The 56,322-nt window shown below is 66.3% G+C and carries 52 protein-coding genes, 1 tRNA gene and 2 pseudogenes (1 of these 55 only partly in view); 24 read left to right on the top strand and 31 right to left on the bottom strand.

Annotated elements, in window-relative coordinates:
- The 6 genes from RN629_RS08930 to RN629_RS08905 all read right to left on the bottom strand — a co-directional run.
- On the bottom strand, positions 1-454 hold the 5' portion of the coding sequence (locus RN629_RS08930; protein WP_407034905.1) for a glutathione S-transferase family protein. 173 nt of this gene lie to the left of the window's left edge; the window shows 454 of its 627 coding nt (coding positions 1-454); the start codon lies at positions 452-454; its stop codon lies beyond the left edge, outside the window.
- An 81-nt stretch (positions 455-535) separates the two neighbouring features.
- Positions 536-1,396 carry a class I SAM-dependent methyltransferase gene (locus RN629_RS08925; protein WP_407034904.1) on the bottom strand — a complete coding sequence of 287 codons (861 nt, stop codon included), beginning with the start codon at positions 1,394-1,396 and terminating at the stop codon, positions 536-538.
- Between the two features lie 80 nt (positions 1,397-1,476).
- Complete coding sequence (gene recA / locus RN629_RS08920) at positions 1,477-2,550, bottom strand: recombinase RecA (protein ID WP_407034903.1); 1,074 nt, start codon at positions 2,548-2,550, stop codon at positions 1,477-1,479.
- Positions 2,551-2,643: 93 nt separating this feature from the next.
- Positions 2,644-3,492 (bottom strand): 4-(cytidine 5'-diphospho)-2-C-methyl-D-erythritol kinase, encoded by an 849-nt coding sequence (locus RN629_RS08915; RefSeq protein ID WP_407034902.1) that lies wholly within the window; start codon positions 3,490-3,492, stop codon positions 2,644-2,646.
- Between the two features lie 68 nt (positions 3,493-3,560).
- Complete coding sequence (locus tag RN629_RS08910) at positions 3,561-5,135, bottom strand: tetratricopeptide repeat protein (protein ID WP_407034901.1); 1,575 nt, start codon at positions 5,133-5,135, stop codon at positions 3,561-3,563.
- Positions 5,136-5,139: 4 nt separating this feature from the next.
- The gene (locus tag RN629_RS08905) at positions 5,140-6,795 is read right to left on the bottom strand and encodes an electron transfer flavoprotein-ubiquinone oxidoreductase (protein WP_407034937.1); all 1,656 of its coding nucleotides are present in this window, start codon (positions 6,793-6,795) and stop codon (positions 5,140-5,142) included.
- A gap of 142 nt (positions 6,796-6,937) precedes the next feature.
- Between RN629_RS08905 and RN629_RS08900 the strand changes: the two genes are divergently transcribed.
- The 3 genes from RN629_RS08900 (at position 6,938) to moaB (ending at position 10,289) form a co-directional block, all read left to right on the top strand.
- Complete coding sequence (locus RN629_RS08900) at positions 6,938-7,693, top strand: uracil-DNA glycosylase family protein (protein ID WP_407034900.1); 756 nt, start codon at positions 6,938-6,940, stop codon at positions 7,691-7,693.
- Positions 7,690-9,558 carry a lytic transglycosylase domain-containing protein gene (locus RN629_RS08895; RefSeq protein ID WP_407034899.1) on the top strand — a complete coding sequence of 623 codons (1,869 nt, stop codon included), beginning with the start codon at positions 7,690-7,692 and terminating at the stop codon, positions 9,556-9,558. Before RN629_RS08900 ends, RN629_RS08895 begins: the two co-directional genes overlap by 4 nt.
- 203 nt (positions 9,559-9,761) lie before the next feature.
- Positions 9,762-10,289 carry a molybdenum cofactor biosynthesis protein B gene (moaB, locus tag RN629_RS08890; RefSeq protein WP_407034898.1) on the top strand — a complete coding sequence of 176 codons (528 nt, stop codon included), beginning with the start codon at positions 9,762-9,764 and terminating at the stop codon, positions 10,287-10,289.
- A 6-nt stretch (positions 10,290-10,295) separates the two neighbouring features.
- Here moaB and RN629_RS08885 read toward each other — a convergent pair whose 3' ends face one another.
- Positions 10,296-10,628: a VOC family protein gene (locus RN629_RS08885; RefSeq protein ID WP_407034897.1), complete on the bottom strand. Its 333-nt coding sequence runs from the start codon at positions 10,626-10,628 to the stop codon at positions 10,296-10,298.
- Positions 10,629-10,680: 52 nt separating this feature from the next.
- On the opposite strand from RN629_RS08885, the gene RN629_RS08880 reads away from it, so the two are divergent.
- Positions 10,681-11,763, top strand: a complete 1,083-nt coding sequence (locus RN629_RS08880) for a PA0069 family radical SAM protein (RefSeq protein WP_407034896.1) — start codon at positions 10,681-10,683, stop codon at positions 11,761-11,763.
- An 88-nt stretch (positions 11,764-11,851) separates the two neighbouring features.
- On the opposite strand, the gene RN629_RS08875 is transcribed toward RN629_RS08880, so the two are convergent.
- Positions 11,852-14,290 (bottom strand): TonB-dependent receptor plug domain-containing protein, encoded by a 2,439-nt coding sequence (locus tag RN629_RS08875; RefSeq protein ID WP_407034895.1) that lies wholly within the window; start codon positions 14,288-14,290, stop codon positions 11,852-11,854.
- A 184-nt stretch (positions 14,291-14,474) separates the two neighbouring features.
- On the opposite strand from RN629_RS08875, the gene RN629_RS08870 reads away from it, so the two are divergent.
- Positions 14,475-15,137 (top strand): peptidylprolyl isomerase, encoded by a 663-nt coding sequence (locus RN629_RS08870; protein WP_407034894.1) that lies wholly within the window; start codon positions 14,475-14,477, stop codon positions 15,135-15,137.
- A gap of 138 nt (positions 15,138-15,275) precedes the next feature.
- Here the strand turns inward: RN629_RS08870 and rplS are convergent, their stop codons facing one another.
- From rplS to ffh, 7 genes and pseudogenes are all read right to left on the bottom strand, one after another.
- Positions 15,276-15,668 carry a 50S ribosomal protein L19 gene (rplS, locus tag RN629_RS08865; protein ID WP_175310865.1) on the bottom strand — a complete coding sequence of 131 codons (393 nt, stop codon included), beginning with the start codon at positions 15,666-15,668 and terminating at the stop codon, positions 15,276-15,278.
- Positions 15,665-16,398 (bottom strand): annotated as a pseudogene (trmD, locus tag RN629_RS08860) (tRNA (guanosine(37)-N1)-methyltransferase TrmD). The gene rplS and the pseudogene trmD overlap by 4 nt, the downstream one beginning before the upstream one ends.
- Entirely contained in the window at positions 16,395-16,769 is a 375-nt protein-coding gene (locus RN629_RS08855; RefSeq protein WP_407034893.1) for a type II toxin-antitoxin system VapC family toxin, read from the bottom strand. The pseudogene trmD and the gene RN629_RS08855 overlap by 4 nt, the downstream one beginning before the upstream one ends.
- Before the next feature lie 4 nt (positions 16,770-16,773).
- A complete protein-coding gene (locus RN629_RS08850) occupies positions 16,774-17,046 on the bottom strand; it encodes an AbrB/MazE/SpoVT family DNA-binding domain-containing protein (RefSeq protein WP_407034892.1) in 273 nt (90 codons plus the stop codon).
- A gap of 171 nt (positions 17,047-17,217) precedes the next feature.
- The gene (gene rimM, locus RN629_RS08845; protein ID WP_407034891.1) at positions 17,218-17,784 is read right to left on the bottom strand and encodes a ribosome maturation factor RimM; all 567 of its coding nucleotides are present in this window, start codon (positions 17,782-17,784) and stop codon (positions 17,218-17,220) included.
- A gap of 160 nt (positions 17,785-17,944) precedes the next feature.
- Positions 17,945-18,328 (bottom strand): 30S ribosomal protein S16, encoded by a 384-nt coding sequence (gene rpsP, locus RN629_RS08840; protein WP_407034890.1) that lies wholly within the window; start codon positions 18,326-18,328, stop codon positions 17,945-17,947.
- A 57-nt stretch (positions 18,329-18,385) separates the two neighbouring features.
- Positions 18,386-19,906: a signal recognition particle protein gene (gene ffh, locus RN629_RS08835; RefSeq protein WP_407034889.1), complete on the bottom strand. Its 1,521-nt coding sequence runs from the start codon at positions 19,904-19,906 to the stop codon at positions 18,386-18,388.
- 242 nt (positions 19,907-20,148) lie between these two features.
- Between ffh and RN629_RS08830 the strand changes: the two genes are divergently transcribed.
- Positions 20,149-21,696, top strand: a complete 1,548-nt coding sequence (locus tag RN629_RS08830; protein ID WP_407034888.1) for a putative bifunctional diguanylate cyclase/phosphodiesterase — start codon at positions 20,149-20,151, stop codon at positions 21,694-21,696.
- Here the strand turns inward: RN629_RS08830 and RN629_RS08825 are convergent.
- Positions 21,671-22,246, bottom strand: a complete 576-nt coding sequence (locus tag RN629_RS08825) for a DUF924 family protein (protein ID WP_407034887.1) — start codon at positions 22,244-22,246, stop codon at positions 21,671-21,673. The genes RN629_RS08830 and RN629_RS08825 overlap by 26 nt on opposite strands.
- Between RN629_RS08825 and mtaB the strand changes: the two genes are divergently transcribed.
- The 3 genes from mtaB to RN629_RS08810 are packed head-to-tail and all read left to right on the top strand — an operon-like array spanning position 22,245 to position 25,035.
- Entirely contained in the window at positions 22,245-23,489 is a 1,245-nt protein-coding gene (mtaB, locus tag RN629_RS08820; RefSeq protein ID WP_407034886.1) for a tRNA (N(6)-L-threonylcarbamoyladenosine(37)-C(2))-methylthiotransferase MtaB, read from the top strand. The two genes, RN629_RS08825 and mtaB, sit on opposite strands and share 2 nt — an antisense overlap.
- Positions 23,486-24,421, top strand: a complete 936-nt coding sequence (gene ftsY / locus RN629_RS08815) for a signal recognition particle-docking protein FtsY (protein ID WP_407034885.1) — start codon at positions 23,486-23,488, stop codon at positions 24,419-24,421. The genes mtaB and ftsY overlap by 4 nt, the downstream gene beginning before the upstream one ends.
- Complete coding sequence (locus tag RN629_RS08810; RefSeq protein WP_407034884.1) at positions 24,418-25,035, top strand: septation protein A; 618 nt, start codon at positions 24,418-24,420, stop codon at positions 25,033-25,035. Before ftsY ends, RN629_RS08810 begins: the two co-directional genes overlap by 4 nt.
- Before the next feature lie 90 nt (positions 25,036-25,125).
- On the opposite strand, the gene dnaA is transcribed toward RN629_RS08810, so the two are convergent.
- From dnaA to mutM, 3 genes are all read right to left on the bottom strand, one after another.
- Positions 25,126-26,643 (bottom strand): chromosomal replication initiator protein DnaA, encoded by a 1,518-nt coding sequence (gene dnaA, locus RN629_RS08805; protein ID WP_407034883.1) that lies wholly within the window; start codon positions 26,641-26,643, stop codon positions 25,126-25,128.
- A gap of 475 nt (positions 26,644-27,118) precedes the next feature.
- On the bottom strand, positions 27,119-27,382 hold the full coding sequence (gene rpsT / locus RN629_RS08800) for a 30S ribosomal protein S20 (protein WP_407034882.1): 264 nt from the start codon (positions 27,380-27,382) through the stop codon (positions 27,119-27,121).
- A gap of 87 nt (positions 27,383-27,469) precedes the next feature.
- On the bottom strand, positions 27,470-28,285 hold the full coding sequence (gene mutM, locus RN629_RS08795) for a bifunctional DNA-formamidopyrimidine glycosylase/DNA-(apurinic or apyrimidinic site) lyase (protein WP_407034881.1): 816 nt from the start codon (positions 28,283-28,285) through the stop codon (positions 27,470-27,472).
- 102 nt (positions 28,286-28,387) lie between these two features.
- Here mutM and RN629_RS08790 point away from each other — a divergent pair, with 102 nt between their 5' ends.
- The 8 genes from RN629_RS08790 to RN629_RS08755 are packed head-to-tail and all read left to right on the top strand — an operon-like array spanning position 28,388 to position 34,963.
- Complete coding sequence (locus tag RN629_RS08790) at positions 28,388-29,119, top strand: class I SAM-dependent methyltransferase (protein WP_407034880.1); 732 nt, start codon at positions 28,388-28,390, stop codon at positions 29,117-29,119.
- Positions 29,120-29,156: 37 nt separating this feature from the next.
- Positions 29,157-30,692: a 2-polyprenylphenol 6-hydroxylase gene (ubiB, locus tag RN629_RS08785; RefSeq protein WP_407034879.1), complete on the top strand. Its 1,536-nt coding sequence runs from the start codon at positions 29,157-29,159 to the stop codon at positions 30,690-30,692.
- Positions 30,693-30,696: 4 nt separating this feature from the next.
- Complete coding sequence (locus RN629_RS08780) at positions 30,697-31,800, top strand: hypothetical protein (RefSeq protein WP_407034878.1); 1,104 nt, start codon at positions 30,697-30,699, stop codon at positions 31,798-31,800.
- The gene (coaBC, locus tag RN629_RS08775) at positions 31,797-32,984 is read left to right on the top strand and encodes a bifunctional phosphopantothenoylcysteine decarboxylase/phosphopantothenate--cysteine ligase CoaBC (protein ID WP_407034877.1); all 1,188 of its coding nucleotides are present in this window, start codon (positions 31,797-31,799) and stop codon (positions 32,982-32,984) included. Before RN629_RS08780 ends, coaBC begins: the two co-directional genes overlap by 4 nt.
- On the top strand, positions 32,981-33,430 hold the full coding sequence (gene dut, locus RN629_RS08770; protein WP_407034876.1) for a dUTP diphosphatase: 450 nt from the start codon (positions 32,981-32,983) through the stop codon (positions 33,428-33,430). The genes coaBC and dut overlap by 4 nt, the downstream gene beginning before the upstream one ends.
- Complete coding sequence (locus tag RN629_RS08765; RefSeq protein WP_407034875.1) at positions 33,427-33,843, top strand: hypothetical protein; 417 nt, start codon at positions 33,427-33,429, stop codon at positions 33,841-33,843. Before dut ends, RN629_RS08765 begins: the two co-directional genes overlap by 4 nt.
- Entirely contained in the window at positions 33,840-34,607 is a 768-nt protein-coding gene (locus tag RN629_RS08760; protein WP_407034874.1) for a HesA/MoeB/ThiF family protein, read from the top strand. The genes RN629_RS08765 and RN629_RS08760 overlap by 4 nt, the downstream gene beginning before the upstream one ends.
- Positions 34,604-34,963 (top strand): hypothetical protein, encoded by a 360-nt coding sequence (locus RN629_RS08755; protein ID WP_407034873.1) that lies wholly within the window; start codon positions 34,604-34,606, stop codon positions 34,961-34,963. Before RN629_RS08760 ends, RN629_RS08755 begins: the two co-directional genes overlap by 4 nt.
- A 47-nt stretch (positions 34,964-35,010) precedes the next feature.
- Here RN629_RS08755 and galU read toward each other — a convergent pair whose 3' ends face one another.
- Positions 35,011-35,871: a UTP--glucose-1-phosphate uridylyltransferase GalU gene (gene galU / locus RN629_RS08750; protein WP_407034872.1), complete on the bottom strand. Its 861-nt coding sequence runs from the start codon at positions 35,869-35,871 to the stop codon at positions 35,011-35,013.
- 112 nt (positions 35,872-35,983) lie between these two features.
- Between galU and wecB the strand changes: the two genes are divergently transcribed.
- From wecB to RN629_RS08730, 4 genes are all read left to right on the top strand, one after another.
- On the top strand, positions 35,984-37,114 hold the full coding sequence (gene wecB / locus RN629_RS08745; protein WP_407034871.1) for a non-hydrolyzing UDP-N-acetylglucosamine 2-epimerase: 1,131 nt from the start codon (positions 35,984-35,986) through the stop codon (positions 37,112-37,114).
- Positions 37,098-38,366, top strand: a complete 1,269-nt coding sequence (gene wecC, locus RN629_RS08740) for a UDP-N-acetyl-D-mannosamine dehydrogenase (protein WP_407034870.1) — start codon at positions 37,098-37,100, stop codon at positions 38,364-38,366. Before wecB ends, wecC begins: the two co-directional genes overlap by 17 nt.
- Before the next feature lie 75 nt (positions 38,367-38,441).
- Positions 38,442-39,200 carry a metallophosphoesterase family protein gene (locus RN629_RS08735; protein WP_407034869.1) on the top strand — a complete coding sequence of 253 codons (759 nt, stop codon included), beginning with the start codon at positions 38,442-38,444 and terminating at the stop codon, positions 39,198-39,200.
- 195 nt (positions 39,201-39,395) lie between these two features.
- Entirely contained in the window at positions 39,396-39,635 is a 240-nt protein-coding gene (locus RN629_RS08730) for a hypothetical protein (RefSeq protein ID WP_407034868.1), read from the top strand.
- A gap of 652 nt (positions 39,636-40,287) precedes the next feature.
- Here RN629_RS08730 and RN629_RS08725 read toward each other — a convergent pair.
- Complete coding sequence (locus RN629_RS08725) at positions 40,288-40,857, bottom strand: FKBP-type peptidyl-prolyl cis-trans isomerase (protein WP_407034867.1); 570 nt, start codon at positions 40,855-40,857, stop codon at positions 40,288-40,290.
- Between the two features lie 212 nt (positions 40,858-41,069).
- Positions 41,070-41,276 (bottom strand): 30S ribosomal protein S21, encoded by a 207-nt coding sequence (gene rpsU / locus RN629_RS08720; protein WP_007404630.1) that lies wholly within the window; start codon positions 41,274-41,276, stop codon positions 41,070-41,072.
- A gap of 418 nt (positions 41,277-41,694) precedes the next feature.
- On the opposite strand from rpsU, the gene cysS reads away from it, so the two are divergent.
- Positions 41,695-43,146: a cysteine--tRNA ligase gene (gene cysS, locus RN629_RS08715; RefSeq protein ID WP_407034866.1), complete on the top strand. Its 1,452-nt coding sequence runs from the start codon at positions 41,695-41,697 to the stop codon at positions 43,144-43,146.
- Positions 43,147-43,198: 52 nt separating this feature from the next.
- On the opposite strand, the gene RN629_RS08710 is transcribed toward cysS, so the two are convergent.
- From RN629_RS08710 to RN629_RS08700, 3 genes are all read right to left on the bottom strand, one after another.
- On the bottom strand, positions 43,199-43,513 hold the full coding sequence (locus RN629_RS08710) for a hypothetical protein (RefSeq protein ID WP_407034865.1): 315 nt from the start codon (positions 43,511-43,513) through the stop codon (positions 43,199-43,201).
- Between the two features lie 167 nt (positions 43,514-43,680).
- The gene (locus RN629_RS08705) at positions 43,681-45,522 is read right to left on the bottom strand and encodes a methyl-accepting chemotaxis protein (protein ID WP_407034864.1); all 1,842 of its coding nucleotides are present in this window, start codon (positions 45,520-45,522) and stop codon (positions 43,681-43,683) included.
- A 160-nt stretch (positions 45,523-45,682) separates the two neighbouring features.
- The gene (locus tag RN629_RS08700; protein WP_407034863.1) at positions 45,683-46,723 is read right to left on the bottom strand and encodes a M48 family metalloprotease; all 1,041 of its coding nucleotides are present in this window, start codon (positions 46,721-46,723) and stop codon (positions 45,683-45,685) included.
- 196 nt (positions 46,724-46,919) lie between these two features.
- Here RN629_RS08700 and RN629_RS08695 point away from each other — a divergent pair, with 196 nt between their 5' ends.
- Positions 46,920-48,293 carry a class II 3-deoxy-7-phosphoheptulonate synthase gene (locus RN629_RS08695; protein ID WP_407034936.1) on the top strand — a complete coding sequence of 458 codons (1,374 nt, stop codon included), beginning with the start codon at positions 46,920-46,922 and terminating at the stop codon, positions 48,291-48,293.
- Positions 48,294-48,417: 124 nt separating this feature from the next.
- Positions 48,418-48,493 (top strand) — tRNA-Glu (locus RN629_RS08690).
- On the opposite strand, the gene RN629_RS08685 is transcribed toward RN629_RS08690, so the two are convergent.
- The 6 genes and pseudogenes from RN629_RS08685 to RN629_RS08660 form a co-directional block, all read right to left on the bottom strand.
- Entirely contained in the window at positions 48,453-50,054 is a 1,602-nt protein-coding gene (locus RN629_RS08685; RefSeq protein ID WP_287458773.1) for a recombinase family protein, read from the bottom strand. The genes RN629_RS08690 and RN629_RS08685 overlap by 41 nt on opposite strands.
- A gap of 860 nt (positions 50,055-50,914) precedes the next feature.
- On the bottom strand, positions 50,915-51,379 hold the full coding sequence (locus RN629_RS08680) for an SRPBCC family protein (protein WP_281124148.1): 465 nt from the start codon (positions 51,377-51,379) through the stop codon (positions 50,915-50,917).
- Between the two features lie 190 nt (positions 51,380-51,569).
- A complete protein-coding gene (locus RN629_RS08675; protein WP_033964144.1) occupies positions 51,570-51,845 on the bottom strand; it encodes an HU family DNA-binding protein in 276 nt (91 codons plus the stop codon).
- Positions 51,846-51,920: 75 nt separating this feature from the next.
- Positions 51,921-52,595, bottom strand: a complete 675-nt coding sequence (locus RN629_RS08670) for a lytic transglycosylase domain-containing protein (RefSeq protein ID WP_033964159.1) — start codon at positions 52,593-52,595, stop codon at positions 51,921-51,923.
- 17 nt (positions 52,596-52,612) lie between these two features.
- Entirely contained in the window at positions 52,613-55,573 is a 2,961-nt protein-coding gene (gene mobF, locus RN629_RS08665; RefSeq protein ID WP_281124149.1) for a MobF family relaxase, read from the bottom strand.
- Positions 55,570-56,205, bottom strand: a pseudogene (locus RN629_RS08660) (type IV secretion system DNA-binding domain-containing protein); the annotation flags it as partial. The gene mobF and the pseudogene RN629_RS08660, both read right to left, overlap by 4 nt.
- Positions 56,206-56,322 lie beyond the last annotated feature (117 nt).

Below are 56,322 nucleotides of genomic sequence, written 5' to 3'. Positions count from 1 at the left end.
TCGCGAACCAGGGCGAGCGGGTGAGTTCGGCCTCGACATAATCGAGATGACGGTCGACCATCGGCTGGAATCGCTTGCTCGCGGTCCTGCCCAGCAGCGGAATTCGACCGAGGACCAGCAGCACCAGCAAGGGCGGCATCAGCGATCCTTCGGCATAATGAAGCCAGAACCGCCAGCGCAACGCCGCGTCGCGATGCGCGGGCGGCCCCAGCCGACCATCAGCCTTGGCGACCAGATACTCGATGATCGCCCCCGTCTCGGCAACGACCAGCCCGTCATCCTCGACCACCGGCGACTTGCCCAGCGGATGAACCGCGCGCAATTCGCGTGGCGCCAGCATGGTCCTGGGATCGCGTTCATAGCGTCGCACCGCATAGGGCAGCCCGAGTTCCTCGAGCATCCACAGGATGCGTTGCGACCGGCTGTTTTCGAGATGGTGGACGATCAGGGTCATCGGACGCGCTTTCGACAGGGAGCCGGACCCGACCGGCGACAGGAAAGCATAACGATCCGCCGCACGGAACGATGCACCGTGTCAGACCTGCCGAACCGCATGCCATAGCCAGGCCGATGCCGGATAGTCGATCGCCTCCCCCGCCACCTGCCGCGCCAGCGCCTCCCGCAACCAGGCCAGGATCGCGGGCCGTTCCGCCTCGGGCACCTGGCGCAGGCGGGTGGCGGCCGGTCCGATCCGCGTCAGGAACGCCATCGCGTCCTCGACCGGGTCAGGCCCTTCGCCCACGCGATAGGCGAAGTCGCATCGCCGTGCCTCGCCTCGCCATCCGGCCCGCGCGAGCAGATCCCGCACACGGTCCGGATCGGCAAAGGCGAATGGCCCCGGCGCGGTGGAGGCGGATGGCGGCGTATCGCCACCGCCCAGACGCGACCAGCCATTGGCCGCCATGTCCGCAAAACAACTGAACACCATCGCGCCGCCCGGCGCGGCGGCAGCGGCGAAGCGGGTGAAGGCCGCCACCGGATCGTCGAAGAACATCACCCCGTGGCGCGAGACGAACAGATCGACAGGGGCCTCCGCGCCCGCGATCGTCACCGCGTCGCCCTGCACGAAGCGGAACCGGCCATCCTCTCCAGCCCGCTCGCGTGCCACGGCCAGCAGGTCGATGGACAGGTCGACACCCACAATCTCCGCCTCCGGCCGCATCGCCGCCAGCGCGAGACCGGTCGATCCCGCACCGCAACCGATGTCGAATGCCTTGAAGGCGCGCCGGGGCGCGACATTTCCGATCAGCGCTTCGAGCTGCGCCGTCATCCCGCCAAAGGCGCGGTCCGTCTTGCGCCATTGCGCGGCCCAGACCTGCCCGACCCGGCCGATCCAGTCCTGCGCCACCCGGGTCCATGCCTCGCCCGTCTCCGCCGGGTTCGCCCGTTCCACCATGCTCGGCTCCCTGCCCTCAAGGAAAAGGGCCACCGGCATCGCCGATGGCCCCTGTTCCTATTCTCCGGCCGTCCGGCCGGTCACAGATCGTCCTCGGCATCCGGACCGGTCATCATCTCTTCGGCGACCTTTTCGGTCCGCTGGCGAATGGCACGCTCCAGACGGTCGGCCATGTCGGGATTGTCGCGCAGATAATTCTTGGCGTTCTCACGCCCCTGCCCGATGCGGACCGAGTCGTAGGAGAACCAGCTGCCCGACTTCTCGACCAGCCCGGCCTTGACGCCCAGGTCGAGAATCTCGCCGATCTTCGAAATGCCCTCGCCGTACATGATGTCGAATTCGACCTGCTTGAACGGCGGCGCGACCTTGTTCTTCACCACCTTCACACGGGTCGTGTTGCCGGTAATGTCCTCGCGGTCCTTGATCTGGCCGGTGCGACGGATGTCGAGACGGACCGACGCGTAGAATTTCAGCGCGTTGCCGCCCGTCGTCGTCTCCGGATTGCCGTACATCACGCCGATTTTCATGCGTAGCTGGTTGATGAAGATCACCATGCACCGCGAACGGCTGATGGAGCCGGTCAGCTTGCGCAGCGACTGCGACATCAGGCGGGCCTGCAGACCCACATGGCTGTCGCCCATCTCGCCCTCGATCTCGGCGCGCGGCACGAGCGCGGCGACCGAGTCGACCACCAGCACGTCGATCGCGTTCGAGCGGACCAGCGTGTCGGTGATTTCCAGCGCCTGCTCGCCCGTATCGGGCTGCGACACGATCAGTTCGTCGATATTGACGCCCAGCTTCTTGGCATAGACGGGGTCGAGCGCGTGCTCGGCGTCGACAAAGGCGGCGGTGCCCCCCATCTTCTGTGCCTCGGCGATGACGTGGAGCGCCAGCGTCGTCTTGCCGGATGATTCGGGGCCATAGACCTCGATCACGCGGCCGCGCGGCAAGCCGCCCACACCCAGTGCAATGTCGAGGCCGAGCGATCCGGTCGAGATCGCCTCGACCTGCATCGTCTCCTTCTGGCCCAGCTTCATCGCCGAGCCCTTGCCGAATGCGCGGTCGATCTGCGCGAGCGCGGCGTCGAGCGCCTTTTGCCGGTCTGCGTTTGCGGTTGCCATGCCTGTTTCGATCACTTTCAGATTGGCGGCCATCAGATGCTTCCCTCGCTAGACCAAGCGCGTGGTCCATTCAACGCATCCGCTATGTATGCGCTTTGTTCCATTGGAACAAGATGGGAACAAAGATCAGGTCAAAAAAGTCGCCAGCGTCCACCACCCCCGGGCCGCTGCGGTCCGGGCGGCCGCGTCGCGCGCGCCGGCGTCGCGGAACAGGGCAAAGCAGGTCGCCCCCGATCCCGACATGCGGGCCATCGTGACGCCTTGCGCCGCCGCCAGCATCGCCAGCACCGCATCGATCGCCGGAGCGAGCGCCCGCGCGGGCGGTTCCAGGTCGTTGCGCCCCGCCGCCGCGATCGCCATCACCGCTCCCTCGCCCAGCGGACCGCGATCCACGCCGTCCCAGCGCGCGAAGACCGCGGCGGTCGACACTCCGACGCCCGGATTGACCAGCAGCGCCGGAACATCGCCCAGCGGCGGCAGGGGACGCAGCGTGTCGCCCTTGCCCTGTCCCAGCGCCGTCCGCCCCAGCAGGCAGGCGGGCACATCCGCGCCCAGCCGCGCCGCCAGGGCGAAGAGATCCGGGTGGTCTTGCGCGATGCCGTGACGCCGCGCCAGCGCCCGCAGGGTCGCGGCCGCATCCGCCGAGCCGCCGCCAATGCCCGAAGCGACGGGCAGATGCTTGTCGAGCGTGATGGCATGGCCGCCGGTCACGCCGAACGTCTCGGCAAAGCCGCGCGCGGCGCGAATCACCAGATTGCCGTCCTCCGCCTCGCCCGCCAATGCCCCCGCAAAGGGCCCGGCCAGCGTCAGCGTCGTCGTCTCCGCCGGGGCCAGCGTGATCCGGTCGCCATCGCGGCAAAAGGCGAACAGCGTTTCCAACTCATGATAGCCGTCGGACCGGCGACGACGGACGTGAAGCGCCAGATTGACCTTGGCGGGCGCGGGCTCGACGATCGGGATCATGGGCGATGCCATGCGATCTCCTTGCCCCCTCGACAAGAGCGGACGCGCGCCAAGAGGAGATCGGCGACCATCGCGCGGGATCAGCGCCGAAGCTTGGGTTCGAGCGTCTCCAGCAGCTTGGGTTCGGCGGTCAGCGCCGCCGCGCGCCAGGCATAGCGTGCCTCATAATGCCGCCCGACCGCCCAATAGATATCGCCCAGATGATCGTTGATCTCGGCATTGGCGGGCTCCCCCTCCACCGCCTTTTCGATCAACGGCAGCGCGCGCCCGGTCTGCCCGGCCTTGAAATAGGCCCAGCCGAGCGAATCGGTGATCGAGGCATTGTCGGGCGCCAGACGGCTCGCGCGTTCGAGCAGGACGAGCGATGCGGCGACGTCCCTGCCCTGCTCGACCCGCGAATAGCCGAGATAATTGAGCGCCAGCGGTTCCTGGGGTGCGAGGTCCACCGCCTTTGCCAGCGCCGCATCGGCCTGGTCATGCTGCCCCGCCCCGTCCAGCGCGCTGCCATATTGCAGCCATGCCACCCAGGGCAGCGCGGGGGACGCCTCTGTCACGCGCCGATACCAGGGTACGGCCGCGGCCGGCTGCCCCGCGACCATCAACTGGTCGGCATAGACCTGCCAGTCGTCGATCGTCGCGCCCTTGGCCTCGGCCAGCCCGCGCGCCAGCATCAGCGCCTCGCCCTGCCGGTCGGCCGCGCCCAGCAGCCCGATCCGCACGATCGCCGCGCGGTGGGCGAAAGCCCCCTTGGGATCGACATCGTCCAGCGCCGCCAGCGCCGCTGTCCAGACCTCGTCACGCGACAGCGCCTCGGCCAGCAACAGGCGCGCCCGATCGTTAGACGGATCGGCGATCAGCGCGGTGCGGGCCAGCGCGATCACCAGCGGCCTTGGCCCTTCGGCACCGAGTTCGGCCCCGACCCGTACGAATAGCTGCGATACGCCAAAGCCGAGGCTGGGGGTGGCCGCCAGCGCCTTTTGATCGGCAAGAACCAGAGGATCGCTCAACAGGGGCTTCGCCGCCTGCATATCGCCCTGCCCGGCCATCAGCGCCACGGCGGCCATGCGCGTGTCGGGCCGCGCCTGCATCGCCTCCAGCAAGGCCCGCGCCCGCTGTCCGGTGATCTTGCGCGACGCCAGCGAGATGAGCAGCAGATTCTCCTCGGCCAGCCGCCGCGCCACCGGCTCCTTGCCCGCGCTTTCGATCGCGGACGCCACCGGCCGATGCCGGTCCCATGCGGCCCAGGCGCGCAAGCTCGGCGACAGGATACGCAGCGCGCCGCCGTCGATCCGGGTCAGCGCGGCATCATAGCCCGCCCGGTCACGCTTGCGCGCGGCCACCGCCAGATCGAGCAGCGCGACATCGATCGGCGCGACCTTTTCGGCCTCCATCACCCGCGCGGAGCGCAGTGCCAGCGCTTCGTCGCCCGCAATCATCGCCTCGCGATAGGCGCGGACCGCCACGGCCGGATCGTCGGGCCACTGCGCCAGCGCGATCGTGAAGTCACCCGCCGCCGCCTTGGCGCGCCCCTCGACCGAGGCGACCCGCCCGGCAAGATAGGCGGCCAGCGGTTCGCTCGCCGCCGCCGTCGCCGCGGCTGGGCAGGTCCAGCCAGCCCCGGCCAGGAACAGCGCCAGCGCCGCCGCACGAGTCACGCGATTACATATTGGGATAATTGGGTCCTCCGCCGCCTTCCGGCACGACCCAGTTGATGTTCTGGGTCGGATCCTTGATGTCGCACGTCTTGCAATGGACGCAATTCTGGGCGTTGATCACGAATTTGGGATCACCCTCCTCCACGCCGACCACTTCATAAACGCCCGCCGGGCAGTAGCGTTGCGCGGGCTCGTCGAACAGGGGCAGGTTGTGCGCGATCGGAACGCTGGCGTCCTTCAGCGTCAGATGGACCGGCTGATCCTCCTCGTGATTGGTGTTCGAAAGGAAGACCGAGGACAGACGATCGAAAGTCAGCACGCCGTCGGGCTTGGGATAATCGGGCTTCGTCACCTCGCCCTTGCGGCGCAGGCTGTCATGGTCTGGCTTGTGCTTCAGGGTGAAGGGCATCTTCAGCCCGAAATGCTCGGCCCACATGGTGACGCCAGCCAGACCCGAGCCCAGCGTATCGCCATATTTCTTGACCAGCGGCACCACGTTGCGGACGGTCGACAGTTCCTTGTAGAGCCAGGAGGCGCGGAAGGCCGCCGGATAATCGGTCAGTTCGTCGCCCTCGCGTCCCGCCTGTACGGCAGCGAACGCGGCCTCGGCCGCAAGCATCGCCGACTTCATCGCCCCATGCGTGCCCTTGATACGCGGCACGTTGAGGAAGCCTGCGGAACAGCCGACCAGCACGCCGCCCGGGAAGGTCAGCTTCGGGATTGCCTGCAGCCCGCCGTCACTGATCGCGCGCGCGCCATAGGACACGCGCTTGCCGCCCTTGAGCAGTTCGGCGATGACGGGATGCGTCTTCCACTTCTGCATCTCCTGGAAGGGGGAGAGATAGGGGTTGGTATAGTTCAGCCACGTCACGAAGCCGAGCGCGACCTGCCCGCCCGCCTGGTGATAGATGAAGCCGCCGCCATTGGCGTCTTTTCCCAGCGGCCAGCCCTGGGTGTGGATCACGCGGCCCGGCACATGCTTGGCGGGATCGATGTCCCACAATTCCTTGATGCCCAGGCCATAGACCTGGGGCTGGCTGTCCCGCGCCAGGTCGAACTGGCGGATGATCTCCTTGGACAGATGCCCGCGCACGCCCTCGGCAAAGAAGGTGTATTTGGCGTGGAGTTCGAGGCCCGGCTGGTAATCGGGCTTGTGCGTCCCGTCGCGCGCCACGCCCATGTCGCCGGTCGCGACGCCCTTCACCCGGCCATCCTCGTGGAACAGGATCTCGGCAGCGGCGAAACCGGGGAAGATCTCGACGCCCAGTTCCTCGGCCTTGCCCGCCAGCCAGCGGCACAGATTGCCCAGGCTCCCGGTATAGGTGCCCTTGTTGTGCATGAAGGACGGGGTCAGCGCGTGCGGCACGTTGTGATGCCTGGCCGCGCTCAGGATCCAGTGCAGGTTTTCGGTCACCGGCACTTCGGCCAGCGGACATCCATCCTCACGCCAGTCCGGCAGCAGCTCGTCGAGCGCGATCGGGTCGATCACCGCGCCCGACAGGATATGCGCGCCGACCTCCGATCCCTTTTCCAGGACACAGACCGACAATTCGCCGCCGACGTCCGCGGCCAGCTGCTTCAGGCGGATCGCCGCCGACAGGCCCGCTGGCCCGGCGCCGACGATCACCACGTCATAGGGCATTGATTCGCGTTCGCTCATGGCATCCTCGCTCATTGCCGCGTCGTTGCCCCAACGTCCCATGGGCTGGGCTCGTCCGGGCGCGGACCGGAAACATCTTGTCCGTACAGCCGATCCGACAGATTGACGCGCACGTCAACCTTGCAGCATGGATGGACGCCATATGGGGGCTCTTCCGACGTTCGATACCGCACAGGCGGCCAGCATCCTCGATTGGTGGCATGATGCCGGCGTGGACGTGCTGGTCGAGGATACGCCCCGCGACTGGATGGCCCCGCCGCCCGTGCCGGCACCGGTGTTCGCATCGTCCGCCCGCGCGCCCCTGCTCATCGAGGCCGCTCCCGCCATCCACGCCCCGGCGGTGCAGTTGCCCGACACGCTGGACGCGTTCCTGGACTGGCGACAGTCCGACGCCGCGCCGGAGGCGGCCTGGGACGGCATCTCGCTCACGGCCTCGGGGCCGGCGGACGCGACGCTCATGGTGATGGTCGATTGCCCCGATCGCGACGATGGCGAAGCCGGACACCTGCTGTCGGGCGTGCCGGGCCGATTGTTCGACCGGATGCTGGCCGCGATCGGCCAGTCCCGCGACACCGTCCACCTGGCGGCGGTCTGCGTCCGACGCCCGCTGGCGGGGCGCACGCCCGCCGGGCTGGAGACACGGCTGGCCGAAATCGCGCTCCATCATGTCGGGCTGATCCGCCCGCGCGGCCTGCTGCTGCTCGGCAATGCGGCGAGCCGTGCCCTGCTTGGGACCGAATTGACGAGCGCGCGCGGACTTTCACACGCTATTGACCATAAAAGCGGAAAAAGCAGGGCTGTCGCCAGCTTCCATCCGCGCTTTCTGATCGAAAAGCCGATGGCGAAGGCGGAAAGCTGGAAGGATTTGCAGATGCTGATGGGGGACTTTCAGGGATGAGCTGGGGGCAAGCCGTTGCGCGGACGCTGACCGTCGCCGCCATGCTGGCCGCAGGAACCGGCACCGCGCTGGCCGCCCCGCCATCGCCCACCTCGACGGACGCCCGCCCCGCCCTGTCGCCCAAGGCCGCGCCCAGCATCCCCGCCTTGCTCGATGCCGATCAGAAGGCGGGCTATACCCGCATCTTCGCCGCCATTCGCGACGGCCGCTGGACCGACGCGCAATTGCAGCTCGACTCGCTCAAGCCCGGCCCGCTGCACGCCATTGCGCGCGCCGAACTCTACACCGCCAAGGGCTCGCCCAAGGTCGACGTCGATCGGCTGGTCGCGCTTCTCAACGAGGCGCCGGAACTGCCGCAGGCCGAGCAGCTCGCCCGCATGGCCCGGTCGCGCGGGGCCAGGGAATTGCCGCCGCTGCCCCAGGCGCAGACCCTGATCTGGCAGGACGGCGCGCCCCGCCGCATCCGCGCCAAGAGCGTCCGGAGCGACCAGATCGCCGCCGATCTCGCGGTGCGGATGCAGCCCTTCATCAAGGCCGATGACGGTCCCTCCGCCCAGGCGCTGCTCGACCAGACCCAGGGCCTGTCGTCCGAAGCGCTGACCGAATGGCAGCAACGCGTCGCCTGGATCTATTTCCTCAGCGGCGACGATGCCAGCGCCCGTGCGATGGCGGCCAAGGCGGCGGACGGCTATGGCGAATGGGCGGTGCAAGGCCGCTGGACGGTCGCGCTGGCCGCATGGCGGCAGAATGACTGCCAGGCGGCGGGCACCGCGTTCGAGGGCACTGCCGCCCGCGCGACCGATGTCGATCTGCGCGCCGCCGCGCTCTACTGGGCCGCGCGCGCCGACATGATGTGCGGCCGTCCCGACCGGGTCGAGGGGCGCCTGCGCTCCGCCTCGCAATTCCGTGAAAGCTTTTACGGCCAGCTCGCGCGCCAGGCGCTGGGCATGCAGGGCCCGCGCGAACCACGCGGGCAGCTTGTCGCCACCGACTGGGCCGCGCTGGATCGGCGTCCCAATATCCTGGTCGCCGCCGCGCTGTCCGAGATCGGCGAGACCGACCTGGCCGATGCGGTGATCCGCCAGCAGGCGCGGATCGGCCAGCCCAGCGAGTTTCGCAGCCTGGTGCGCCTGGCCGAGTCGCTCGACCTGCCCGCCACCACCGTCTGGCTGGCACATAACTGCCCGGCGGGCGTGACCGCGACGGCCGAGGCGCGCTATCCGACCCCCAGTTGGACCCCGGACAGCGGCTGGCGCGTCGAAAAAGCGCTGGTCTATGCGCATACGCTTCAGGAAAGCGGCTTTCGGAACAAGGTGGTCAGCCCGGCGGGCGCCTATGGCCTGATGCAGATCATGCCCGCCGCCGCGACCGATTTCGCGCGCGAACGCGGCGTGTCGATCGACCGCAGCGCGCTGACCAAGCCATCGACCAACATGGATATCGGCCAGCGCCATCTGGAGCGGCTGCGCGACATGACCGGGATCACCGGCGGCCTGCTGCCCAAGGTGATTGCCGCCTATAATGCCGGCCCCAAACCGGTCGGCGAGTGGAACAGCCTGGTCCGCGACGGCGGCGACCCGCTGCTCTATATCGAGAGCATTCCCTATTGGGAGACGCGCGGCTACGTCACCATGGTCCTGCGCAACTATTGGATGTATGAAAGCCAGACCGGCAAGGCCAAGTCGCCCAGCCGCGCGGCGCTGGCGCAGGGCATGTGGCCGCGCTTTCCGGGGCTGCCCGGCGCGACGGCGATCCGCCTGAAGCGCAACGACACCGCGCAGGCGAGCGTGCCGCCGCGGACCACCATCGCCCTCAACGCACCGATCAATCCGCAATCCAGGACGACATTGGCCCAGGCGGACTGAGCGGCTGGACGCACGCTTCCGACGCTGGCTTTTCGCCGGGGTGTCATGACGGGTCATAGGCTAACGCGCGTTTCGGAGTTTTCGCTGGCGCGCGGATCGAACAGACCTTGGAGCGCCATTCCCCGCGCCTTACCCGCATCGACCTGGGCTTCCCGGCCCGGTTACGAGCACGCCTTTCCTTCGCACCATCGCACGGAGCCCGCATGGCCATCGACACCAGCCGCCCCTTCCTCCCGGTCCGCATCGCCGTCCTGACGGTTTCGGACACGCGTTCGCTGGCGGAGGACAGGTCGGGCGACACGCTGGTCGCGCTGCTGACCGAGGCGGGTCATGAACTGGCCGACCGCGCCATCCTGCGCGACGATGCCGATCACATCGTCGCGCAACTGCACCGCTGGATCGACGATCGTGAAGTCGACTGTATCCTGATCACCGGCGGCACCGGCGTGACCGGCCGCGACGTGACCCCGGAAGCGGTGGAACGGGTCGCGACCAAGATGATCCCCGGCTTTGGCGAATTGTTCCGCTGGCTCAGCTTCCAGACCATCGGCACCTCGACCATTCAGTCGCGGGCATGTGCCTGTGTCGCGCGCGGCACCTATATCTTCGCGCTGCCGGGGTCGACGGGCGCGGTGAAGGACGGCTGGAGCGGCATCCTGCGCGACCAGTTGGACAATCGCCACCGCCCCTGCAACTTCGTCGAGTTGATGCCGCGCCTGTTGGAACGCTGACCCGGCTCAATCGGGCTGCATGACCGCCAGCTCATGCCCGTCCACATCGCGGAAATGAAAACGGCGGCCCCCGGGAAAGGCGAAGATCGGAACACTGATGGTCCCACCCGCCTTCTCGACGGAGGCCAGCGCCACCGCCAGATCCTCGACGCGGATCACCGGCAGCGGCGCCTTGACCCGGTCGGGTGACGCATCCAGCCCGACATCGGTGTCCCCACTCATCGTCGCGGCATAATCCGGTCCGAAATCGGTGAAGCTCCAGCCAAAAGCCTCGGCATAGAAACGCCTGGCCGCGCTCCGGTCGCCGACAGGGAGTTCGAGATATTCCAGACGCGCCATCACCCATTCCGTCGTTCTTGCTATGTTCCAGAAATAGCCCTAATTTCACCCCATGGGCAAGCGGCCATCCTCCAGACCCCCGGGCCGGGGCGCGACCGTCAATGCGGCGAGCACACGCTTTGCCCTGCCCGATAGGCTCCCCGATGGCGACTGGCGCGACATGCAGGCGCAGATCGACGGGCCGCCGCCCCCGCTGCGAACGACGGTCACGCTGGAACGCGCCCGCACGATCATCAGCCGCAACCCATCGCCCGACATCCCCTTCGACCGCTCGATCAACCCCTATCGCGGCTGCGAGCATGGCTGCATCTATTGTTTCGCGCGGCCGAGCCATGCCTTTCACGACCTGTCGCCCGGGCTTGATTTCGAGAGCCGCCTGTTCGCCAAGCCCGATGCCGCCGGGCTGCTGCGCGCCGAGCTGGGCAGGCCGGGCTATCGGGTCGCGCCGATGGCGCTCGGCACCAACACCGATCCCTATCAGCCGATCGAGGGCGACTGGCGGATCACCCGGCAGCTATTGGAGGTGCTGGCCGAGACCAGCCATCCGCTCGCCATCACCACCAAGTCCGACCGCGTCGTGCGGGATATCGACATTCTGGCGCCGATGGCGGCCAGGAATCTGGCCACGGTCTGTATCTCGATCACCTCGCTGGACGCCAAGGTCGCCCGGACGCTGGAGCCCCGTGCCCCTACGCCCGAACGTCGTCTGGCGGCGGTGAGCGCGCTCGCGACGGCGGGGATTCCCACCTATGTCTCGATCGCCCCGGTCATTCCGGCGATCACCGATCATGAAATGGAGCATCTGATCGCCCGCGCGGCCCAGGCGGGGGCGCGTCATGCCTTCTTCATCCCCGTCCGCCTGCCGCACGAGGTCGCGCCGCTGTTTCGCGCCTGGCTGGAAACCCATTATCCCGACCGCGCGGGCAAGGTGATGGCGATCATCCGGTCGCTGCGCGGCGGGCGCGACAATGACCCGGATTTCTTCACCCGGATGCGCGGGCAAGGCCCCTGGGCGGAGTTGCTGCGGCTGCGCTTTCACCGCGCCTGCCGCCTGCATGGGCTCAATCGCGATCGCCCGGCTCTCGACACAAACCTCTTCCGTCCGCCCCGCGGCCCGCAGGGCGAGTTGTTCTGAGCATTCCACCCATCGCGCGGCCAAGGGGGCGTCGACCGGAGTTCATCGCCGGTCGACGCCCCCTGCGATCAGGCAACCGCGCGCGATTCTACCAGTTCACGCCCGCGCGCGCATAGAGGTAGCGGCCGTTGAAGCCGAAGGGCGAGAAATAGGGGAAGCCCAGCACGCCGGTCGAGTTGTTCGCGCTCGCCGTCGCGCGCGGATAGACATCGAACAGGTTGCTCACGCCCAGCCCGATCTGCGCGCCCTTGGACGCGGTGTAGCGCAGTTCCAGATCGGTGATCGCCCGGTTGCCGGTCAGCACATCGGCGCGCGCCACCGTCCCCGGTTGGTTCACATTGCCATAATAGGTCACCCGCGCCAGCGCACCCAGCCGGTCGAGCGACCAATCGATCGTCCCCGTCACCTTCTCGCCCGGCGTTCCCTGCTCCAGCGTCAGGATACGGTTGCGCGCGAACAGGGTCGGCGCGGGGTTGAGCGTTGCGGTCGAGGTGGGCACCCGCGTCACGGCGATCGTGTTGACATTGCCCGCCAGCGTGAAATCGAACGTTCCCGCCCGCTCGGTACGGGCGCGGTAATGCGCGACCGCGTCGATGCCCTTGGCGGTGCTGGCCAAGCCATTGATGAAGAAGCGCGCCGCCGAAACACCATAGGGCGCGAGCAGCGCGGTGACCTGCGGGTTGTTCGCCGCCTGGATGTTCTCCGACAGGCCGATCTGGTCCCGGATATGGATGCGATAGGCATCGACTGTCAGATCGAAGCCGCCGACGCGGATCACCGTGCCCACCGACAGGTTGGTCGACTTTTCGGGACGCAGCGCCAGACCGCCCAGCGCCACGCCGACGGGATCGGTCGACGGGAAGGTGCCCGTCTGGACCGGAATACCGTTGGTCACGACCGATGCCGTCTGGGTGAAATATTGCTGCTGCAGCGACGGCGCGCGGAAGCCGGTGGACGCCGTGCCGCGCAACGCGAACCAGTCGGTCACGTCATAGCGCGCCGATACCTTGCCGGTCGCGGTCGTGCCGAAGTCGGAATAATCCTCGCCCCGCCCGGCGAGCCCCAGGAGCAGCTTGTCAGTCACCTGCGCCTCGACATCCAGATAGATGCTGCCGCTCCGCCGCCCCCGCTTGATCGCATTTTCCGGGCGGAAGCCGCCAAAGCCCTGCGCCCCGCGCGAAGCCCCCGGCACCCCGCCATTCGCCGGGACGCCATAGGACGCCAGTTCGCCCGCCACGATCTTGTACCCCTCGCGCCGTCCCTCGATGCCGAAAGCGACGTTGAGCGACTGGAACACATCGAACTTGCGCGTGACGTCCAGCCCCGCGACATATTGGTCATAGGCCACCTGGCCATCGTAGAAATTCTTGGGCGTCGCCGCGCCATAGGCATAGTTGGCCGAGTTCAGCGTCCGGAAATCGACCGTGTTGCGACCATAGCTCAGCGACAGGTCGACATTATAGCCGCCGAAATCGCCGCGCAGCCCGACTGCCGAGTTGATATCCTTGGTCTTGGTGTTGATGATCGGCAGGAAGCCGTCGGGATAGCCCGCCGTCACCGTCAGCGCGTTGGCATTGCGCGGGAAGGCGGCACCGCGCGTATCGCGATCCTGATAGCCGCCAAAGGCGTAGAGGCTGAGATTGTCGGTCAGCGAGGTGCCCGCGTTGACGAAGCCGGTGAACTGCTCGACCTCGGGATCGCCATAGCGTGCGGTAACGCGGTTGGGCGTCACGCGGCGATCGATATCGGCGCGATTGGTCGGCTGGCGCTTGGTATATTCGCCCGACAGGGTGATGAAGCCGTCGTGGCCAAAGCCGATGCCCTGCCAGAGCGAGGCGGTGACCACCGGCTCCCCGCGCACGGTGCGGTGGTTGTTCGCCGTATCGACCTGCGTATCATAAAAGCCATAGGTGACGGAGGCGCCGCCCCCCGACCTCGCCTCACGCAGGCGAAGATTCACCACGCCCGCGATCGCGTCCGAGCCATATTGCGCCGAGGCGCCGTCGCGCAGCACCTCGATCCGGTCGAGTGCGACCGTCGGCACGGTGTTCAGATCGACCGCCGCCGAACCGCGCCCGACGGTGCCGTTGGTGTTGAGGTTGGCGGACGTGTGCCCGCGAATGCCGTTGATAAGGACCAGCGTCTGGTCGGGGGACAGGCCGCGCAGCGTCGCCGGACGGATCGCATCGGTGGCGTCATTGGCGGAAGGGCGCGGGAAATCGATCGACGGCGCGACGGTCGCCAGTGCCGCGGCGAGTTCGGTCGTGCCCTGACGTTGCAGGCTGGCGCCGCTCAGCACATCGACCGGCGACACGCTGTCGAGCCGCGTCCGCCCCTCGGCGCGCGTGCCCGTGACGATGATGTCGTTGCCGTCCGCGCCGCCATCCTTGCCAGTCGTCGCCGCCCCCGAGGCGGACCGGTGCGATGGCTCCCCGGCGTCGCGCGCCACGGTCTGCGCGGCGACGTCATTGGCGACGAGCGCCAGCACCGACGCCCCGATAAGGGTGATGATTCGGCCCTGTGTCATTCCCTGAATCCCTTGTTCTGGTTCTGGCCCGCACTCGACGGTGACGGGATTTTCATCCTAGCGTCCGACCACCCCAGGATTGGCCAAAGAATTTCTATCGGGCGGATGGGATATGGATTCTCCTTACGCGTGAGGGGTATTGGCCTCCCCCCGCACTGCGATGCCGCCCCTCCACAAGCGCGCCATGAGGCGGTATCCGGGCGGCATGAACTATGCGTTGCCCTTCCTTGCCCTGCTGATCGCGGCCGCGCCCGCGCAGCAGAATGTGCCCCGTCCCGGCTATGTCCGGGTTCAGCTCAACACCTCCGAAGGTCCGATCGTCGTCGCGCTCGACACGCGCCATGCGCCCGCCACGTCGAAGAACTTCCTGGCCTATGTCGACGACGGGCGGTTCGACGGTACGGTCTTCTACCGCACGGCGCGGGACAAGCGCGATCCAAAGCTGGGCTTCGTGCAGGGCGGCATCCGCACCGATGCGCGGCGCATCCTGCCCCCCTTCCCGCTCGAGACGACGGCGAAGACCGGGATCAGGCATCTGGACGGCACCATCTCGATGGCGCGGGGGCAATCCCCCGATTCGGCGGGCGGGAATTTCTTCATCACGGTCGGTCCGACGCCGGGGATGGACGCGCGCCCCGGTTATCAGGGCTATGCGGCCTTTGGCCATGTCGTGGCGGGCATGGACACGGTGAAGAAGATCCTCGCCAAGCCCTCCGGCGGCGGACAGGATGCGATGAAGGGACAGATGATTCTCCACCCTGTCCGCATCATGACCGCCAAACGGCTCGACGGCACGCCCCGGCCCACCGGCCAGCCCAAGATGTGGCTGTACAATTTCGGGGGATAGCCCCCACCCCGAGCCAGCCGCCCGCCCTTCAGCCTGGGCGACGGGCGGAGCGGGGCGGCGACCAACGGAAAAAGGGCGGCGACACCGTCTGGTGCCACCGCCCTTTCCTGTCGAACCGCAAAGGGTTCGCCGCGCCGATTACTCGGCGGCAGCGGTGCCCTTGGCGGGACGCGTGTCGCGACGCTCGGCAATACGGGCCGACTTGCCGGTGCGGCCACGCAGATAATAGAGCTTCGCACGACGCACCGCGCCCTTGCGAACGACATCGATCGAGTCGACGTTGGGCGAGTAAAGCGGGAAGACGCGCTCCACACCCTCACCGAAGGAGATCTTGCGGACGGTGAACGACGAGCCCATGCCCTTGTTCGAGCGGGCGATGCAGACGCCCTCATAGAACTGGACGCGAGTGCGCTCGCCTTCGACGACCTTCACACCGACCTTCAGCGTATCGCCGGGGCGGAATTCGGGAATCTTCTTCGTCTCGTTGAACTTGGCGATCTGTTCAGCTTCGATCTGCTGGATCACGTTCATGATGCATTCCTCAATCGTCGCCGCGCGCCAGAGGGCGACCGACCCGAACGCCCTCATGACGTTCCCAAAGGTCCGGCCGCCTTGACCGTGTATCCTCGCAAGCCATGGCATGGCGCCATTTCGCGATTTTCGCATGATCCCCCGATCGCAGCACTTCAGGGATCGTGCGCCCTTCCCACTCGGCGGGACGGGTATATTGCGGATATTCGAGAAGGCCGCTTTCGAAGCTTTCCTCGACTCCACTGGAAGCCGCGCCCATTACGCCGGGAAGCAGACGAACGCAAGCGTCGAGCAGGACCAGCGCCCCCATCTCGCCGCCCGACAGGATATAGTCGCCGATCGACACCTGTTCGATGCCGCGCGCCTCGAACAACCGCTCGTCAAAACCCTCGAACCGGCCGCACAGCACCGTGACGCCCGGCCCCGCCGCCAGTTCGCGCACGCGCGGCTGGGTCAGGGGAGACCCGCGCGGCGTCATCGCCAGCACCGGGCGATCGTCCGCCACCGAATCCACCGCCGCCGCCAGCACATCGGCGCGCAGCACCATGCCCGCGCCGCCGCCCGCCGGCGTATCGTCGACCGAGCGATGCCTGTCGGTGGCGAAATCCCGGATCTGCACCGTCTCCAGCGCCCAGCGCTCCTCGCGCATCGCCCGCCCCGCCAGCGAATGACCCAGCGGCCCGGGGAACATCTCCGGGTAAAGCGTCAATATCGTCGCACGGAAGGTCACAGCGTCCAGTTCTCGATGGCAAGGCCGGGAATATCGGCGAAGTCGGCTTCGTTATGGGTGATCACGCAGCTACCCAGGCTAAGCGCATGGGCGGCCAGCAACCGGTCGAACCGTCCCCTGCGGAACGGCAGCCTTGCATAGCAGCGTGCCGCCGCTTCATCGAACGGCAGGACGGGCATCTGCGTCGCCAGTTGTTCCAGTTGCTGCTCCAGCGGTGGCTTGCCGTGTCGAACGCCCAAGGCCAGTTCGGCAAAGACAATGCTGGACAACCCGATCTCACCAACCGGCGTGGCTGATACACGCTCCAACAAAGTCGGATATTCCCCCGCGAACAGGAAGATGCAGCAATTGGTGTCGATCAAATAGCGCACCGGCTTAGGCATCCTTGTCGTTCAGCAAATGCCAGGGGCGCTCGGGATCGTCGAATTCGCGCTCATCTCGGTCGATAGGCTTCAACCACGGCATCGAACCCGCAATGCCGGTCAGGTCGATCGTCTTGCGCGGCGCGGGAACGGGTTCGAAGATATAGCGCCCCTGCTCCTCGCGCAGCGTCATCTCGGTGCCCTCCGTCAGCCCGAGCGCGGCGGGAAGACGCAGCGCCAGCGAATTGCCCGACCGGAACACTTTCGCCCGATAATCCCTACCCATAACGCCTCCGTATATACGCGATGTATATACACACTCCAAGGCGAGACGCCAATGGCCGTTGCAAGCGCTCACCTCAGGGCCGCGCATGGGGGATTGCCTCGTCACCGGCACGAGGCGGGCGGCGACGATCCATAACCTCCAGCCATAACCTCCAGAACGTGCGGCCGCCGATCAGGCGATAAAGACGCGCTCGACGATCAGGCGGGTCCGATCCCATTCGGGCACGGCCTCGACCTTCATCGGCACCATGAAGCGACGGCCATCGGGCCGTTCGATTTCGAGCACATCGCCCGCGCCAAAATTCTCGATCAGCGCGACACGGCCCAGCTCTTCGCCATCGCTGGCGATCGCCGACAGACCGATAATGTCGGCATGATAATATTCGCCCTCCTCCAGCGGAGGCAGAGCCGAACGCGGCACCGTCAATTCAGTGCCCCGCAACGCCTCGGCGGCATTGCGGTCGCGGACCTCGGCGAAACGGGCAATGACGCCGTTGGAGCCGTCGCGAAGCGATTTGAGGGTCAGCGCCCCGTCATTGAAGGCGGGATAGGTCGACAGATCCTCGGCAAAGACCTTCAACCGCACCTCGCCCGCAATGCCATGCGCGCCGACGATCACCGCCAGCGTGACGTGCGGCTCACCCGCTGGGCGAGTCGCCGTCGCCCTGAGGGGCGTCGTCGCCGCCTTCGGCGGGATCTGGGGCCGAGACGCCTTCGTTGGTGGCATCTTCATGGTCATCGGGTGCGGTCCGGGGATCGGGTTCGGTGGGCGGGATCATGCGCATCTCCTTTTCATGAGCCGGTGGCTCAGGGAAACGCATGGCCCCGCATTCCGATGCCGTGAATGGCAACGCATCCGCCGTCCCGGCCAAGAACCGGGACGACGGACGCCAGGCCGATCAGGCCTCGGCGGTTTCGGCCGGCGCGTTGGCGGCTTCCTGTGCGGCCTTCAGCTTCTCGGCGCGCTCCTCGGCGCGCTCGGTGGCCTTTTCGCCGGGCTTCGCCTTGTTCGGGTTGTTGCGCGCGGCGCGCTCACGGACACCGGCGGCGTCGAGGAAGCGGGCGACACGGTCGGTCGGCTGCGCGCCATTGGCCAGCCAGTGCTTCGCGCGCTCGGCGTCGAGCTGAACGCGCTGGTCATTGTCCTTGGCGAGAAGCGGGTTGTAGTTGCCGATCTTCTCGATGAACTTGCCATCGCGCGGCGCACGGGCATCGGCGACCACGATGCGGTAGTAAGGGCGCTTCTTCGAGCCACCACGCGACAGACGAATGCTGAGAGCCATATTTCAGTCCTTAGTGTAAAACGTTCGAATTCACCGGCATTCCGTCCGGCGCGGGGGTTATTTCTTCTTCAGGAGATTTTCGAAGCCGGGCGGCAGCTTGGGCATCCCGTCGGGCAGCTTGCCGCCGCCCAGACCGGGCATCCCGCCGCCGGGCAGGCCGTTGCTGCCCGCCTTGTTGAGCATTTCGCCGATCTGCGGACCGCCCAGCGCATTGCCCAGGCCGCCGAGACCGCCCTTGCCGAGCATGGCCATCATGCCCTTGATGCCGCCCATCTTCTTGATCTTCTTCATCGCCGTGGACATTTCCTGATGCATCTTCAGGAGCTTGTTCACGTCCTGCACCGTGGTGCCCGAACCCTTGGCGATACGGATCTTGCGCTTGGCGTTGACCAGATCGGGCTTGGCGCGCTCCTTGGGCGTCATCGAGGTGATGATCGCGTCCATGCGGAGAAGGATCTTGTCGCCACCGGCATCGGCCAGCGCGTTCTGCGCCTTCTTCATGCCCGGCATCATCCCCGCCAGCGCGCCGAGACCGCCCATCCGGCGCATCTGCTGGAGCTGGCCGCGCAGGTCGTCCATGTCGAACTGACCCTTGGCCATCTTCTTGGCCATGCGCTCGGCGTCTTCCTGCTGGATCGACTCCGCCGCGCGCTCGACCAGCGACACCACGTCGCCCATGCCGAGGATGCGACCCGCGACCCGTTCAGGATGGAAGGCTTCCAGCGCGTCCATCTTTTCGCCGACACCGGCGAACTTGATGGGCTTGCCCGTGACCGCGCGCATCGACAGCGCCGCACCGCCGCGCGCATCGCCGTCCATGCGGGTCAGCACCACGCCGGTCAGCGGCACCTGTTCCGAGAAGCTGGTCGCGACGTTGACCGCGTCCTGCCCGGTCAGCGAGTCGACGACGAGCAGGATTTCCTGCGGCGTGGCGATCTCCGCCACCGCCTTCATCTCGTCCATCAACGCCTGATCGACGTGCAGACGACCGGCGGTGTCGAGCATCAGGACGTCATAGCCCTGGAGCTTGGCAGCCTGCAGCGCACGGCGCGCGATCTCGACCGGCTGCTGGCCCGTGATGATCGGCAGGGTCGACACCTCGACCTGCGTGCCCAGCGTCGCCAGCTGCTCCTGCGCCGCCGGACGATTGACGTCGAGCGACGCCATCAACACCTTCTTGCGCTCGCGGCCCATCGCCCCGCTCGACAGCCGCTTGGCGATCTTGGCGGTGGTGGTGGTCTTGCCAGAACCCTGAAGGCCGACCATCATCACGACGGCGGGCGGGGTGACGTCGAGCAACAGCTCGCTGGCATCCGCGCCCAGCATCGCGACCAGCGCGTCATGGACGATCTTGACGACCTGCTGGCCCGGGGTGATCGAGCGCAAAACGTTCTGGCCGATCGCCTGTTCGGTGATCTTGTCGACGAAATCGCGCGCGACGGGCAACGCCACGTCGGCTTCGAGCAGCGCGACGCGCACCTCGCGCATCGCGGTGCGGACATCCGCCTCGGTCAGCGCGCCACGGCCGCGAAGGCGGTCGAAAACGCCGCCAAGCCGATCGCTCAAGCTGTCGAACATCGCCTCACCTCAACAGAACCCGGCCCGAAGACCAACGAAGCCCGTCCAAACACAAAAGCGCCGGCGGGCGAAACCTCGCCGGCCAGCGTGCGCCCTCGAGCGCGTGTCTTTTGCATTCCAGACGGAATGTGGAGAGCGCTCCTACGGCAAAATGCCGATCGGCGCAAGCCACGGGCGGATCATGGCGAACGCCCGCCGGTATTTACCTCTTGTATACGACTTCGTGCGACGCCTTGAGGTCGATGCCCGGCACACCCGCACCCCCTGCCCCCGCCACGCCCTCCGCGCGTTTCTTCGCCGCGGCGCTGGCCGCTGGAACGTTGCTGGTGGCCGTCGCGGTCCTGTTGCTCGAACTGGGCCAGGGCCCGGTGGCCAAGATCGTTCTGCTCGCCGTCGCAGCCGCGCTCGCCGCGATCCACTGGCGCTTCCCCGGCGGTGGCGCGGAGGTTGCCACACAGAACGACAGCCATGATCCGTTGACGGGGCTGGCCAATCGTCGCGCCTTTCACGCGGCGGGACAGACGATGATCGACGGCGGCCTGCGGATGCGCAAGGTCGCGCTGCTGCTGCTCGATATCGACCGCTTCCGTGCGGTGACCGGATCCTTTGGCCATGAGGCGGGCGACGCGCTGCTTCTGCACGTCGCCAGGACGCTGCGCGGCGAGGCGCCCTCCGACGCGATCGCCGCGCGGTTCGAGGGCGACAGTTTCGGACTGCTGCTGCCCCTCCAGGGCGATGGACGGGCCCGGATCGAGCGGCTGGCCGAGCGGCTGGCCATTCGCCTGAACCAGCCGGTCCGGCTCGGAGCACATGAACACACCCCCCGCGCCGCGATCGCCATCGCGCAGATCGGCGGCCCCGGCGCCACCATCGACCAGTTGGTCCGTCACGCCGATCTGGCGCTGATCGCCGCCAAGCAGCGTGGCGATGGCCGCCCGCTCTGGTTCGATCCGACGATGGAAAGCGCGATGGCCGAACGCAACGCGATCATCGCGGACCTGCGCTCCGCGCTGGCACAGGATGCCATCACGCCACGTTTCGATCCGCAGATCGATCTTGGCACGGGCCGCCTGACAGGGTTTGAGGTGACCGGCGCCTGGAAGCACCCGGCGCTGGGCATGCTGGATACCGACCGGTTCATGCCGGTCGCGGAATCCTGCGGGCTGGCGGGCGACGTCTCGCTGTCGCTGATGCGCCAGGCGATGACGAGCGCGCGCGACTGGGATCCCTCGCTCACCCTGTCCTTTCCGCTGGTCGTCTCGCAGTTTCAGGATGCGTGGCTGGCGCAGAAGATCATCAAGCGGCTGACCGAATGCGGCTTCCCGGCCCATCGGCTGGAAATCGAGATCACCGAGGACGCGCTTTTCGCCAATCTGGCGCTCGCCCAGTCGATCGTGGTCAGCCTGAAGAACCAGGGCATCGCGCTCGCGCTCGACGATTTCGGCAGCGGCTATTCCAGCCTAGCGCATCTACGCGCCCTGCCCTTCGACCGGGTACGGATCGATCCCGATTTCATCGGCGGCATGAAGGGGGATACCGAACGCACCGCGATCGTCCATGCCATCGTCCAGCTCGGCGACAATCTGAACCTGCCGATCGCCGCCAAGGGGCTACGCGATTCGGAAACCCTGGCCCGGCTGCGCGAGATCGGCTGCGCCCATGCCCAGGGACCGTTTTACGGCGCACCGCTTGACGGCGCGCAGGTGCGCCAGCTCCTGGCCGAAAAACGCCTGCTGATCGGTGCCGCCGCCCCGGCGGGCATGATTACCAGCCCGCGTCTGGCCGGCTGAGATACGCCTTTTCCTCGGCCGTGGAGGCACGGCCCAGCGCCGCATTGCGGCTGGGATAGCGGCCATAGCGGCGGATGACGTCGCGGTGATCGCGGGCAAAGGTGAGGTTTTCCTCGCGACCCAGCTCGGCGAATTTGGCGACGCTCAAATCCTGCATCGCGCGCGATTCGGCATGCATCAATGGCATATAGACGAAGACCAGCCGCTCGGGCGGGTAGCGATATTCCCACCCCGCATCGATCGCCGCGAGACAGAGTTCGAGCGCCAGCGGGTCGGCGGCATAGGCCTGCGCCGAACCGCGATTCAGATTGCGCGAAAACTGATCGAGCAGCAGGATCGCGGCCAGCAGCGTGTCGGGCTCGTCGCGCCAGCCCATCGCCTCGGCCGCCAGCACCTGATCGCGCACGGCGCCGAAGCGTTCGGCGATCTCGCGATCCAGCGCTTCGTCCTTCGCGAAATGCCGCTCCGGCGCCATCGAGAACCAGAAGTCCAGCACGGCACGCGTCGTCCCGTGGACTATTTCCTCATCCATCCCTAGATCGGCGGTCATGTCGTCCCCTTCTGGCCCCGAGATTATCAGTCTGGGCTGTCGCCTCAACATCGCCGAAAGCGAAACGATCCGTGCGCTCGCCGCCGGGCGGGAGGACATGGTCGTGGTCAATAGCTGCGCCGTCACCAACGAAGCGGTCAAGCAGACCCGCGCCGCGATCCGCCGCGCCGCCCGGACGCGCCCCGATGCCCAGATCGTCGTGACGGGATGCGCCGCGCAGATCGACCCCGCCAGCTTCGCCGCCATGCCCGAGGTCGCGCGCGTGCTGGGCAATGCCGACAAGCTGCGCCCCGAAAGCTGGGCTTCCGCCGAACCGATGCTGGTCACCGACCTGTCGCGGGTGGTGGAGACCGCGCCACATCTGGCGTCGGCCTTTGCGGGCCATGCGCGCGCCTTTGTCGAGGTTCAGAATGGCTGCGACCACGCTTGCACCTTCTGCATCATCCCGACCGGGCGCGGGCCGAGCCGATCGGTCCCGGCCGGGCTGGTGATCGAACGTATCGCGCGCGCGGTCGCGCTGGGCCACCGCGAGGTCGTGCTGACCGGCGTCGACCTGACCAGCTATGGCCACGACCTGCCCGGCCAGCCCGGCCTGGGCCTGCTGGTCGAGCGGATCCTGACCCATGTGCCCGCGCTGTCGCGCCTCCGCCTGTCCTCGCTCGATTCGATCGAGATCGACGACCGGCTGTTCGACCTGGTGACGGGCGAGGCGCGGGTGATGCCGCACCTTCACCTCTCGCTCCAGGCGGGCAATGACCTGATCCTCAAGCGGATGAGGCGGCGCCACAGCCGTGCGCAGTCGGTCGCCATCGTCGAACGCCTGCTGACCGCGCGGCCCGAGATCGCGATCGGCGCGGACCTGATTGCGGGCTTCCCGACCGAGGACGAGGCGATGGCGGCGGATACGCTGGCGCTGATCGACGACGCCCATATCGTCCATGCGCATATCTTTCCCTATTCGGCGCGGGACGGCACGCCCGCCGCGCGGATGCCACAGGTGCCGCACCCGCTCCGTCGCGAACGCGCCGCGCGCCTGCGCGAAGCCGCCGCGCGGCGGCGGCGTGCGTGGCTCGCCGACCAGGTCGGGCAGACCCGCGCGGTGCTGGTCGAACGGCCGGGCACGCATGGTCATGCACCCGACTTCGCCGATATTCATTTCTCTCCCGCCGCCGAACCGGGCAGCATCGCCCAAGTCAGGGTCACCGCGGCGACCGAAACCCATCTGATCGGACAATTGGCATGAGCTCTTCCCCCTCCTGGCACGAAAAGCTGCTCGGCGGTTTTCGTCGCACCTCGGACCGGCTGGTCGGCAATCTGGCGGGACTCGGGACCGCGCGGCTCGACGAGGATACGCTCGACGAGGTCGAGGAGGCGTTGATCGCCTCCGACCTCGGCCCCGAGACGGCGCGCCATATCCGCACGCGCCTGTCCGAAGGCAGCTTCGAACGGAATATGGAGGACCTGGGCATCCGCCTGGTCGTCGCCGAAGAGGTCGAAAAGGCGCTGGCCAAGGTCGCCACGCCGCTGGAGATCGATGCCTTTCCCCGGCCGCAGGTGATCCTCGTCATCGGCGTCAACGGCTCGGGCAAGACGACGACCATCGCCAAGCTCGCCCATCTGTTCATGGAGCAGGATTATGGCGTGATGCTGGCCGCCGGCGACACCTTCCGCGCCGCCGCCATCGGCCAGCTCGCCACCTGGGCGGAGCGGGTCGGCGTGCCGATCATCTCGGGCAAGGAAGGCGGCGACGCGGCGGGCATCGTCTATGAGGCGGTGAAGCAGGCGACCGCGACCGGCATCGACGTGCTGATCGTCGACACCGCCGGTCGCCTTCAGAACAAGCGCGAGCTGATGGACGAACTGGCCAAGATCCGGCGCGTGCTGGGCCGGTTGAACCCGGAGGCGCCGCATGACGTGGTGCTGGTCCTCGACGCCACCACCGGCCAGAACGCGCTCAACCAGATCGAGGTGTTCAAGGACGTGGCGGGCGTCACCGGGCTGGTCATGACCAAGCTGGACGGCACCGCGCGCGGCGGCGTGCTGGTCGCGGCGGCGGAGAAATATGGCCTGCCCATTCATGCGATCGGCGTCGGCGAAGGCATGACCGACCTGCGGCCGTTCGACGCCAATGAGGTCAGCCGGATCATCGCCGGGATCGAAGGAGGGCGCAAATGAACACAGCACCCAGGAGCGAGGCCGGGCCCGGCCTGAAGGCGGGCCTCGAATATGGTCCGCTGATCCTGTTCTTCGCGGTCAATTTCCTTGCCCCGCTCGGCCCGCTGACCCGCGTGCTGGTCGCGACCGGCGTCTTCATGGCGGCGACCGTGGTGGCGATGATCGTCAGCAAGGTGAAGCTCGGCCGCATCTCGCCGATGCTCTGGCTGTCGGGCGCGCTGGTCGTCGTGTTTGGCGGGCTGACCCTCTATTTCCACGACGAACGCTTCATCAAGATGAAGCCGACCATCGTCTATGCGATGTTCTCCGCGCTGCTGTTCTTTGGCCTCGTGACCGGGCGGCCGCTGATCCAGATGGTCCTGGGCAATGTCTATCCGGGGCTGAGCGCGCTCGGCTGGCGCAAGCTGACGCGCAACTGGGCCTTTTTCTTCGCCTTCATGGCGGTGCTGAACGAAGCCGTCTGGCGCAATTCGACCTGGGACTTCTGGGTCGGGTTCAAATTATGGGGCGCGATGCCGCTGACGCTCGGCTTTGCCATCGCCAATATCCCGATGCTGTTGAAGCATGGGCTGAACGCCGACGCCGCGAAAATGGACGAACCCCCGGTCGAGTGATCGGACGAGCGGCGGCCAGCCCGGCCGCCGCTCGACGGCCTACCCGCTGAAACCTTGGGATGAGCGGGCCGATCCACGCTCCGGGGGCAATCAGCCCTCCAGTTCCTTCATCAGCACCCGCACCGCATTGTCGACATCACGGTCGGTGTCGCGCAATTCCTCGATCTTGCGCACCGCGTAGATCACGGTCGAGTGATCGCGCCCGCCAAATTTGCGCCCGATCTCGGGCAGCGAGCGCGTGGTCAGCCGCTTGGCGAGATACATGGCGATCTGGCGCGGGCGCGCGATCGCGCGGGCCCGGCGCGCCGAGACCAGGTCGAGCGGCTTCAGCTCGAAATGACGGCTCACCAGCTTCTGAATCTCGTCGATCGTGATCCGCCGCTGCGCGCCGCGCAGGACTTCACCCAGCGTGGCCACCGCGAAGTCGAGATCGATCTTCTCGCCGGTCAGCTGCGCATAGGCGACGACACGGTTCAGCGCGCCTTCCAGCTCGCGGATATTGCCACGAATGCGCGACGCCAGAAGGTCCAGCACGTCGTTGGGCACGACGATATCGGGCAGATCGGCGACCTTGCGATTCAGGATCGTGCGGCGCAGCGTCAGGTCGGGCGCCTTGATGTCCGCGACCAGACCCGCACCCAGGCGACCGATGATACGCGGCTCCACCCCGTCGAGCGACTGGGGCGACCGATCGGCCGAGATGACCAGCCGCTTGCCCGCGCCGACCAGCTCGTTGACGGTATGGAAGAATTCCTCCTGCGTCGAATCCTTGCCCGCGATGAACTGCAGATCGTCGATCAGCAGCAGGTCCGCCGAGCGCAGCCGCGTCTTAAAGCTGTGCGTGTCGCGGGCGCGCATCGCGGCGACGAAATCGAACATGAACCGTTCCGCCGACATGCACAGCACGACCGCCTCGGGATGCGATTCGAGGAAGGCATGCGCGATGGCGTGCATCAGATGGGTCTTGCCCTGTCCGGTGCCGCCATGAAGGAAAAGCGGGCTGAAACGCGGCGCCCCCGGCTCGGCCAGCGACAGCGCGGCGTTGAACGCGACTCGGTTGGACGAGTCGACCACGAACCGATCGAAGGTCAGGCGCGGGTCGAGCGGCGGACGATCGCCACCCACGCGCGCCGCCGGGGCCGGGACCGGCGCGGGGGCCGCGACGACCTTGGCCGCCTTCGCCCTGGGCGCAGGGGCGGGCGTTTCCGCCCCACCGAACAGCGAAGCCTGCGCCTCGACCGCCGGAGCGGGGGTCGGGGCCGCCCTCGACGCCGCCGGGGTGGACAGGTCGAGCGTGTCGGTCGTGGTCAGACGCACCGCCTTGGCCGTCGGCGCGCGCGTCTCGAACATGATCGCGCGGACTTCGGGCAACACCGCCTTGAATTCCAGATGCAGGCGATCGGCATAATGGCTTCGCACCCAATTGGTCGCGAAGGCCGAAGGAAGCGCGAGGCGGACCGTGTCGGGCTCATCGCCCTCGATCAGTTCCATCGGCTTCAGCCACTGGTCGAACAGACGCGCGCCGGCCGATTCGCGCAGGTTCGCGCGGACGCGCGCCCAGGCACGGGCCTGGTCCGACGTCGGTCGCGTTGCCTGCCAATTCGTCACCCGCGCACTCCTTACTCGCCACCCCCAAAAACGGAGGCGGCAACCGAAAAACCACTCGGCGACACGATCCCGCTGGGCGAATCGAACGGACTCGGCCCGGATCTGTCACTTTGCTATGTCCATGACGCGGGCACGAAGCGCCGCTGCTGGGAAACCGATTATGATCCATGGTGGGGTCCGATCAAGACCACGAATGGCCATAAATCTGAAATAAACGGGATTGACAGAGAAAAGCCCGCGGAATCCCGTCCAACTATCTCACAACACATTGAGAATTAAGGATATTAAGCATATCCGAAATCCCGACGCGTCCCCACGAATCACTCGAATCGCGGAAAAACCTGGGATTGCGCATGACGCGCAAAAGTTCCCGGGTTTCGCCGCGAAAAGCGGTTTAACTTATGTGGAACACGCACGAAAAAACCCGCCGGGGGACCGCCCCCGGCGGGTTTCCTTCGTCGCGTGATAGAGGCGATCAGACCAGCGCGGCGACACGCTTGGTCAGGCGCGAGAACTTGCGCGCCACGGTGTTCTTGTGCAGCACGCCCTTGGCAACGCCACGCGCCATTTCGGGCTGCGCCGCGGCCAGAGCGATCGTCGCCGTTTCCTTGTCACCGGCGGCCAGGGCGGCTTCGACCTTCTTCACGAAGGTACGGATGCGGCTGACGCGGTTGCCGTTGATGACGGCGCGACGCTCGTTGCGACGGATACGCTTTTTGGCCTGCGGCGTGTTCGCCATGAAAACCTCTAAATTTCGATCAAAAGGGATAGCGGCGCGACGCACCAGCTTTGAAGCCGCGGCCCTTAACGGTTACTGCGCCGCCCGTCAACTGCGCTGGCAATTCGCGCAGTAGAAGGTCGACCGCCCCGAATCGATGCGTCGCCGGACGATCGCCCCGCATTCGCAAGCCTGACCTTCGCGGCCATAGACCCGCCACTCCTTGGAGAAATAGCCCAATTCGCCATCGGGCCGCACATAATCGCGCAGCGACGAGCCGCCCGCCAGGATCGCGGCCTCCAGCACGGCGCGGATCGCATCGACCAGCCGGGTGAGCCGCGCGAGCGAAATCTGCCCTGCCGCGCGTCCGGGCGCGAGTCTGGCCATGTACAGCGCTTCGCACACATAGATGTTGCCCAGCCCCGCCACGACTCGCTGATCGAGCAGCATCGCCTTGATCGGCGACGCCCGCCCCGCCAGCCGCCCCGCCAGATAGGCCGGGGTGAAATCCGGCCCCAACGGCTCGGGCCCCATGGCGAGGAATGGCGGATAGGCGTCCAGCTCGCGGCTGGACCACAGGTCGACGAAACCGAATCGCCGCGGGTCGTTCAGCGCCAGCCGCCGCCCCATGCCGGTCTCCAGCACCAGATGATCATGGGCCAGCGACTCGCCGGGATCGATCCGCCAGCGCCCCGACATGCCCAGGTGAAAGATCATGGTATCGCCGCGATCGGTGGCGATCAGGCCATATTTGGCCCGCCGCCCCAGCCCCGTCACCCGGGCGCCGGTCATCCGCTGGCGCAGGTCGGGCGGAAAGGGATGGCGCAGATCGGCGCGGCGCGGCTCGACCAGATCCAGGCGCTGGTCCGCCAGAACCGGCGCCAGTCCGCGCACGGTGGTTTCGACCTCGGGGAGTTCGGGCATCGTCCTGGGAGTGTCTTTCTGCCTGGAATGATCAGCGGCTTTCCTGCCACCATCAGCTAGGTAGCGTTTGCCCCGCCAGCAAGGCCGGGCTAGGGCAGGCGCATGAGCGATACTGTCTCCTTCGGCTATGAAGATGTGCCTCGCGACGAGAAGACCGCCCGTGTCGGCGGCGTCTTCACCAACGTCGCTTCCAAATATGACCTGATGAACGACGCCATGTCGGGCGGCATGCACCGGCTGTGGAAGGATCGCTTCGTTCGCCGGGTGAAGCCGCGCGCCAGCGACCAGATCCTCGACATGGCGGGCGGCACCGGCGACATTGCCTTCCGCCTGGCCGAATCGGGGGCGAGCATCACCGTCGCCGACATCAATCCGGCGATGCTGGACGTCGGCATGAAGCGCGCACAGGAGCGCGGGCTCGACGGGCTGGTCTGGACCGAGGCCAATGCCGAAACGCTGACCTTCCCCGACAAGTTCTTCGACGCCTATACGATCGCCTTCGGCATCCGGAACGTCACCGACATCCCCGCGGCGCTGAAGGAAGCCCACCGCGTGCTGCGGCGTGGCGGGCGTTTCTTCTGCCTGGAATTCTCGACCACCGTGTGGCCCGGCTTCTCCGAGGTGTACGACGCCTATTCGCACAAGCTGGTGCCCAAGCTCGGCCAGATGCTGGCGGGCGATGCGGACAGCTATCGCTATCTGATCGAGTCGATTCGCCGCTTCCCCGACATGCCGACCTTCGAGAAGATGATCCGCGAAGCCGGCTTCGTCGAAACCAAGGTCGAGCCGATCATGGGTGGCCTGGTCGCGATCCATTCAGGCTGGAAGATCTGATGCGGCCAGCCTCGCGCGGCCGTCGCGGGCGCGCTTTGTGACCCAGCCGGTGGTTCATCTCTGGCGTCTGCTGAAATGGGGGCGGACGCTGGCGCGCCATGGTGCGCTGAAGGGGATCGAGCGCGATCCTAACACGCCCGCGCCCGTGCGGCGGCTGGCGCGCATCGCCCGGTTCGGCGCGCGCGTCCCCGCACAGCCCGCCTATGCCGATGCGTTCCAGGCGATCGGCCCGGCCGCGATCAAGCTGGGCCAGACGCTCGCCACCCGCCCCGATCTGGTCGGCGACGCAGCCGCGCACGACCTGCTGCGGCTTCAGGATCGGTTGCCCCCGGTTCCCTTCGCGACGATCAGCGCCGCGATGGAAGCGAGCATGGCGCGCGCGCCCGCGCACTTCTTCGCCTCGATCGAGGAAACGCCGGTCGGCACCGCCTCGATCGCGCAGGTGCATCGCGCGGTGACGACCGACGGCCGCACCGTCGCGGTCAAGGTGCTGCGCCCCGGCGTGGAAGACGACTTCACCCGCGCCATCGACACCTATCAATGGGCCGCCGCGCAAGTCGAGCAGATGAGCGGCGAGGCCGCACGGCTGCGCCCGCGCCTGACGGTCGAGAATTTCCGCCGCTGGACGCTGCGCGAGTTGAACTTCCGGCGCGAGGCGGCGTCCGCCTCCGAACTGGCCGAGGCGATGACCGCCGAGCCCGATTTCGTCGTGCCCCAGATCGATTGGCAGCGCTCCACCGCCAAGGTGCTGACGATCGAATGGATCGACGGAATCAAGCTGTCGAACCGGCCGGCGCTGGTCGAGGCGGGCTATGACCTGCCCCGCCTGGCGCAGACGCTCGTGCGCGCGTTCCTGCGCCAGGCGATCGCCGAGGGCTTTTTCCACGCGGACATGCACCAGGGCAATCTCTTCGCCCTGCCCGGCAACCGGATCGCCGCGATCGACTTCGGCATCATGGGCCGGATCGACCGACGCGCCAGGGTGTGGCTGGCCGAGATCCTCTATGGCCTGATTACCGGCAATTATAAGCGCGTCGCGGAGATTCATTTCGAGGCGGGCTATGTCCCCTCGCACCACAATGTCGCCGAGTTCGCGACCGCGCTGCGCGCCGTGGGCGAGCCGATGCGCGGCCTGCCGGTCAAGGACATGTCGATCGGCATGATGCTGGACGGCCTGTTCTCGATCACCCGCGATTTCGACATGGTGACGCAGCCGCACCTGTTGCTGCTGCAAAAGACGATGGTGATGGTGGAGGGCGTGGCGACCAGCCTCGATCCCGACATCAACCTGTGGGATTCGGCCGCGCCGTTCGTGCGCGAATGGCTTCGGACCGAACTCGGGCCGGAGGCGATGGTGGCCGACCGGCTGATCCAGGATATCCGCACGCTGGCGCGGCTGCCCGACCTGGTTCGCCGGATCGAGGCCCACTACCCCGCGCCGGGCGGCGAGCCCCCCGCCCCGCCGCTCAAGCAGATCGAGGTCGTGCGGATCGGCGGCGGCTGGCGCTATGCGCTGATCTCCCTGCTCTCGGCGGCGGGCGGCGTCGCTGCGACCCTGGCCATCCTGCGGTAGGATGGTGGGCAACACGCCCCCCATCCCCATGCGCCGCCCGACGCGGTCGTTCTGGCTCAGCCAGCCGGGGCGGCTGACCGGCCTGTCGCCGATGATGGCGCGCGCGGTGCTGGTGTTGGTCCTGCTGCTCTGCGCCATCATGCTGATGACGCCGGCGCCGGTCGATCCGATGCAGGATCGGCTGGCGCTGGTCTCCGCGACGATCGTCGATCACCTGCGCCACGGCCAATCCTTCTATCCCGCCGCGTTCGACGCGCTGCGCGAGAATGCGCGACCGCTTCGTCCCGCGCTGCTGGCGGTGCCGCTGCCCGCCCTGCCGGTCCTCGTGGCGAAGGTACCGCCGATCCTGGCGCAGGCGGTGTTGATCGCTCTGACCATCGGTGTGCTGATCGGCTGGGCGCGGCGGTTTCGCCCCGTGCTGGAACGCAGCGGTCCGCGCACGCTGGCGCTGACCCTGCTGATCTCCGGCCTCTATCCGCTTGTCACCCCGGCCATGGTGACGGTGCCCGAGGTCTGGGCGGGTGTGGTCATAGCCTTGTCGCTGGTGCAGCGTCGCCCCGATGCGGAGTCGACCGCCGTGGCACTGGGCTTCATCGCGATGATCCTCAGCCCAGTGGCAATGGTCCACGCCTTGGTGATGCTGATCCTCGCGGTCCGGGCACGGGCGCGGCGCGAGATGCTGGGCTGGATCGTCGCGATCGGGCTGTTCCTGCTGGCGCTGGCCGCCCATGCGCAGGCGCTCAATACGATGACCAGCGCGATCGATCCCGCCATCGCGCTGCCGGGCGCGGCCCTGTCCCCGGGCGCGCTGGTGGCGACGATTGGATCTGCGCAGATATTGGGACGGCTGCCCTTCTGGCTGGTCGTGCCGCTGACGCTGATCGCCGCGCTGGGCTGGATGCATTGGCGACAGCCGGTGGCGCGACGCGCGAGCCCGACGCTGGCCGCCTATGCGCTGCTGCTGATGCTGACCGATGCGGGGGGGCTGCTGCCGCTGGTGTCGCCCCTGTTCTTCCTGGGCGTGGTCTTCGCGCCCGATGCGATCCATGACCTGCTCGTCGCCGCGCGCGACCGGCGGCGGATCACCGTGACGCGAGTGGTGCGATGAGTCATATCCTGTTGATCGTCGGCGGCGGCATCGCGGCCTATAAGAGCTGCGAACTGATCCGCCTGCTACGCAGGAACGGGCATAGCGTACGCTGCGTCCTGACCGAGGGAGGCAGCCATTTCGTCACCCCGATGACGCTGGCCGCGCTGTCGGAGAAGCAGGTGTTCACCTCCTTGTGGGACCTGAAGGACGAAGCGGAGATGGGGCATATCCAGCTCAGCCGCGAGGCCGATCTGGTCGTCGTCGCGCCGGGCACCGCCGACCTGATGGCGCGCATGGCGAACGGGCTGGCCGACGACCTGGCGACCACCGTGTTGCTGGCCACCGATACCCCCGTGCTGGTCGCGCCCGCGATGAACGTCCGCATGTGGCAGCACCCCGCGACCCGGCGCAATGTGGCGCGGCTGCGCGCCGATGGGGTGACGGTGATGGCCCCCGATGACGGCGCGATGGCCTGCGGCGAGTTCGGCCCCGGCCGCCTGCCCGAGCCCGGTGCGATCCTGCTGGCGATCGAGGCCGCGCTCACGCCCGCCGGCCGTCCGCTGGCCGGCCGGCATGTGCTGGTCACCGCCGGGCCGACGCATGAGCCGATCGATCCGGTGCGCTTCATCGCCAACCGCTCCTCGGGCCGACAGGGTTTCGCGATTGCGGACGCGCTCGCCCGGCTGGGCGCGCGGGTGACGCTGGTCGCGGGGCCGGTGACGCTGCCGACACCGCCGGGCGTGACCCGCATCGATGTCGAAAGCGCACGCCAGATGGCCGATGCGGTGCAAGGCGCCCTGCCCGCCGATGCCGCGGTGATGGTCGCCGCCGTCGCCGACTGGCGCGTCGAGGCCGCCAGGCAGAAAGTGAAAAAGGACGGCGGCGCGGCGCCCGCGCTGACGCTTGTCGAGAATCCGGATATCCTGGCGACGGTCGCCACCGGTCCCGATCGCCCCGCGCTGGTCGTCGGCTTCGCGGCGGAGACCGAACATGTCATCGACCATGCCATCGCCAAGCGCGCGCGAAAGCGTGCCGACTGGATCGTCGCCAATGACGTGTCCAGCGATGTCTTCGGCGGTAAGGCGAACAGCGTCCATCTGGTGACCGCGGACGGCGTGGAGAGCTGGGAACGGATGGCGAAGGAGGATGTCGCCCGGGGGCTCGCGCAACGCATCGCCGATGCGCTACAAGCGCGGCCATGACACTTGCACCCATTTCCATTGCTCTCAAACGCTTGCCCCATGGTGAGGGGCTTCCCCTTCCCGCTTATGCCACACCCGGCGCCGCGGGCATGGACGTGGTCGCCGCCGAGACGCTGACGCTCGAACCAGGAAAGCGCGCGGCGGTGGCGACCGGTTTCGCCATCGCCATTCCGCCGGGCTATGAGGTTCAGGTCCGACCGCGTTCGGGGCTGGCGCTGAAGAACGGCATCACCTGCCTCAACACGCCAGGCACGATCGACGAGGATTATCGTGGTGAGGTGAAGGTGATCCTCGCCAATCTGGGCGACCAGCCGTTCGACGTGAAGCGTGGCGAGCGGATCGCGCAACTGGTCCCCGCCCCCGTGCAGCGCGCGGCATGGACCGAGGTCGCCGAACTGGGCGACACGCAGCGCGGCAGCGGCGGCTTCGGATCGACGGGGCAATGATCGCGCTGCTCGCCTTGGCCTCGGCCCAGCTTGCCTTCGCCGCGCCATCCGGGCCGCCAACCCAGGCCGCCCCCCCGGCGAATCCACCGCATGATTGGACGCAGCTTCCCGCCGTCACCCTGCCACCCGCGACACCCGAGATGATCCGCTTCGTCCGCGACGAGGTCGAGGCCGGGCGCTGTTCCCACCCGCACCCCGCCGATGGGCAGGTCAGCCTGGTCGTGCCGCTCGCGCTGCACTTCAGCCGTGACGGGGGAGCGTCCGGCGTCGTGCCGCTCGCGATCGGCTGTCCGACGATCGAACAGTTCAGCGCCGGAGCCGCCCTGCGCATGATGCGCCAGAAGCCGTTCCGCGCGATGCCGGCGGAGGATCACTGGTACCGCAGCGCCATCACCTATACATGGTCGGGATGAGCCTGTCCGACGATGAACTGACCCGCTATGCCCGCCATATCGTCCTCCGGGAATTTGGCGGCGGCGCGCAGATCCGGCTGAAACAGGCGAGCGTTGCGGTGATCGGAGCGGGCGGGATCGGCTCGCCCGCCATCCAGTATCTCGCCGCGGCCGGGGTCGGCGCGCTGGTCCTGATCGACGATGATGCGGTGGAGCCTTCCAATCTGCAACGCCAGACGATCTTCACCACCGACGATCAGGCGACACCCAAGGTCGAGGCGGCGAAGGCCTTTGTCGCGCGGCTCAACCCGCATGTCGCCGTCACCGCGCATCGCCTGCGCATCACGCCCGACAATGTCGCCGGGCTGATCGCCCGCACTGATGTGGTCCTGGACGGATGCGACAATTTCGCCACCCGGCTGGTGGTCGCCGATGCCGCGCTGGCGGCGCATATCCCCCTGGTTTCGGCGGCGGTCGGACAATTTGAGGGGCAGCTGGCCACCTATCGCGGCTGGGAACCCGACAAGCCCTGCTATCGCTGCTTCGTCGGCGACGCGGTCGATCAGGCGGGTTTCACCTGCGCAGATGACGGCGTGCTGGGCCCGGTGACCGGCGTGATGGGCAGCCTCGCCGCGCTGGAAGTCCTGCGCGCGATCGCGCCCTTCGGCCGCGACAGCGCGGGCAGCGTGCTGGTGGCCGATCTTCTATCCCTGCGCTTCCGGACGCTGGCCCTGCCCAAGGATCCCGGCTGCCGTTGCGCGACACGTCCTGAGGGGACGGCATGAAAACACCCGCCACGCCCCCGACACCGCCGCCCGGCTGGCTAGACTGGACCGGCGACAAGTCCTGGATCGGTCAGGTCACCGGCCTGCCCGACAGCGCGTTGCACGCGCATGCCGGCATGGCGATCCTCGTCCTCGCGGCGCTGATCTACCGCCGCCCCCCCTGGGACTGGCGATGCTGGCTGACGGTGCTGGCGATCGAGACCGTGAACGAGGCCTATGACCTGATCCAGCCCTTCTATCCGACCGATGAGGGCAATCTGGCGGCATCGTGGTTCGACATGTGGTCGACGATGCTATGGCCGACGGTGATCCTGTTAACCTTCCGCTGGCTCGCCCGACGCGGCGAACGACGATAAGGGGCGGCGACCGATAGGGTCCCGCCCCTGTCCGCTATCCGGAAATCCTACGCGAACAGCGTTCGCGCGAACTCACGCACCGCAGGACCGATATCGTCGCGCATGACACCCAGCGCCAGGTTCGCGGTCAGCCAGCCCGCCTTGTCGCCGCAGTCGTAACGCTGGCCGTCAAAGGTGAAGCCGTGGAAGGGCTGGTGCCCGATCAGCTTGGCCATCGCATCGGTCAGCTGGATCTCGCCGCCCGCACCCGGCTCCTGCGCGTCGAGGATCTGCATCACCTCGGGCTGGAGGATGTAGCGGCCCGGAATCATCAGGTTGGACGGGGCCTTGCCCTTGGGCTTCTCGACCAGCGCCGTGACCTCGGTCAGGCGGCCGTCCTGCTTGCCGGGCGAGATGATGCCATATTTCCCGGTTTCGCTGTCGGGGACTTCCAGCGCGCCGATAACGTTGCCGCCGACCTGCTCATAGGCCTCGACCATCTGTTTCATGAAGCCGCCGACCATCAGCTCGTCGGGCAGCAGCACCGCAAAGGGGTCGTTGCCCACGATCTCGCGCGCGCACCACACCGCATGGCCCAGGCCCAGCGGCTCCTGCTGGCGAACATAGACGGGGCTGCCCGGCGTCTGACGAATTCCCTCGATCACCGCGAGGCTCTTGCCCCGCGCCGTCATCGTGGCTTCCAGTTCGTAGGAGATATCGAAATGATCCTCCAGCGCCCCCTTGCCCCGCCCGGTGACGAAGATGATCTGCTCGATCCCCGCTTCCAGGGCTTCCTCGACCGCATATTGGATCAGGGGCTTGTCGACGACCGTCAGCATCTCCTTGGGTATCGCCTTGGTCGCGGGCAGAAACCGGGTTCCCAGGCCGGCCACCGGGAAAACGGCCTTCCGCACTTTCTTGATCGTCATGTAACCTCCCTAGACGCTATAGCCCCTAGCGCGATCTCGCGGCACGACATAGCCCCGCCGGTGTCCGCTGCGATTAGGGTGTCATTAAATGCGACGGGCTACGGATCACGCCATGACCAGCGCGCCAATCCTCGTCGTTTTCGGGACAAGACCCGAAGCGATCAAGCTCTTTCCCGTCATACGGGCATTGGTGGCCGTCGGCGATACGCCCGTCCGCACCTGCGTCACCGCGCAGCATCGCGGGATGCTGGACCAGGTGTTGGCGATCGCCGGCCTCACGCCCGACCATGATCTCGATCTGATGGAGCCCGGCCAGTCGCTCGATCGGCTGACGGCGCGACTGCTGACCGGGCTGGGCGACGTGATGGATGCCGTGCGGCCCGCCATGGTCGTGGTGCAGGGCGACACCGCCACCGCCATGTCCGGTGCGCTGGCCGCCTATTATCGCAAGATCCCGGTCGCCCATGTCGAGGCGGGGCTGCGCTCGGGCAATATCTATCAGCCTTGGCCTGAAGAGGTGAACCGGCGGATGATCGCGCCGATCGCCGCGCTGCATTTCGCCCCGACCCGGACCGCGGCCGACGCGTTGCTGGCCGAAGGGATCGCTGCCGACCTGGTCCATGTCACCGGCAACAGCGTGATCGATGCGCTCCACTGGACACGGGATCGCATTGCCGCCGATCCCTCGCTCGCGGCGGGGCTCGATCCCGTGCTGGAGCGAATGGCAGGCAAGCGCATCATCCTCGTCACCACCCATCGGCGCGAGAATTTCGGCGACGGCATGACGGCGATCGCCCGCGCACTGGCGCGGATCGCCGCGCGCGACGATGTCGGCATCCTCTTTCCGATGCATCCCAATCCTCAGGTCGGGGCCGTGATGGACACGGTCCTTGGCGACCACCCCGCCATCGCGCGGATCGCCCCGCTCGACTATCCGCATTTCGTCCGCGCCCTCGATGCCGCGCACATCGTCCTGACCGATTCGGGCGGCGTGCAGGAGGAAGCTCCCGCGCTCGGCAAACCCGTGCTGGTCATGCGCGAAACCACCGAACGACCCGAAGGTGTCGCGGCGGGCACCGCGCGGCTGGTCGGGACCGATGAGGACCGGATCGTCGACGCGCTCTTCACCCTGCTCGACCATCCTGCGGATTATGCCGCAATGGCGCGGGCGCATAACCCTTTTGGCGATGGCAACACCGCCACCCGGATCAGCAGGATCATCACCGATGCCATTGGACGTTGAACTCTCGGTCACGGTCATGGGACTGGGCTATATCGGCCTGCCCACCGCCGCCGTCATCGCGCGCACCGGCGCGAAGGTCACGGGGGTGGACGTCACCCCGTCGGTGGTCGACACCATCAATTCTGGCCGCGTGCATATCGAGGAGGTCGATCTCGACGGCCTCGTATCGGGCGTCGTCGCGCGCGGGCAGCTGACCGCCTCGTTGACGGTCTCGCCCGCCGACGTGTTCGTCATCGCGGTACCCACCCCCTTTACCGAGGGGCGGCAGCCCGACACCACCTATGTCCTGAACGCCGCGCGCGCCATCGCACCGGTGCTGAAGCCGGGTGATACGGTCATCCTCGAATCCACCTCCCCTGTCGGCACCACGGAGCAGGTGCGCGACCTGATCGCCACGCTGCGCAGCGACCTGCGGATGCCCGGCACCGCGCGCATGGGCGAGCAGGCCGATCTCGCCATCGCCTATTGCCCCGAGCGGGTCCTGCCTGGGCGAATCCTGGTCGAACTGATCGACAACGACCGGGTGATCGGCGGCATCACGCCGCGCTGCGCGCGCAAGGCGCTGGCCTTTTACCGCCGTTTCGTCCGCGGCGCCTGCGTCACCACCACCGCGCGCGCGGCGGAGATGACCAAGCTGACCGAGAATGCGTTTCGCGACGTCAACATCGCCTTTGCCAACGAACTCAGCCTCGTCGCCGACACGCTGGGCGTCGATGTGTGGGAGGTGATCCGGCTGGCCAACCGCCATCCGCGCGTCAACATCCTGTCGCCCGGTCCCGGCGTCGGCGGGCATTGCATCGCGGTCGACCCCTGGTTCCTGGTCGCCGCAGACCCCGCCAACACCCCGCTGATCCGTACCGCGCGCGAAGTGAATGACGGCAAGACCGATCACATCATCGCCCGCGCCTCGGCATTGATCGAGGCGGAGACCGCCGACCGCCCGGTCGCCTGCCTGGGCCTGGCATTCAAGGCCAATATCGACGATTTTCGCGAAAGCCCCGCCCTGCGCGTCGCCCAGGCGCTGGCCGAACGTTTCGGCGAGCGCATCAGGATCGTCGAACCCTATGCGGCGCAATTGCCAACCAAACTTGCGGAAACCGGCGCGCGGCTGACCGACATCGACACCGCACTGGAAACCTGCCCGGTCATGATCGTACTGGTCGACCATGACCTCTTCCGCTCGGTCCCGCTCGAAGAGCGACGCGGCAAGACCGTCCTGGACACCCGTGGGCTGTGGCCCGATCAGGTCTGAGCGATATCGGGCCGCATTGCACGGACCGAGGTGGAGGATTAAGGACAACCGCCAGTTGCGGATAGAAAACCATCCATGCTTTCCAAGCTTTTGAATTTTCGCAGGCGCGCGCCCGAATTCGTGCCGATGATGCAGCCGGGCGTGCGGCTTTATGCCATCGGGGACATTCACGGTCGGCTGGACCTGCTCGACGCGCTGCTACCCCGGATCGACGCGGATCATGCGGGTCGCCCCCCGGCTGAGCGGCATATCGTGTTCCTCGGCGATCTGGTCGATCGCGGCCCCGATTCGGCGGGCGTGGTCGAACGGGTGCGCCAGCTTTGCGCCGCCGATCCGAATGTCCATTGCCTGATGGGCAATCACGAGGAAATCCTGCTGCGTTCGCTTGAGGCCGACGACAAGGCACTGCGCTTGTTCTGTCGGATCGGCGGGCGTGAGACGATACTCAGCTACGGCGTGGCGGCCGACGAGTATGAGCGGATGGATTATGCCGAGGTCGCGGGGGCGCTGGCCGCGCATGTCCCGCAGGCGCACCGCGATTTCCTGAGCGGCCTGAAGGAAATCCTGATCATGGGCGATTATGTCTTCGTCCATGCGGGCCTCCGTCCCGGCATCGCCATTGCCGACCAGAAGCTGTCCGAGACCCGCTGGATTCGCGATCCGTTCCTCGACCACCGCATCCCGTTGGAGAAGATGGTCGTGCATGGCCATACCGTCGCGGAAGAGGCTGAGATCCTGCCGCATCGCATCGGCATCGACACCGGCGCCTATCATAGCGACCGGCTGACCGCGCTAATGCTGGAGGATGAACAGCGGGTGATTTTCTCCACCTGAAGCCTCTTTACCGAGGCGAAACGTTTGTCAGGCCATTCCGTTTGGCGGCAAAGCTTAGTATAGCCGCAAAGCGGCGAAGCAATGTTGCATTGCCGCATCAGTATGGGGAGCATTATATCCCCATGCTCGTTGGTGGGTTGCCATGTCGCGGTTCCCGTGCCATGGGCTCACTGACATTTTTTAAGGGAGTTCGACATGCGTCTTGGGAAGTTTCTCGTCGCCGCTGCCGCCGTTTCGATGACCGTTGCTCCGGCGATGGCTGCGAACCCGGCTGCCAGCCTCTCGGTTGCGAAGTCGGTTCGCGCTTCGGCCCCGACCGCCAAGAAGAACGGTCTGGCCGGTGGCGGCGTTCTCGTTGCGGTTCTGGCGGCGGCTGCCGTCGTGGCCGGCATCGTGGTCGTTGCTGACTCGGACGACAAGTCCGACAGCAACTGATTGTTGCTTCAGCCTCACGGCTGAGAGGAATAGCGGCCTTCGGGCCGCTATTTTTTTGCCTGCCGAAGAAGGAAGGTGGACAAATAGGGTTTCCATAGCGACCAGCCACGACCCGCCTTCGCTCTATCGTGTCCACATCCGCGTATGACAGTTCCCGCTGGCGGCGACGCCGCTAACGGGCGGCCACACACCACACGATCCGCGCCACGGTCGAGCATTGGTGCTCGTGTGCGCGGACCGGTGCTCCGCCGCCCATCATCAGGGCCTACCCAGGTGTCACACTGCGCGTAACGCCTGCTCGATCTATCAGAATCGCCACGCCTGCAATCCGCCATTCACAGATCAGCCGCCACGAGAATCACCGTGATTCTGATTTCAGCGCCAATGTTCCAAAGATGAAAACAGGTGCTTGGAGCAACGCGACACATGTAATCTGATCAGATCACGATCCATCAGTAGCGCGAAAGCCGACCGAGCAGCACCGAGCCGAATCCACCCCCACGATTTACCAGCGGAAATCGAACCGCTCAGGAAGACACAGAGCTAGACCGGACCGATGCGGTCTAGCACCCCACAGCTCTATTCTGCACAAACAAAAAGGCCGGAGTCCCAAGACTCCGACCTTTCCATCTTTCGTCGCGAAAGCCCGCGATCAGCGCGGCGACGGCACCCCAGGGACGCTGCCCGGGGCCGCACCGGGCGCGCCGCCCATCATCGACTGCTGGGCCTGCATCTGGCGCAACACCGTTTCGGGAATAAAGTCGATCAGTTCGACATCGAACACCAATGTCGCGTTGGGCGGGATCGTACCCGCTCCCTTCGCGCCATATCCGATCTGCGACGGCAGCCAGAAGCGATACTTGGCGCCCTTGGGCATCAATTTGAGCGCCTCGGCGAAGCCCGGCAGCACGCCCGAGAGCGGCATCGGCGTCGGCTGCTGCGACTTGCCGAAGACGGTACCGTCGATCAGACGGCCGGTATAGTTGATGAGCGCCACGTCGGTCGCGGTCGGATGCCCGCCGCCCTGCCCGGCTTCGATCACCTTATATTGCAGGCCCGAAGCGGTCGTGGTCACGCCTGCGCCGCGCGCTTCGCGGAGAAGCGCCGCATCGCCCTGGCGCGAGACCAGCGCCGCGACGACGATCGCCGCCACCAGCGCCACCCACAACCAGACCAGATAGGCCCGCCGGACGGGACGAAGGGGAACAGCGGTTACGGACATGCGTGCATCTCGCTTTCAGCGTTGGCGTTCGGCGACCAAGCCCCGCGCGTCCTTCATGCGGGCGACGGCGCTGGCAATCATTCGAGCATCAGGTCGATCGCGATCCTGATGCCGGGCCGAGTCGCGAAGGAGCGATCCGACCCGATACGATCACGGCCTCGCCCGCCACCCGATCCGGGAAACGAACGAGGCCGTGACCGCTTTACAAGGCCTTACCGTGCCCCGTCGCGCTCGGCGCGCTTGCGCTCCAGCTTGCGGGCGCGACGGACGGCCGCCGCACGCTCGCGAGCGCGCTTTTCCGAGGGCTTTTCATAGTGGCGGCGGAGCTTCATCTCGCGATACACGCCCTCCCGCTGCAGCTTCTTCTTGAGCGCGCGAAGGGCCTGGTCCACATTATTGTCGCGAACGATGATCTGCATAAAAACGAATTGCTCCGGCAAAACAGGATAAAGCGGCCACAGAACGCTGCAGCCGCATTGTCGGGCGCTCGTAGCAGGGCAATGCCCGAAACACAAGTCACTGGATCGCGAAACCCGGCCGGTCCTTTTCCCGCCTTCCCGATCGTCCGGCCTCTCCCGATCACCGATGTCATCTGCCCGCCATGCGCCGGTGATTTCGCCGCGGATATAGAAGCCATCGTCCCCGGCCAACCTCCCCATGTGGTCCGAGGGCGAGACGAGCCTGCGCTCCCACCCCCGTGGCGCAGGCCATGGGCGCGGCGCCTCCCCTGTCGTCGCGCTCCTGTCGTCGCATCGGCCCCGGCCCGCGCTCCCGCCGGGTCGGGGCCCCTTCCGCACCCTCTTCCGGCGGGACCATGACGGGGCTAAGGCGGCGGGCATGAACGCTCCGCCCCCCGCCAATCCCCTGGTCCTCTATAACAGCCTGACGCGCACGACCGAGACGTTCCGGCCGATCGATCCGGCCAATGTCCGCGTCTATTCCTGCGGGCCGACCGTTTATAACTATGCGCATATCGGCAATCTGCGCGCCTATGTCTTCACCGACACGCTGTCGCGCGTGCTGCGGTGGAAGGGGTGGCCGCTGACCCACATCATCAATATCACCGATGTCGGCCATCTGACCTCCGACGCCGATGCCGGTGACGACAAGATGGAGGCGGCCGCCAGGAAGACGGGCCAGGACATCTGGTCGATCGCTGCCCACTATACCCGCGCCTTCAAGCAGAATCTGAAGGATCTGGGCATCGACGATCCCAGCCGCTTTCCGCTGGCCACCGACCATGTGCCGCAGATGATCGCCTTCGCCCAGGCGATCGAGGCCCGGCATTGCTATCGCCTGCCCGATGGCCTGTATTTCGATGTCACCACCGTCCCCGATTACGGACGGCTCGCGCGGCATCACGATGACGAGGGCGAAGGCCGGATCGATCCGGTCGCGGGCAAGCGCCATCCGGCCGATTTCGCCATCTGGCGCGCCTCCGCCCCGGGCGAGAAGCGGCAGATGGAATGGGACAGCCCCTGGGGACGCGGCGCGCCGGGCTGGCATCTCGAATGCTCGGTGATGAGCCGGCAATATCTCGGTGCGCAGTTCGATATTCACACCGGCGGCATCGACCACCGGGAAATCCACCACCCCAATGAGATCGCGCAGAACCAGGCGCATCAATGCTCGGCCGACACCGGCGCGAATATCTGGATGCACAACAACTTCCTGGTCGATCGCACGGGCAAGATGTCCAAATCCTCGGGCGCCTTCCTGAAGCTACAGACGCTGGTCGATCGCGGCTATCACCCGCTGGCCTATCGCCTGATGTGCCTCCAGGCGCAGTATCGCTCGGAAATGGAGTTCACCTGGGACGGGCTGGCCGCCGCGCAGGTGCGGCTGAAACGCCTGGTCCAGACGGTGGAGGGGCTGCGCGCGCGGGCGGATGCACCGGAAAAAGGCGATGCCGCCCTCTATCGGGAACGGCTGGACGCCGCCCTATCTGACGATCTGGCGACTCCCCGCGCGCTGCCGGTGCTGGACGAGATGCTGGGCGACAAGAAACTGTCGCCCGGGGTCCGGCTGGCCGCGCTGGCCGATTTCGACGCGACACTGGGGCTTCAGCTGGGCACGCTGACCCGCGCGCATCTGCGCACCCGGCCAAAGGATGCCACGCTGGACGAGGCGGATATCGAGGCGAAGCTGGCCGAACGGCGGGCCGCGCGCGCGGAAAAGGATTTCGCCCGGTCGGACATGATCCGCGACGTGCTGGTGGCCGCCGGCGTCGAGGTCATGGACGGCGACCCGCTCGGTTGGGACTGGAAGCCGGTCGCACCCGGGATCTGACCCGCCGATCGGCGGCGGGCAACTGCGCCCCGGCAAATGCCGGGGCCGTTTTTCACCGCCTCCCGCGCGGCGATCGCATCCTCAGGCCGATGAACAGGATGGTCGGCCAGAACATGGTGTTGGCGATATCGCCGAGCGTATCGGCCCATCGCCATGATCCGTAATGCATCCGGTCGAGTATCTCATTGCCCGCCTCGGCCAGTGCCACACAGGCGAGCGGGATCGGCGTCGACAGTGATTTGCGGGTGACGATGCGGGCCAGGAACAGCACCGCCATCCCCGCATGAACGTGGAGCAGGCTGTCGGCCATGCCGGTGCCGTCGCCAATCGCTTGAATCAGCGCGGCATATTGGGCTGGGATATCCATGCCCGGGCCTTGCCGACTGGCGGCGGCCCGCACAATCCCCGACACCGCCCCATTTCGCGACAGTGCGTCCAGCGGACGGCGCAATCCGGCCAATCGGACGAGACACGGCCCGCGCGCCCGTGAGGAAGCGCGGGCCCGGTCCGGGCGAACCCCTGTCCGTCAAAGAATCAGAAGCTGCTCCAATCATCTTCGTCCGGCTTGACGGCCAGATTGCCGCGCGACATCGGCATCGCCCGACGCGCGATCGCCGCTGGTGCGGGCGCGGCTGGATGGGCCGCAAATGCCGGGCGTGGCGGCGATGCAGCATCCCCGTCCTCCACCTGGAAGCGGCCGACCTGCTCATCGAGCACGCGCGCCTCATGCGACAGGGTGCGGACCGCCGCCGTGACCTCTTCGATCATGGCCGCATTTGCCTGGGTCACGCCGTCCATGTCGTTGATCGCCAGATTGACCTGCTGGATGCTCGTCGCCTGTTCCGCCGCGCCGCCCGCGATCTCGGTCACCAGGCCCGCAATCTCCTGCATCCCGGTCGCGATCAGGCGCAGCGAGTCATCGGTCTTGTTGGCCAGTTCGACCCCGCTCCGCACCCGGTCGACCGTGGTGTTGATCCGCGAGCTGATGTCGCGCGCCGCTTCGGCCGAACGTTCGGCCAGAGCGCGAACCTCGGACGCCACGACGGCGAAACCCTTGCCCGCATCGCCCGCCCGCGCCGCCTCCACCCCGGCGTTGAGCGCCAGCAAATTGGTCTGAAAGGACAGGCCGTCGATCACCGCGATGATCTCGGCGATCTCGTTCGACGAGCGTTCGATGTCGCCGATCGCCGCCACCGTCCGGCGCACGATCTCCTCGCTGTTCGACACATCCCCGCTCGCCTTGCGCACGATCGTCTCGGCGGACTGCGCCTTGGCCGCGGCCGCCGCGACCGATTGCGAAATCTCGTTCATCGCGGCCGATGTTTCCTCGATGCTCGCCGCCTGCTGTTCGGCGCGACGGGCAAGGTCGTCGGCGGCTTCGTTCATCTCGACCGTCCCATTGGCGATCCCGGCCGCACTGACCCGGACCGACCCCAGCGCGGAGGACAGGCGCGCGACCGCCGCGTTGAAGTCGCGCTCGATCGCCGCATAAGCGGTGGGGAAGCCGGAAAGACGCGGCGTCAGGTCGGAATGCGCCAGTTGCTCCAGCGCGCCGCCGATCCGGTCGACCACCTCGCGCTGCTCGCCATCGGCCTTTTTCTTGGCGATCGCGGCCTCGCGGAAGACCTCCACGGCGCGCGACATGCTGCCCAGTTCGTCGTCACGATCGGTATCGGGGACGACCACGTCGTTGCGACCGCTCACCAGCGCTTCCATCACGCCGGTCAACCGCACGATCGGCCGCCCCAGCACCCGCGCCAGCAACGAGGCCATCGCCACCGCCACGCCGAGCATGACGAGGCCACCGATGACCAGACTCCACTGGCCGGTGCGCAGCGCGGTCGTACGCGCCACGCGGCTGTCGCGCATCACGACCGCCGTCCGCGCCCGCAGATCGCGCAAAGGCTCCAGCGCCGCCGTCACGCTCGCATCCGAACCATGCGCGCGCAGCCAATTCTGGGCACCGTCGCGATCGGTCCGGGCCCGCGCGATCAGCGGATCGCCGATCGTCCGGCGCCACGTCTCGACCCGGGCGTGCGAGCCGGCCGCCAGCGCCCGCGCGGCGGCATCCCCGGCCAGCAGCGTGTCCAGCTTGCCCGCCGCCGCGGTCTCGACCGCACGCGCAGCATGATATTGCTTCAGATAGTCTTCATCGGCGGTGATGAGGAACGCCCGCATCTCGCTGTTTTCGTGCTGGACCCCGCCTTCCATCTCGATCGTCGCGGTGTAGATGTCCTGCGCCTGGACGCTGATCGCGGTCGTAGTTTCGATACGGCTCAACGCCCACCACAAGACACCCATCATGGTCAGGACGGACAGAAGAACGATCGCAAAAGCCAAACCGATCTTCTTCGAAATGGGGATGGAAGAGAGCATGACGATTCCCGGTATCGGGAGCCCCGCTGACCCCGATTCGTCCCCACGCTAGCCGCCGAAATGCAAAGGTCCCGTTAAGCGGGGCGGCAAGACATCGGGTGAGCGCGCCCGAAATCTCGATCGTTTCTTCCGCGCGTCAACGCCCCGCACTTCGACAACTTCAGTTCAACGGCGTATTCACCGTATCCAGCAAGGGCGGGCGATAGGGAATGGACGCATCCTTCGGGATCGACGCGATCTCCGCCGCCACCGCATCGGCGCGCGCGGAGGAGGAAGGATGCGTCCGGCTGCGGAACAGGCCGCCATCGACTTCGCCGCCATGCTCGCGCCAGAACCGTACCGCATCCTGCGGATCATAGCCCGCATTGCGCATCAGATAGGCGCCCAGCAGATCGGCTTCGGTCTCGGTCCGGCGGAACAGGCGGCCGTTGCGGCCGAACTCGGATAACAGCCCGCGCTTCACCCCGGCGGCATCCAGCCGGTCGCGATGATGAAGGATGTTGTGCGCGAATTCATGCGCGACGACGACCGCGATCATCGAGTCGTCGAACCGCTCGAAAAAGCGTGCGCCGATCTGAACGATGTCGCCATCCGCCGATGCGGACAGGCCCGGCCCCATCATCATCTCGAACCGCGAGGCGCAGCCCGGCTGCGCGGCCAGTGTCACGGTCCGGCGAGCGCCCTTGCGCAGGATCGTCAGATGGAGCGGCTGGTCGGCGGGCAATGCGGCGATCCGGCGCTGTGCCGCATCGCGAGTCGCGGTATCCGCCCGATCATGCCCGGCGGGCAGGGCGACCAGCGGCTGCCCCTCCACCGCCGCCACGGTGTCGTCCGCCTGGATGCCAGCCTTGGCCGCCGCGCTGCCCGGCACCACCGCCTCGACCGCGACCGGCCCTTCGAACCCGAAGATCGCGGGCAACTGCGCCCGCACCGCTGGATCATATTGATCGATGGCATGCAGCACGAGGCCGGGCATCGGCGCGCGGTCACGACACAGCGACTCGTTGGCGGTCGCCAGCCGCCAGGCGACGCTGGCCAGCCGCAGATCGGCCGCGCGCATCGCTGCGAACAGCGCCGCATCGCTCGCCCCGTCCGTTGCCACGGCCGTGACCGGCGACGTGGCAGGCGGACGCGCCGGAGCCGCCAGCGACAGGGTGGACGCGGCCAGAACCGCCGAAACCAGGATAAAGGACCGTGCCATGACGCCCTGCTAGACCGCGCCGCGCCGGTTCGCAAAATCAACCGGCGCAACCCCGCACAGCTCACCGCAAAGCCGTATCATGCGCAACTATCCATCCGACTTGCGGGGGGCGGACGCCAACTTCATTGCGTATATCGTCATTTGGGAGCATGGGCGAAGGGGTTGGATAAAAAAGATGACAGAGAGCAGGAACGACATGGCCGCGAACTGGGCCCCCGACAGCTGGACGAATGCCGAAGCACGCCAGCTTCCCCGCTATCCCGACACGCAGGCGCTGACCGCCGCGACCCGAACGCTGGCCGCCTATCCCCCGCTGGTCTTTGCGGGCGAGGCGCGCAGCCTGACCGCCGAACTGGCCGAAGTGGCGGCGGGCCGGGGCTTCCTGCTCCAGGGCGGCGACTGTGCCGAAAGCTTTGCCGAGCATAGCGCCAACAACATCCGCGACACGTTCCGCGTCATCCTCCAGATGGCGGTGGTCCTGACCTGGGCGTCGAAGCTGCCGGTGGTGAAGCTCGGCCGCATGGCAGGCCAGTTCGCCAAGCCGCGCTCGGCCGATACCGAGGTCGTCGGCGGCGTCGAACTGCCCAGCTATCGCGGCGACAATGTCAACGATATCGCCTTCACCGCCGAGGCGCGTATCCCCGATCCGCAGCGGATGCTGCGATCCTATGCGCAGTCGGCGGCGACGCTGAACCTGCTGCGCGCCTTTGCCCAGGGGGGCTATGCGAACCTGCATCAGGTGCATCGCTGGACCCATGACTTCATGGGCCGCAGCCCCTGGGCGCAGAAATATAGCGAGATGGCCGACCGGATCGGCGAGGCGCTGGAGTTCATGGCGGCATGCGGCATCAACCCCGCCTCGGTCCCGCAACTGGCGCAGACCAGCTTCTACACCAGCCATGAGGCGTTGCTGCTGCCGTACGAGCAGGCGCTCACCCGACAGGATTCGCTGACCGGCGACTGGTATGACACCTCGGCGCATTTCCTGTGGATTGGCGACCGCACCCGTTTCGAGGGTTCGGCGCATGTCGAATTCCTGCGCGGCATCGGCAACCCGATCGGCGTCAAATGCGGCCCCAGCCTGGAGCCCGACGCGCTGCTGCGGATGCTCGACACGCTGAATCCGGGCCGGGTGCCGGGACGGATGACGCTCATCACGCGCTATGGCCATGACAAGATCGAGGCGCATCTACCCCGGCTCGTCCGGGCGGTCACGCGCGCGGGCCATCCCGTCGTCTGGTCATGCGATCCGATGCACGGCAACACGATCAAGGCGGCGACCGGCTACAAGACGCGCCCCTTCGAACGGATCCTGGCCGAGGTGCGCGGCTTCTTCGCCGTTCACCGTGCCGAGGGCACGCATGCGGGCGGCATCCATGCCGAGATGACCGGGCAGAATGTCACCGAATGCACCGGCGGCGCGATCGACGTGACCGAACAGTCGCTGGCCGACCGTTACCACACCCATTGCGACCCGCGCCTCAACGCGGGGCAGAGCCTGGAACTGGCCTTCCTGCTGGCCGAAATGCTGAACGAGGAAATGGCCGAACGCCGCAAGGACGCGGCCTGACCCGACGCCAAGGGGCGGGGTAGCTTGACCAGCGACCCCGCCCCTTGGCTTTTCTTACATTTTGTTGGGGCAGATGCTTGACGCCCCTCCCCACCCCCGCTAACAGCGCCGCTCCACCGCACATGGCCCCTTCGTCTAGCGGTCTAGGACGTCGCCCTCTCACGGCGAAAACACGGGTTCGAGTCCCGTAGGGGTCACCAAACTGTCAAAACCCTCATTTTGGGGTTGGTTTGGCGTGCCGAGAGTGAACGCGGCCCGTGATAATTCTTCAAGCATTCCAAAGGGCTGCCTGAATTCTACGGTCAGCCGATCATTGGCCCAAGTACAGTTCGAAAGTACCAAATTTAGAGCTCGACGCCGGTATTCCGGGGCCATCTCCGCAAAGCCTTTGTGGGCGTTCCTGACGACATCGAGCAGCGCCACGCCATCGTCGACATAGGCCTCGTCGGCATTATTGAGGTGCTCGAGTCCTCGGATCGCCCGCGCTCTCTCCTCCCGCCAGGTGGTAGCGATGCGATCGTGAAATTCCTTGGTGATACGTCCATCGACCTTATCGAGGTAGATGGTGTCAAGACGCTCCTGGAGCTTGTCTGCCTCGGCAGTCAGCCGCGCCTTGGCTTCATCACGCTCGCGGCTCTCGTCGCCATGGCTCTCGCGGAGCGCTCGCTGTACGAGACCGAAAATCTCGTCGTCGAGGCGAAGCCGCGAAAGCATCTGTTCGAAATGAACGTCAAGCGCCTCCTGGCGGACGTAACGCTCAGGGCATTTTCCCTTAAAGCCGGTGCAATGGTAGTAGATGTATTTCTGCTTTTTTATCTCCGCGACCATCGCACAGCCGCAGTGGCCGCACGTCATCAAGCCGGTGTAGACGAAATCTTTGGGACTCGCGCGGACATTGGATGCGCTACGGCCATCGATGACTTCCTGAGCTAGTTCCCAAGCCTCGAGCGAGACGATCGGGTCGTGTAGGCCTTGGTAAAGCTTACCGTCCCACTCATAGGAGCCGGTGTAGAGCCGATTTCTGAGAATATAGAAAATCGTACTCGTACTGCTGACGAGCTTGCCGCTTCGACGATACCTCAAACCAAGCTCGCGCGCCTTCGCTGCCAGTTCGTTGATTGAGAAATTACCGGTTCCGCACAGCTCGAACAGGCGCGCAATGATCGGTGCGATCTCGGGATCGACCGCGATCACCTTCCGCCCAGCATCATTGCGGATGTTGCGGTAACCGAGTGGAGCGAGGGTAGGCCAATAACCCTGCGCGGCCTTTTCGGTCATGCCCTTGCGCGCTTCCTCTGATAGATTGTCGATATAGTTCTTGGCCATCAGCACCTTGATGCCGTGCATGAACTTCTCGGAAGACCTGGAATCCTTGGAAAGGACGACACCCTCCTTGGCGAGGTGGATCTCGATATCCAACTCGTCGAGCGTCACCCAGTCCTTGAGGTTGCGATACAGCCGATCGGTCTTTTCGACCAGGATCATTCGGACCGATGGATGGCGTCGTAGGTACGCAAGCATCGCTTCAAATTCGGTACGCCCGGCCTTCCGCGCGGTTTCTACATCGACATGTTCGGCTACGATATCGATGTCGTTGATCGCTGCGTAGTCTCGGAGAAGTTTGAGCTGGGCAGGAATCGAGAATCCCTCGCGCTCCTGCTCCGACGTTGAGACGCGAGCGTAGAGAACCGCTTTCTTCAATGCGTGGTGGACCGACGCACGTGCCACCGTCCGTCTCAGCTTCGCTCTGGGTTTCGCCATTGTTCCACAATTCCTTCTCTGCTCTCAATCACGATCCTTCCCCACTTCCAACCGCGAAACGCGCCTATCGCTGGGGAATTGTGGCCGTGCCGCCGTGCCGTTCTGTTCACTATTTATTCTGCGATAGCGTTGACCCGTCAAGCTGCCGATTCGGCGTAGACAAACCGCTTGGCTGGGTTATCCGGCGTTCGTGTCGTCGTCGCATTCCCTTGACGGTTGTCGAACGACAATGGTCCGACGTCGGGCGATGGCGAGCTCATAATAGTCGGTCAGGTCGCCTAGCAGAATCCTCGCTTCGTCCTGAGACACTGGCCGGCCCAGTCGTCGTGCGAATATCCCACTGGCATCCTCAATCAGCTGCCGTGAGAATTTATCGCGCCTCGCAATGCGAGGTTCCCGTGGAGTCTCTTGGGTCGAGCTCCCCGCTGAGGATTCACATGCAGACTGAGTAGGCTCCTGATCCGTAGCCTGCGCTCTAGGTTGCGGAGGAGGGTTGGACTGACCGTAAGGCGTTCGTGGCCCGGTCGAGGAATCATTGGCGTTCCCGTACCTCGTGTTAGAAGATCGGGCGCGCCTCATCGCCGTACGATGCGATTATCGTGTAAGGGACATTCGCATTGCCTGAGGTGCCAAAGCAAGGCCCCACCGAGGCGCACCGTCATTATCACGTCGCCGCTCCAATCGATGGAGCTCAGCGGGATGTCTTGGAGCAAGGTTATTGTAACTCGCGTGCCACCGTTTATCAACAGTTCCCGCACTCGAGCCGATCTACAGTGCTCAGCGTGTCGATGATGTCGCGGGCGGTCAGGCGCTATCTTCCTCGCAAACGCCCATAGAAAGACTAAGCGTCGATTGCGGGCCTATTCAACGAGATTGGCAAGATTCTTCAATGACGAATCCATGCCGGCGCGATGGTCAGCTTCGCTGATCCCCGTGGGGACGTTCTCGGCGGTGAACGTCACTTTCGTGCCGTTTGCGACGGCCGTGAATATCGTGGTCATCGTCATGGTGCCGGCAAAGGCCGGATCGGCGGACTCGAACTCGACAGCCTCGACAATTTTTTCATTCGGTATCAGTTCGATGAAGCGTGCCTCGACAACGTCGGTATTCTCCGTTGATTTGCCTCGGCCACGCTCGGTCTCGGAATAGACGAATGTCATCCGATAGCTGCCCCCAACACGGGGGTCGAAAGCGAGGATCTTCGCAGTCATGCCCTTGGGCGCACGCCATGACGCAAGGGCCTCGGCATCGAGAAAAGCGCGGAAGATGGCACGTGGTGGCGCAACGATGGTGCGAGAAGCTGTGTGGGTTCGAGGGTCTGTCATGAAACCTGTATGATAGAGGGCGGTCGCGAAGTCGCGCCAGCAGACGCTTTAGACACAAGGAACTTTGAACCCATCGCCGCCGAACCCTAGTGTGGAAAACCCCAAACCGGCCTCCACACGAGGAAAACGACGGCCGGCTTTCTTGGTCCAGGCGCGATCGTTGAGGGACGCGCCTGGACCAAGAATTGGTTCAACCGTTCAGCTTGTCCTTCACCGCTTTAGCGGGCGTGAACGAGAGCTTCTTCGAGGCCGCAATCGTGATGGTCGCGCCAGTCGAGGGATTGCGACCTTCGCGCTCCGCGCTGGCCTTCACTTTGAACTTGCCGAAGCCGTTGAGCGAAATCTCCTCGCCCTTCGCCGCCGCGTCCGCAATCGCCGCGAAGACAGTATCGACGATTTTCTTGGCGTCGGCCTTGCTCGAGCCGGTGGCGCTGGAAAGATGGTCGGCGAGGTCGCTGTTGTTCATGTTTCACTCCTGGTTGTTCCCCTGCTGATCTATCGAGGAGCGGATAGAGCGACAAGCCTGCTGCCACCGCGCCGCTTAATCTTGCACCTCTGACGATACGGAGCGCGCTACCACGCCGAACCCGAGCATTCGCTCCCGCTTGGCCTCGTTGGTGGGCGAGTCGGGCGATTGCGGGGTCGTCGCGACCGAAGCACCGCCAAGCCTAACAGGCCGTTCGGCGAAGATCGCAGGGCCAAAACGCCGCGTGAGGTGGTCTGCGACGCTCAGGGCATAGTGCCTTTGGCGCCACGCTGTGGGGCTGTGATAGACCCCGATCGCGGCCCAATAGTCACCGGTCGCCCGCAAGGCCGACAGGAAGATCCAGCGGGCAACATCGGCATTGAAGCAGGCATCGGACTTGAGCCAGGTGCGAACCTCCTGCTCGGGCCGCCGCAGCACCGCTGCGATCTTTGGCACCCACCAACTATTGATCTGAAGGGGCCCCAGGTCATGCGATCCGTTGGCATTGGCGACCTCCGCGCCGACCCATCCGCCTTCCTGGTCGCGCAGTCCCCACAGGGTTTTCTCGAGCCAATCCTTCCCACCAGCGGCACGTGCAATGCAGTGTGAGATGGCGCCTTCCGAAGGTCTCGCCATCCCCGCCGAGGGTGAAGCCGCGGTGGATGCCGCGAACACCACGGCAAGGCAGCCGGCGCGCAGAATAGATTTGAGGCGGCATCGGGCGGAAAATGCAAAGGCGGTGTGGTTCATGGCAAACTGCTCCGTGATCAATGTTCCGGACCGTGGCCGGAATCGGCGTCACGGGAGTCATGTACTTGGGCGGGCGCTGGGTCGGTTCGGGCGTCGGCGCGATCGGCTTCGGCAGGCGCGCGATCGACGACAGATTGCAGGAAGCGGTCGAGGATGTCGGCAATCCCGCGGGCATTTTCAGCCAGCCGCTCCGGCAGGCCCCTTGGCGCATTCGTCCGTTGGTCGAGTTGCCGGCCAAGGGCCATGTCGCGCCGCTCGGACCGCTCACGATCCTGGTCCGCCCGAGCTCGCTCAATCGGGTCTGCATGACGCGCGGCGAGGCTGTCGCGGCTATCCCTGTCCAGCCTTCCGAGCCCTTCCAGCGCGGACGTCTTTTCGCCGGAATGGGTCTCGAGCTTCTCGGCGAGGCGCTTCCCGTCCTCGGTCCAGAGCTTCACGCCGAAGCGCGCGCGGGTGATCGCCGTATAATAATTCTGGCCGTTCACGAGCCCGGAATTGACCGGCGCCAGCACATACACCCGGGCGTAGGTCTTGGACTGCGCGGAATATACGGTCTCTGCGTATCCGTGGTCCCAGTGCTTGTGCTCGGACAGGTCGATCTGCTGCACGCGCTCGCCTCGGTCCCAACGGATCGTGGCAACGGTTCCATCCATCTTTTCGACCGTGCCACGCTCGGCATTCTTTAGATCGAGCGCATTGTTCACCAGACGCCATTGGATGCGATCGCCTTCCGCGAGGTCGCGATTCTCCGCGTTGAACACGTTGATCTGCTTGACCTGACTCTGCCGCGGATCCCAGCGGATCATCCGGCCGTTTTCGTCGACCAGTCGCACGACCTGCCGCCCGTTCTCGGCGCGTCCGATACCGACAACACGATATTGGACGTCGCGCGCGATCCCCGCGCCGAGCTGATCCCGCGTGAAGGTCACGACCTGGCCGCCTGAATAAAATCGGGCATAGTGTTTCTCCTGGTCGGACATGCCGCTCGGCGTCAGGACCTGGAGCCGTGCGTCTTCGGCCGCGATCGCGCTTTCCGATTTCAGGGTTTCGCGAATCTTTGAGTTCACGATCAGCCGGGTGGCATTGTCGAGCACCAGGATGTTCGTGGTGGCGCGGTTCTCCGGCTTGAGCCGGGTCCATTCCGCGACGAGGCCCTTGGCGAGCGCCTCGGCCCCCTCCCCGCTCACGACCTTGTCGAGGTGTGACAGCGAGGCGGCATATTCCGCGGCCCGCGCATGGGTGACCGCGGCCTTCATGCTTTTGGTCTGCTGGCGCATCGACTCGGTGAGTTGCGCCGTGGCGAGGCCGAACTTCTGCATCAGCCAGAAGGGCTTCCCCTGTTCGATCGCGCCGGTCTGCTTGTCATCGCCGAGCAGGATCAGCCGCGCGCCCGTCATCCGGCTGATCTCGAGGATGCGAATGGCCTGGCGTGTCCCGAGTTGCCCGGCCTCATCGAGGAGGAGAACATGGCGGTCGGTGATGCCGCGACCACCGCTGGTGAGAACGCTTTCGACCGTTCTCGATTCGACACCCGCGATCTGACCCGTGGTCGCAGCGGCTGACGATGTGGGGGCCAGCGCGACCAGCACCGTTCCCGGCTCGGCCGCCTGTCTCAGGGTATTCATCAACGTCGATTTGCCGGCGCCGCCGACGCCGTGGATGCCAGTGACCCGGTCCCGCGACAAGGCCGATTGAACGAGGGCCTGCTCCTGATGGGGCGTGAGGCCAGCGGTCTCCAGCGCGACCAGGAGGCGGTCGGCGGTGGCGATGGGTCGGGCATCATCCAGGGCCAAAGCGAGGTGCTGCGACAGCGCCATTTCCTGGCGAGCGCTGCGCCTGCTGGTCCGGCCGCGGGTTAGAGTCTGATCGCCCGTCGGCGCACGGGTGACGAGGAGCTTGTGCTTCGCCTCATGCTCGGCAAGCAACGGCCGGACATCGGCAAGCCTCACCTCTCCGACATGGCTGGCCAGCGCCAACCCGTACATGCGGCCGAGATTGTTCACGGCTTCGCGTGTCTCCGCCTGCCGCAGGCCGAACAGACTCGCGCGACCGGCGGTTCGGCGGTCGACGTCGATGATCGACGTGCCCCGTTCCTCGACCTGCGCGGTGAGTTTGGCGAGGTCCGCCTCATAGGGTTTCGCGCGCGCGGCCCACTGGATGTGGAACTCGTCGAGTGTCGCCGTCACCTTGGGACCGCGCGTCTGGTAGAAGGATTGGCGACGCGCTGCCTGTCCGGTGAGCCCATGCTCCTTGGCATGGGCATCGATCTGTCCAGCGCGCTGGGAGGTGTCCTTGATAAAGTCCTTGGGAACGCCGACGATCTCGAACAGCCCCCGTCTGGGGTCGAATTCGACTTCGTATCCGATCTGGCGAAGCTCATGGGCGAGGTCGTTTCGATAGACCTGCCCCGCAACCATCTGCTCGGCGAACATCGCCCGTGTCTCGAGGCTGGCCCAGGACGAACCGTCCTCTCGGTTCGTGATGTTCATCACGACAACATGGGTATGGAGATGGGGATCGAGCTCGCGGCTGGCATGTTCGGTGAAGCGGGCAAAAATCAGTCGACCAGTCGTCTCGTGAACGATCTGGCCGTTGTCGCGTCGGCGCAGGGACGCATGTTCTTCGAGATATTCGAGCGCCGTCCCGACTGCTTTCTCATGGGCGGCGATTATCCGCTCGTCGCCCATCACCAGCGCCATGATCGATACCGATTTCGGCGCATTGACGGCGAAGTCCCAGCCGGGGTGATGCTCGATCTCGCCGTTGGCACGGTGGCGGCCGAGTTGCTGGTCGTCGATCTTTCCGGCCAGCAACTCTTGGAAAGTCTGGGGATCGACCGGGCCGGATAGCCCTAACTCAACCGCTATCCGGCCACCCCATTCTGAATGTTCGTCGCTCCCTTTGGTGTAATAATCGCCCACCGTATAATAGCGGGCAATATTGCCGGGCGTACCTTTCAGGCGGCGGGGATGGATCATGCCGGCCGCGCCGGCCTGGCCGGGCCATTTTCGCGATCATAGACATCGAGTTCGATGCGGGTCCGGCCCCGTTGGGGGGCAAGCGTGAAGGCCGGAGCAGGTGCGACAGGGTCTGTCGGCGGGTTTTCGGCGGGTTTCGGTTCAACCCCCTCCCCCTCGGCGGCCCCACTGCTGCCGCCCTCGAAGAGGTCAGGCGATGTTGGCGGAGGCGGTGGCGGCACCGGTCGTGCAGCCTTCTTGCGTCGCGGCGGTGATGGCGACTCGGTTGACTTGGCTTCGGCATGGATCGCGGCGATCAGGGCCTCGCCATCCCGGTCGCGCACCGGCGGCGTATCGCGTTCGACAAAGGCGTCGGCGATGGTCGCGACGGTGTTGAAGCGGTCCTGGAAATGGACCACCGGCAGGTTGCGACCGAACCGCAGGAAACCCGACAGGTTGGGCAGATTGGTGACCTCGGTGTGCATGACCAGCGGGCGGGTCACCTGCATGCGCGACAGGTTCACGCCGTCGCGCATGTCGTTGACGCCGTAGGACATGCCTTCGTTCGCCTCGACCTGTTCGACCTGACCGAGATTCTCCGAAACATGCTTTGCCGTGGGGGTGTCGTTGGCGCGGAGAGCCATGTAGCGCGACATCGTCGGTGACTGGTCAGCGACATTGATGGTGATGTGTCAGCGGTGACGTTGGGGATAGTGTCACACGAGGTTGGCCTGGATCAAGAGGCGTTGTCGCGCAGCGATGTCGCTGGC

This window comes from Facivitalis istanbulensis (assembly GCF_040560405.1).
Classification (GTDB): Bacteria; Pseudomonadota; Alphaproteobacteria; order Sphingomonadales; family Sphingomonadaceae; genus Sphingomonas; species Sphingomonas istanbulensis.
Note: the sequence above shows the minus strand (reverse complement) of the source record. Positions and strands in the feature narration are given on the sequence as shown.

Excerpts from the sequence above, each read along its gene's own strand:
- RN629_RS08925 (WP_407034904.1), bottom strand. The coding sequence starts at position 1,396 with ATGGTGGAACGGGCGAACCCGGCGGAGACGGGCGAGGCATGGACCCGG.
- recA (WP_407034903.1), bottom strand. The coding sequence starts at position 2,550 with ATGGCCGCCAATCTGAAAGTGATCGAAACAGGCATGGCAACCGCAAAC.
- RN629_RS08915 (WP_407034902.1), bottom strand. The coding sequence starts at position 3,492 with ATGGCATCGCCCATGATCCCGATCGTCGAGCCCGCGCCCGCCAAGGTC.
- RN629_RS08905 (WP_407034937.1), bottom strand. The coding sequence starts at position 6,795 with ATGAGCGAACGCGAATCAATGCCCTATGACGTGGTGATCGTCGGCGCC.
- RN629_RS08900 (WP_407034900.1), top strand. The coding sequence starts at position 6,938 with ATGGGGGCTCTTCCGACGTTCGATACCGCACAGGCGGCCAGCATCCTC.
- RN629_RS08895 (WP_407034899.1), top strand. The coding sequence starts at position 7,690 with ATGAGCTGGGGGCAAGCCGTTGCGCGGACGCTGACCGTCGCCGCCATG.
- moaB (WP_407034898.1), top strand. The coding sequence starts at position 9,762 with ATGGCCATCGACACCAGCCGCCCCTTCCTCCCGGTCCGCATCGCCGTC.
- RN629_RS08885 (WP_407034897.1), bottom strand. The coding sequence starts at position 10,628 with ATGGCGCGTCTGGAATATCTCGAACTCCCTGTCGGCGACCGGAGCGCG.
- RN629_RS08880 (WP_407034896.1), top strand. The coding sequence starts at position 10,681 with ATGGGCAAGCGGCCATCCTCCAGACCCCCGGGCCGGGGCGCGACCGTC.
- RN629_RS08875 (WP_407034895.1), bottom strand. The coding sequence starts at position 14,290 with ATGACACAGGGCCGAATCATCACCCTTATCGGGGCGTCGGTGCTGGCG.
- RN629_RS08870 (WP_407034894.1), top strand. The coding sequence starts at position 14,475 with ATGAGGCGGTATCCGGGCGGCATGAACTATGCGTTGCCCTTCCTTGCC.
- rplS (WP_175310865.1), bottom strand. The coding sequence starts at position 15,668 with ATGAACGTGATCCAGCAGATCGAAGCTGAACAGATCGCCAAGTTCAAC.
- RN629_RS08850 (WP_407034892.1), bottom strand. The coding sequence starts at position 17,046 with ATGGGTAGGGATTATCGGGCGAAAGTGTTCCGGTCGGGCAATTCGCTG.
- rimM (WP_407034891.1), bottom strand. The coding sequence starts at position 17,784 with ATGACCATGAAGATGCCACCAACGAAGGCGTCTCGGCCCCAGATCCCG.
- rpsP (WP_407034890.1), bottom strand. The coding sequence starts at position 18,328 with ATGGCTCTCAGCATTCGTCTGTCGCGTGGTGGCTCGAAGAAGCGCCCT.
- ffh (WP_407034889.1), bottom strand. The coding sequence starts at position 19,906 with ATGTTCGACAGCTTGAGCGATCGGCTTGGCGGCGTTTTCGACCGCCTT.
- RN629_RS08830 (WP_407034888.1), top strand. The coding sequence starts at position 20,149 with ATGCCCGGCACACCCGCACCCCCTGCCCCCGCCACGCCCTCCGCGCGT.
- mtaB (WP_407034886.1), top strand. The coding sequence starts at position 22,245 with ATGTCGTCCCCTTCTGGCCCCGAGATTATCAGTCTGGGCTGTCGCCTC.
- RN629_RS08825 (WP_407034887.1), bottom strand. The coding sequence starts at position 22,246 with ATGACCGCCGATCTAGGGATGGATGAGGAAATAGTCCACGGGACGACG.
- ftsY (WP_407034885.1), top strand. The coding sequence starts at position 23,486 with ATGAGCTCTTCCCCCTCCTGGCACGAAAAGCTGCTCGGCGGTTTTCGT.
- RN629_RS08810 (WP_407034884.1), top strand. The coding sequence starts at position 24,418 with ATGAACACAGCACCCAGGAGCGAGGCCGGGCCCGGCCTGAAGGCGGGC.
- rpsT (WP_407034882.1), bottom strand. The coding sequence starts at position 27,382 with ATGGCGAACACGCCGCAGGCCAAAAAGCGTATCCGTCGCAACGAGCGT.
- mutM (WP_407034881.1), bottom strand. The coding sequence starts at position 28,285 with ATGCCCGAACTCCCCGAGGTCGAAACCACCGTGCGCGGACTGGCGCCG.
- RN629_RS08790 (WP_407034880.1), top strand. The coding sequence starts at position 28,388 with ATGAGCGATACTGTCTCCTTCGGCTATGAAGATGTGCCTCGCGACGAG.
- coaBC (WP_407034877.1), top strand. The coding sequence starts at position 31,797 with ATGAGTCATATCCTGTTGATCGTCGGCGGCGGCATCGCGGCCTATAAG.
- dut (WP_407034876.1), top strand. The coding sequence starts at position 32,981 with ATGACACTTGCACCCATTTCCATTGCTCTCAAACGCTTGCCCCATGGT.
- RN629_RS08765 (WP_407034875.1), top strand. The coding sequence starts at position 33,427 with ATGATCGCGCTGCTCGCCTTGGCCTCGGCCCAGCTTGCCTTCGCCGCG.
- RN629_RS08760 (WP_407034874.1), top strand. The coding sequence starts at position 33,840 with ATGAGCCTGTCCGACGATGAACTGACCCGCTATGCCCGCCATATCGTC.
- RN629_RS08755 (WP_407034873.1), top strand. The coding sequence starts at position 34,604 with ATGAAAACACCCGCCACGCCCCCGACACCGCCGCCCGGCTGGCTAGAC.
- galU (WP_407034872.1), bottom strand. The coding sequence starts at position 35,871 with ATGACGATCAAGAAAGTGCGGAAGGCCGTTTTCCCGGTGGCCGGCCTG.
- wecB (WP_407034871.1), top strand. The coding sequence starts at position 35,984 with ATGACCAGCGCGCCAATCCTCGTCGTTTTCGGGACAAGACCCGAAGCG.
- wecC (WP_407034870.1), top strand. The coding sequence starts at position 37,098 with ATGCCATTGGACGTTGAACTCTCGGTCACGGTCATGGGACTGGGCTAT.
- RN629_RS08735 (WP_407034869.1), top strand. The coding sequence starts at position 38,442 with ATGCTTTCCAAGCTTTTGAATTTTCGCAGGCGCGCGCCCGAATTCGTG.
- RN629_RS08730 (WP_407034868.1), top strand. The coding sequence starts at position 39,396 with ATGCGTCTTGGGAAGTTTCTCGTCGCCGCTGCCGCCGTTTCGATGACC.
- RN629_RS08725 (WP_407034867.1), bottom strand. The coding sequence starts at position 40,857 with ATGTCCGTAACCGCTGTTCCCCTTCGTCCCGTCCGGCGGGCCTATCTG.
- rpsU (WP_007404630.1), bottom strand. The coding sequence starts at position 41,276 with ATGCAGATCATCGTTCGCGACAATAATGTGGACCAGGCCCTTCGCGCG.
- cysS (WP_407034866.1), top strand. The coding sequence starts at position 41,695 with ATGAACGCTCCGCCCCCCGCCAATCCCCTGGTCCTCTATAACAGCCTG.
- RN629_RS08710 (WP_407034865.1), bottom strand. The coding sequence starts at position 43,513 with ATGGATATCCCAGCCCAATATGCCGCGCTGATTCAAGCGATTGGCGAC.
- RN629_RS08705 (WP_407034864.1), bottom strand. The coding sequence starts at position 45,522 with ATGCTCTCTTCCATCCCCATTTCGAAGAAGATCGGTTTGGCTTTTGCG.
- RN629_RS08700 (WP_407034863.1), bottom strand. The coding sequence starts at position 46,723 with ATGGCACGGTCCTTTATCCTGGTTTCGGCGGTTCTGGCCGCGTCCACC.
- RN629_RS08695 (WP_407034936.1), top strand. The coding sequence starts at position 46,920 with ATGGCCGCGAACTGGGCCCCCGACAGCTGGACGAATGCCGAAGCACGC.
- RN629_RS08685 (WP_287458773.1), bottom strand. The coding sequence starts at position 50,054 with ATGGCGAAACCCAGAGCGAAGCTGAGACGGACGGTGGCACGTGCGTCG.
- RN629_RS08680 (WP_281124148.1), bottom strand. The coding sequence starts at position 51,379 with ATGACAGACCCTCGAACCCACACAGCTTCTCGCACCATCGTTGCGCCA.
- RN629_RS08675 (WP_033964144.1), bottom strand. The coding sequence starts at position 51,845 with ATGAACAACAGCGACCTCGCCGACCATCTTTCCAGCGCCACCGGCTCG.
- RN629_RS08670 (WP_033964159.1), bottom strand. The coding sequence starts at position 52,595 with ATGAACCACACCGCCTTTGCATTTTCCGCCCGATGCCGCCTCAAATCT.
- mobF (WP_281124149.1), bottom strand. The coding sequence starts at position 55,573 with ATGATCCATCCCCGCCGCCTGAAAGGTACGCCCGGCAATATTGCCCGC.